This is a genomic window from Clostridium sp. DFI.5.61 (genome assembly GCF_024462915.1).
Taxonomy (GTDB): domain Bacteria; phylum Bacillota; class Clostridia; order Oscillospirales; family Oscillospiraceae; genus Lawsonibacter; species Lawsonibacter asaccharolyticus.
Genome location: NZ_JANGBZ010000008.1, coordinates 57,054 through 99,041, shown reverse-complemented (window position 1 = coordinate 99,041; position 41,988 = coordinate 57,054). Strand labels below are relative to the sequence as shown.

The following is a 41,988-nucleotide window of genomic DNA, read 5'->3' as shown; positions in this document are numbered from 1 at the left end:
CCGCGGGGGGCGGGGGTGGCCCCGCCCGCCGCGGGGCCTTTGGCCTCAACAGCGCCCGCTGGGGGCGGTCTCCTATTTCTTGATCTCCTCCCAGTAGCGCCGGGCGGCCTGCTCTGTCTTGTTGTCCCCGTACTGATAATATTTTCTGTCTTTCAGCTCATTGGGCAGGTACTGCTGCCGCACCCAGTGGCCCGGGAAGTTATGGGGGTAGAGGTAGCCCTGCTCCCGCTCCATCCCCGCCGAGTCGGCATGGACATTCTGGAGCTCCCGTGGGATGTCCCCCGCCAGTCCTGCCTTCACGTCGGCCATAGCCGCGTCAATGGCCATGCAGGCCGTGTTGGACTTGGGAGCGGTTGCCAGAAGGATGGCCGCCTGGGCCAGCGGCAGCCTTGCCTCAGGCAGCCCCAGCTGAAGGGCGCTGTCCACGCAGGCCTTTACGATGGGCACCGCCTGGGGATAGGCCAGGCCGATGTCCTCACTGGCAGAGCAGAGGATGCGGCGGATGGCCGTGATCAGGTCCCCCGCCTCCAGCAGCCGGGCCAGATAATGGACCGCCGCATCCGGGTCTGAACCTCGCATAGATTTCATCAGGGCGGAGGCAATATCAAAGTGATTGTCCCCCTCCCGATCATACCGCATAGCGGACTTCTGGGCCGCCGTCTGGGCGTCCGACAAAGTGACAAGGAATTTTCCTTGCTCCCTTTTCGCCGCCGAGGCCAGCAGCTCCAGGGCGTTCATGGCCTTTCGGATGTCACCGCCGCAGGAGGCAGCAATGTGCTCCCGCACCCCCTCCTCCAGCACCAATCCGCCCCCCAGGCGCCCCTCCAGGATGGACACCCCTCGGTCGATGGCGGGCAGGGCGTCCTCCGCGGTGATGGGCTTGAACTCGAACACGGTGGACCGGGAGAGCACTGCCCCGAACACGTAGAAAAAGGGGTTCTCCGTGGTGGAGGCAATGAGGGTGATTTTGCCGTTCTCCATGAACTCCAGCAGGGACTGCTGCTGCTTCTTGTTGAAATACTGGATCTCATCCAGGTAAAGGAGAACTCCTTCCGGGGCCATCAGGGTCCCGATGTCTGCGATGATCTCTTTGATGTCACTGATGGACGCGGTAGTGGCGTTCAGCCGGTGCAGGGGCCGGTTGGTCCGCCGGGCGATGATGTTGGCCACCGTGGTCTTTCCGGTACCCGAGGGACCGTAAAAGATCAGGTTGGGGATGTCACCCCCCTCGATGATCCGGCGGAGCAGGCCCTCCCTGCCTAAAATATGCTTCTGCCCCACCACTTCATCCAGGGTCTGGGGCCGTATCTCATCTGCCAATGGCCGGTAAGCCATTCCAACACTCCCTTTCCCTCCAGGGGCGCCCGCCCCTGGACCCGCCGCTCACAGCAGCTCCTTTTCCATGCACAGGGTGTCCTTGTTGTCCGCAAAGATGGTGAGAGTCTCGATCTCCCGGTATCCCATTTTTCTGTAAAGGGATATCGCTTCCGGAATATCCCGGCCTATCTCCATCACCATGCGGCCAAAGCCCTGAAACAGGGCCTGGAGCTCCAACACCTCCACCACCTGCCTGGCACACCCCCGGCGGCGGTGTTCTGGACGGACATAGACCCGATTCAGTTCCGCTGTGCCCTCCTCCATCGCCCGGAAGGCGCCGCAGGCCACCACCTGCCCGTCCCGCAGGAGCAGGCAGGCCTGCCGGATGTCATCCAGGCCGTGGCAGCTCCGGCACTTCAGGGCCGCTGCCCCAAACCGCTCCCCATACTCCCGGTCCATCGCCCGGACCAGCTCCCGGAAGCGCGGGTCCCCGCCGTGGGTCAGCCGGGCCTCTGATCCTTTTCCGCTCATTTCTTGTCCTCCCGTTTATGCTACGCCGGCCAGCCGGCACATGCCCGCTTTGGTCCAATGGTTTACCAGGGCGATCACCCGCCCAACCCCCACCATGGCCAGCAGAGTGCCCAGGCCGATCCCCACGATCCGCCCGGTCAGCAGCAGGCCCAGGCACACCGTTGCTGCCACGCAGCCCAAATCAAACACGTTCTTGGCAAAGCCCTGATCCCAGCCCATCCTCTGGGCCACCGCCTGGACGATGCCGTCCCCCGGGTTGGGGACCAGCCGCATGTTGACGGTGAGGGCCACCCCCACCCCCGTCAGCACGATGGCCAGGGCCAGCACCGCCAGATTTTCCGGCAGGCTGTGGGCCGCCGCCTGATAGGGGATGCAGGCGCTGCACAGATTCAGCAGCCGGCTGAACACCAGGCTCAGGGGAAATTGCAGCAGTGTGGCCAGCCGCTCCCGCCGCTCCCGGAGAAACAGCTGCACCACCACAAAGATCCCGTAGAGCACAAAGGTCATGTCGCCGAAATTCAGCTCAAAGATCTGGGACACACAGTAGGCCACTGAGATGATGGGAGATACCCCCAGCCCCGTCTTTGTGTTCAGGGTGATCCCCGCCGCCAGGACCACCATCCCCAGAATATAAAAGATCCAGCGATTCACTTTTTCCACTGGTCCGCTTCTCCCCTCATTCGGTCTCTCCACTCATGTGCGGCGGAACCCCTGAAAGCGGGTGCCCTGGAAGGTCAGCCGCCCCCGGTCCCCCTCCACCAGAAGGCCGTACTCCATGTCGGGCACTTCCAGCTCCATCCGGTCCCCGCTCTCCACCTGAAAAGTGGCGTAGTAATAGGTCCGGCTGGAGGCATGTCTCCTGCTGTGCTCAGTCCCCCCGTGGCGGTAGGTGCGCACGTCCATGCGCTTGGCCGCCACCTCCGCCTCCACTGTCAGCACCGGGGCGTCGTTGTTCCGCTTCCACTGGGCGGCCCCACGGACCGCTTGGACTGCAATGCCCGCCAGGATCAGCACGAAGACAACCCCGATAAAAATGGGGACAATGGTGAACATGGCGTTGGCCATGCCGAATCCGCCGTATCCAATCATGCTGGCTCTCTCCCTTCTGTCCCCCGGGCTGTCTGCCCGCTCTTTGCGAAGTGGTCACACCAGGGCCGCAGGACGCAACTCTGGCACTGGGGACGGCGTGCGATGCACACAGCACGCCCGTGGAGGACCAGCCGGTGGCAGAAGTCGTTGGACTCCTCCGGCGGCAGGATGGCCCGCAGCTGCTGCTCCACCTTTCCCGGGTCCTTGGTGCCGTCGGTCAGGCCCAGAAGGCCGGAAATGCGGATGCAGTGAGTATCCGCCACCACCACCCCCGGGGTGTGGTACACGTCCCCCAGGATCAGGTTGGCCGTCTTCCGGCCCACCCCGGGCAGCTTCAGCAGCTCCTCCATGGTGTCCGGCACCCGCCCTCCGTAGTCCCGCAGAAGCATCTGGGAGGCCAGCACGATGTCCTTCGCCTTGGCCCGGAAAAAGCCGGTGGAGTGGATGTACCTCTCCACCTCCGCGATGTCCGCCTCCGCCAGCGCCTCCAGGGTAGGGAAGCGGGCATAGAGGGCCGGTGTCACCTTGTTCACCCGCTCATCGGTGCACTGAGCCGCCAGACGCACCGAGAACAGCAGCTCATAGTCCTTTCTGTAATCCAGAGAGCAGACCCCATCCGGGTAGAGCTCCTTCAGCCCATTGACAATGCTCCAGATCTCTTCTATGGTTTTCATCCTGTCTCACACCTTTCGGACCGCTCCGCCCTTTAGGCGAGGCCTGTCCTGTCATATCCGGGGCCTGCGCCCCTCACTCCCGCTCCCAGTCAGAGGGGCCAAAGGTCAGGACGGCCTCTCCCCTGCTGGTCTTTACATCGGGGCTTCTTCCCCCATATCTTACACCAGCACCCCGGTCCTTGTAAAGCAAGCTCTCCCTTTCTTCCCTATTTTCATTGTAATTTCCGCCCCATCTGCTATAATAGGGAAGACGGCCCCGGCCCCGCCGGGCATCAACTGACAAAGGAGTGTTCCCATTGGTCCAGGAAGCCATGGATTTCATCACCGCCGCCGACCCCGAGGTCGGCAGGGCAATTCAGGCGGAATATGACCGCCAGCAGCAGAACATCGAACTCATCGCCTCGGAGAACGTGGTCAGCTCCGCCGTTCTGGCCGCTGCCGGTACGGTGCTCACCAACAAATACGCGGAGGGCTACCCCGGAAAACGGTATTACGGCGGCTGCCAGTGCGTAGATGTAGTGGAGGACATCGCCATCCAGCGGGCCAGGCAGCTCTTCGGCGCCGGCTTTGCCAATGTACAGCCCCATTCCGGCGCACAGGCAAACTACGCTGTCTACCAAGCCCTCTGCCAGTATGGCGACACCGTCTTGGGCATGAGCCTGGACAATGGCGGCCACCTGACCCACGGCTCCCCCGTCAACTTCTCCGGGAAGCAGTACAAAATGGTGGCCTACGGCGTAGACCCCGTAACCCACCGCATCGACTATGACCAGGTTCGAGATCTGGCCAGACGTCACCGCCCCAAAATGATCATCGCCGGTGCCTCCGCTTATCCCCGTATCATTGACTTCCAGTGCTTCGCGGAGATCGCCCACGAGGTGGGGGCCTACCTGTTCGTGGACATGGCTCACATCGCCGGCCTGGTGGCCGCCGGGCTCCATCCATCCCCTATCCCCTACGCTGACGTGGTCTCCACCACCACCCACAAGACCCTCCGCGGACCCAGGGGCGGCATGTTGCTGTGCAACGATCCGGAGATCGCCAAAAAGCTGAACTCCGCCATCTTCCCCGGCTCCCAGGGCGGCCCCCTGGAGCACATCATCGCCGCCAAGGCGGTGGCGCTGGGCGAAGCACTCCGGCCGGAATTTAAGGCCTATCAGCAGCAGATCGTCAAAAACGCTGCCGTCCTGGCAGAGTCCATTATGGAGGGCGGCCTGGACCTGGTCTCCGGCGGCACGGACAACCACCTGATGCTGGTAGACCTGCGCCCTGCCCATCTCACCGGCAAGGAGATGGAGCACCGTCTGGATGAGGTATATATCACTGTCAATAAAAACGCCATCCCCAACGACCCGGAAAAGCCCTTCGTCACCTCCGGCATCCGGGTGGGCACCCCCGCCGTTACCTCCCGCGGCTTCCGGGAGGAAGAGATGCGGACCGTGGGCCGGCTGATCTGTCAGGCCGCCCAGGCCGATTTTGAGGACAAGATCGACAGCCTGCGGGCCCAAGTCAAGGAGCTGACCGGGAAATATCCGCTCTATCAGGGGCAGTAAGGCCGGACATACAGCGGTCTATCAGAAAACAGTACCGCGGCGGAAAAGGCCGCCGCGGTACTGCTCTTTCTTTATCGGTCCTCCGCCAGCACCTTGCCGCCGTCCTGCGGCGCCAGATCCCGGGGCCCGGCGATGGGCCGAAACTTCGGCTCCTGCTCCAGGTGCAGTTTGGTCCCCACGCAGCGGTTGATGGGCGTCCCCAAATCATGGAACTTCTCCTCATAATCCGTCATAATCCCGCAGACCCCGTTCCCATGCAGGTCCCGGGTCACCTCAGACAGCTCATAGCCCGCTTTGGGGAATTGGAACAGGGAGTACTCAAACAGCTCCCGGTTGTCCGTCTTGAAGTGGATCTGTCCCCCGTCCCGCAGGACCCCCCGGTACAGCACCAAGAAGTTCTCGTGGGTGAGCCGCCGCCGGGCGTGCTTGTTGGAGGGCCATGGGTCGCAGAAATTGATGTAGATCCGGTCGGCCTCCCCCGGAGAAAAATAGTCCCGCAGGCGAGCCGCATCCCCGTCCACAAAAAAGACATTGGACAGCCCTTTCTCCACCACCCGCTCCATCGCCACGATCATGGCATCCGGCACCCGCTCCACCGCCACGAACAGGACATCCGGCTCCAGCCCTGCGGTCTCTGCGGTAAAGCGTCCCTTCCCGCATCCCAGCTCTACCCGCAGTTCCCGCGCCTGGGGCATCAGGTCCCGCCAGTGTCCCCGCAGCTCCACCGGATCTGGGATCATCCGGTCCCGGCATCGGTCCATCCGTGGGATCAGATTGGGCTTTTTTCTCATTCTCACAGCTCAGTCACCTCATGTCGGAAGTCGTCCCCTATCTTAACATAAGAAAAGAATACTTGCAATCTTTTCTCGTTTATATTATACTATGAAACAGAAGCAGTCTTTATCTGCAGAGCACCGACTCCATACAGGAAAATCAAATTATCCGGGTGTAGCGCAGTTGGTAGCGCGCTTGCTTTGGGAGCAAGATGCCGGGAGTTCGAGTCTCCCCACTCGGACCAAAAACCGCCTCAAAACATCGGTTTTGAGGCGGTTTTTATAACTTTTTCGACAATAATTTGTTTGGCGTTTTGCATAAATAAAGCCTCAAATGTGGTCAAATCATTTTTGCGGATTTGTTCTGAATTTCCTTCATAAATGGAGTTTCTGGCTGTCCTCCACCATTATTCATTCAGAAAAGAGAAAAAGCAAACTGCACATTCTTTCAACATGTGGTCAAAGATAGAAATTTAGTAACTCTTATCGTAGCATTAGAAAAGATTGTGGTTATAAAGTTCCTTGTTGTCTTCATGCTACTAAGAGACACGATATGACACCCCGGAATCGTCATCCTACTTTCAAAAATTAAGCCGATTCCTGGGAAATTTTTTCCCACAAATTAAAGTATTCAAAGAAACTTTCTGTAATTAACTGTAGAGCTGCTTCTTTTTTTCTACATTCCTTACCTTGAAGTTTGTCCTTTGCAACACTGTTTTTGAGTTCATCTCTTTTTCGTTTGAGTTTGTCCAAATTATGTATAATTTCGTGACGTTTTAAGTACAATTGAAGCGTCTTTCTCATATATTTGCCAAGTGGTGTGATTCCAGATATTGATCCGTCTGGAAGCCGTATGAGATGTTTATCATATTCTTCAGTACATGGATCAATAAAGCCTTCAGAATCTACAACATTTATTTTAGAATTATCACTTGGCCATATATCCCATTTTGCCCGGTTACACCATGGACAAGCATAAAGTAAGTTGTCATAATCATAACGTAATTCAGGGAATTTTTCTTTGGGTGCAAAATGCTCGACATGATATGCGCGGTATCCGCCACCATATTCATCTAAATCATCACAGTAGGCGCAACGATGCCCAAAATCTGCTGAGAGGTGCTTCTTATTTGTCCTATTTGTACGAAACACCTCTCCATGATAACTTCTAATTGGCCGTTTCTCTCTAAGCATAGTATCATTCGCTTTCTATTATTTGATCAATTTTGGAAATTAGTTCATTTATCTTTTCGGCTACAAACCCTTGCTTAATGGGGACTGAAATAGCCGCACGGCCATCAATGCTTCGTTCAATTTTGGAGTCCAATTCAAGAATACGTTCGTCAACAGTTGCCGACTCACCCGCACGAGGCAACAACGATTCCAGCTCTTCTTTCCAATTCTCCATCTCCGCTCGATGCTTTTTGATTTGCTCAATCAACTTTGAATTAAGTTCGACTCTTTCTTCATTTTCCGCAATATAGCGCGCAAAATCGAACACAAGATATGAATCAAATAGTTCATGATCAAACAGATCATCTTTATAGGTAGTCAGTACGAAAATGGGAAATCCATACAACCGCAAACATAGTTCTTTGGCTAAAGATACTCCTGAATAGGACACAGCCTTTTGTGAGGAAAGCTTATAATCAATAATCACAGCATCTAATCTTTTTTCGACAATTTGCTCTACCATATCGTCGGTATTATCCAAAAGGGAAAGTTCTATGGGGATTAACTCATAGTTTGCATATTTTTCCTTAATAGGATGCCCCTCCTCATCATTACAGCAAAGCCGAATCATCGTAATCATTTGAGTTACTTTTGATTGATCATCATCGATAATCCCGATTTTATATTGCTCTTGCATATCTAACGCCCCTCCTCAGACAAAGGAATAGTAATGTCCAGTCCAAAACCATCCTCAACCTTCGTAATAGTATACCTGCCCTTGTATTCATTTATGCTCGACGCTACTATGTACATCCCAAGGCCGGTTCCTACTGCATTTCCTTCGGCGTCAAATTTACTTGTAGTACCATACTCAAAAATACTATAAGGGTTTTTCTTAAATGCTTCTGTTAAACCATGTCCATTGTCAGAGTAATGCACCGTTAAGCTATCATCATCTGATTCAACTCTAATTGTAATTTGTCTCTCGGAAATCTTGGTCTCTTCAAAAGATTCAATAGAATTAATAACTAAATTGTAAATAATACTATCAAAATCTGTGGCAAAAATCTTTTTATATGCTTCTCCACCGTCGGTGGCAAACTGGACTTCAACCATCTTCCTGTTAAGAATTGGAGAGATCAGCTTAAGAGATTCTGACAGCACTTTATAGATATCTGTTTTCAATCTTCTTCGGCGGTCTTTTTTGGTTTGAGTTGTGATTACTGTAATCCAAGATTTCAGAAATTCATCATTTGTCTTTAAGTCATCCAGATTCCTCTGAATTTGCAATGTATCGTTTTGCCTAATTGCCAGCTTAAATCCGCGGACTCGGGAAACTAATAATGCATTGATACTCTTCAAATCGTGCACCATAGTTGTTGTCATAAGTCCATTTGTAGCCAAAGCTCGAAGTAATTTTATCTCAGAGATTAGTTCTTCACGCTCTTCTTGATAAATTTGGACTGCTGTAGCAAGTTTTTCCGTATCGCTGGCTGTGTCTGCATCTTTTTCTTTAGACCTCTTATTCTTTTTTCCTAATATTGTCTTAGCAATGCCAGCGGCCTCTTCTTTTGCCCGTTCTCTTTGATTCTGCTGATCGTTATACTGTTTTATATTTTTGACAATATGCGCTCGATCCTTTTCAAAAATTGAAATAATAGCAATCAACAATGATGAAAGGGTATCAAAGAATTCATTTTCAATGATTCCTTCTCTGCTTGATTTATCTAAAATGGAAGCGTTGTATACTCGCGAAATTAAAACTGTACCTTGCAATTGTGAGTTATTAACATGCCATTGTTCGGATTTGTCAGAAATAGCTACTGGGTTGACACCTTTTCGCGCATCCAGCCCAAGCCAATCAAAAGATTTTGATGTAGGATCACCATACGGACGAACAAGAAAATTGTCACGATAGATTTTTAGTCCGCCATGATTCTCCATCCATATTTTTCGTTTTCTACTTACGGCCTTGTAATAATACGGTCCCTCGCCCCGGTTTGACAATTTCATAAAGACAAATTGGAAATCAAAGGGCCCTACGCTTTCACACATATTTGCATATGCAGAACTGTCGTTTCCCGTAAGTTCTGAAATAGTTCGTGTTATTTCAAAATACTCTTTAGAAAAATCTTCTAAACGGTATGGCTCCAAGCTAAACGCAGGCTGTCTAAATAATTCTTTTGGAATGATATTTAAATCAAATTCATTTCTAAAAACCGTGGCCGTTACTTTCTTTCCGTCAAAATGTGCACGAACTTTGTAGTCATAGTCATCAGTAACTTCATTGTCCACTTTAAATGCCGCTGAATTCAGACTTCTTTGAATAATAATTGCATAGTTTTGTTGTTCAACAGGAGGAATAAGATATCCTAAGACATCTATAACTTTTTCCTTTTCACGATCACTCCACTTGTCGCGTAGTTCGGAAATTGAAAAAAGGGTCCCGCTCTTCAAGGAAAACTGATTGCTGTGGTCTTCTTCTGTATATTGTGCAATAGCCTTTTTAATTTCAATGGGAATAATATCTTCGAATTGCCGTTCCGGGCAGTAGGAGAAATTTGCCTCCACATCATCGATAATCTGTCCCGACTTTTCAAAACTACTCCAATCAGTTTCCCAACAGATTAAGCTTTCACTGTCATGCTTAGTGTACATTCTGCATTTACTGCCAAGCCTATCAAGCGCAAAACGTCCGATTCCTTTTTCGCCTGATTTAATGCGATTCTTTGCAGACAAGTATTCCACACGCTTGTTATCTGTTCCAATAAGCATCCAACAAGACTCGATGATGCCTTTTGTCATCCCAGAACCATTATCTAAAATATAAATGTGATCATGTTCAACATCAAAACAGATAAAACAAAACCCAGCATCTGCATCGTATGTGTTCTTTACCAGTTCAATTATGGCACCATCAACCCGTGATACACTTTCTCTGCCAAGCAATATAGTTGCTCGAGAAGACATTTTATACTTCATTTTCTCCATATAAGATACCTCCACGGCAAAATTTTTACCAACAATAATCGGATATATTTTTCGTCGTAATTCGGATTGATTTTCCCTTGGCACTTATTCCTCGCGGCTGAAGATATTTCAAAAACTCTGAGCTATTTAAAATTGTCATTGCTTCTGTCAAAGGTAATTTATCAGCACAGTCTCTAATGGTAATAAATATTCCAGAATAGGGAACATCCTCGATATCCAGCGGATATACATGCACTTTTCCGGTGATTACCGTCGAAACTAACAATTTTTTTTGATTAATATGTGTAAGCGCTTGAGAACGACCAAACTCAAACCACTTGGAGTTTTTGTCTGCGTCGCGCCTATCCAATATTTCTTTTTTGCTTTCTAAATAAGCATAAGCAAAAGGAAATTTTTGCTTGAAGGTAACCTCGTCATAGTGCTTTAGAATTCCATCGGAATAGTAATATGGAAAAATGATATATTCTGTAGTATCGTTAGCTTTTCCCTTTGGACTTGCAGCTTTTCGAACAACGCTTTTTTCGATTTTACTGCCCTCACATATCAGATATTCACCATCATCAGAGTAGTTGGTAAGAACATAGACGCTATTGCATTGAGTTGCTATACTTGTAGCAACTCTAAAGTAGTCACCAAATTTATGTTGCAGTCCAGGGGCCTGTTCTTGGCAGCCGAACAGCCACTCATCATTAAGGGTTTCGCGATTTACGGTAGATTCCAGATTCGCAGAAAGATCTTTATATACAATCTGTTCAGTTCTCGTGGAACGGTCAATAATAATGATAGCTGGAGAGGTTAGAACCTTTTCGAACACATTTGTAGTTGTAAAATCGAGGACTTCTGTCAAGTAGGGTTGCAAAAGCGTTCGAATACTCCGACCAGACTTCGTTTTGAAAATACTATTCGGGATAATATAGGCCATTTTCCCTGCGGAATTTAAATGGTTAAAACCATCCTGTAGGAATGCATAAGAATAATCCCAAGCACCATATTGACAAGTGGTATATTTTCCCTCGATGTATTCACGTTCCGATTTCTCTAAATCCCAATAAGATACATAGGGAGGGTTTCCAACAACGAAATCAAATGTGAGTGAATAAGGTTCTCTCAACGCATCTGCTTGCTTAATTTGCCAACAAACTCTTTTTAATCCAAAACTATCAGTAATAGAATTTAGGGTTTGTATACATTCTCGATATAATGATGGGTCCAGTTCTATGCCGAAAATATCGCGTCCAAGACCATTTTTGATTTTAGTTCTTGAAAGGCCTTTTCGTTTACAATCATTAATATATCGTTTAACAATTCCTTTTAGAAATTGACCATTCCCACATGAATTTTCTAAAATAGTTTTGCCGTATAAAGAGTCAATATATCCTACATGATCCAGCATAGTTTCTACGATATCATCTGGGGTAAAAATTTGACACTTTTCTTTAGTTTTTGCGTTTTCAATTACTGATCCCATGCCACACCTCAAACGACATCATTTTACAGATTCTCCAGATTTCATCCATGCATCAACTTCGCTGATTTTAAATCTCCACAGCCGACCTATTTTAGTAGCTGGCATCTTACGCTTTTCGATCCAATTAAGCACAGTGTCACGACTAACTCCAAGATATTCGGCGATTTCTTTCATAGAGTACCATCGTTCAACATTTAGATCCATGAAAACTCCCCGCTTTCAAACAAACACATAATTTTCTAATTTGAATAATATCACAAGAGTATGGAAGTGACAATATTTTTGCGGATTAACGTAGAATTATCTTGATTATATCAGGTTAACGCTGCCCTCGCTAAATTGGAGGACAACTAAATAGTAAAGATGAGATATAGCAGATATGGAGATTTACCGGTGTTGCTGTCTCAATAAATAGAGTTTCTTTATATGTTGGAGCGAGTGCAGGCTATTGCGGTATCCATCGCTGTGGGAGATCCTACTTATTACAAAAAGGGGTGGTATCAAAATGTGATACCACCCCCTTTTGAGCGTCCGGGAAACAAGTCTATTTTAAAATCCCGACAGGTCTACGCCCAGGAGAATAAGGGCAAGGCCGGCCAGGATCCAGGGCAGAAAAATGACTGGAAACAGGAGCAGCCCCTTGTGGTTTTCATAGTGGTACTCCTCGCAGGAGAACAGCTTGCCGGGATTATCGATGTAATAGAGATACAGGTACAGGGGCGGCGTTGCCGGGTGCTTGAAATGGGCAACATACTGCCGCTCTTCGCCGTCAATCGTGTAACGGTAGACGGCGCGCCAGTTGTGGCGGGATACCTCGCCGGAGGGGTGCTTGTCCACCAGAGACGCTTTAATGACGTGGTCCCTGCTCTTTGCGATGTCCCGTTTCCGCTCCCAGCTCATGCCGTGGGACGCCTTTTTGTACAGCGGAACCGCGATGGCATAGCCGCCGATCAGGACCGCAAACACGACCGCCCATTTGAGCCAGTTGATGGGATCGTCGGTAAACATCGTGATGAGAGCCTCTTGGATACTCAATTTCAGCACCTCCCCCGGCATCTCCTGTACTCATCATACGATATTTGGCGGCGCTCCGCAAGGCAGAATGATACTTTTGATGATGAATTGGAGAATTTGATAAAATAGATAATTAAGCCGCCTTTTACGCCGTCCACCCCAGCATCCCCCGCATCATCTCATACCACTTCGCCGCCGTGTGCCTCGTCACCCCGGCGCCTCTGGCGATGGCCCGGTAGCTGGTCACATCGGGGTGGAACTTCATGTACATCCAGATCTTCTTTTGGGTTTTGGTGAGCTTATCCGGCGGAGTAATGCCCCGTGCATGGTCCCGCAAGGCCTGCCGCTCTGTGTTCATCTGCTGGATCAGCACCTTCAGCTTCGCCTCACATTCCTCCCGGGTGTGAGCGTAGACGCATTTGGAATGCTTGGTGCCGTCCGGCCAGGTGGGGGAGTAGCGGCCCTCAAACAGATGATCATTGATCTGGGTGATGCACCCGGTGCCGGGCTTCCGGGTCTTTCTCAGCACCGGCTGGAAGTCTGCGGCCGGGTTTTGCTCTGTCTGCGCAGATTCCTCCTGTACCTCGTTGCCCAGTCCCCGGTCTATTTTGGCCGCCGCCTCGGTCTGCATGTCCCCGGTGACATGGGTGTAGATGTCCAGGGTGGTGGCCGCCGACACATGGCCCAGCATGGCGGAGAGGGTCTTCACATCCATGCCGTTCTCCAGCGACAGGGTGGCAAAGGTATGGCGTAAATCGTGAAATCTGATTCTCTTACACCCGGCCCGCTCCAGAATGATCTGGAGCCGCCGGCGCACCGCCCCTGGCGTCATGGACATGTCCTCTTTGACCGGCGAGGGGAACATCCACCGGGAGTCCACCGTCTTCTGATACTGCCGCAGCACCTCCACCACGCCGGGCGGCAGGACCAGTCTGCGAATGGACGCCTTGGTTTTGGGAACGCTCACCTGGAGCTGTCCCTTTACCTCGTAGACCCGCTTGTTCACGGTCAAGGTCCCGGTTTTGAAATCCAGGTCGTCCCACTGGAGGGCCAGCAGTTCGCCCCGGCGCAGGCCGGTGCATAAGTCCAGAAGAAACAGTTCGAAATAACCTTCTGCCTGGGCCTGGATGAGGAACCGCTGGAGCTCCTCCCGGCCAAGGACCTGCATCTCCCGGCCCCGCTTGGGCGGTAGCTTGCAGCCCACCGCCGGGTTGGTGCGGATCAGTTCCTCCTGCACCGCCTTCTCCAGAGCAGACCGGCAGGCGGCGTGGAGGCCGCGCACCATGGAGTCGGAGAGGCCCTTGCCGAACTGCTCTGTGCGGATGAGCCGTCCAGCCGTTTTCATCCGGGCATAGAACTGCTGGAGGTCCTTCTGGGCCAGCTGGTTCAGGGGGATCTTCCCCAGCTCCGGGATGATGTGCTGATAGATCTTCGCCTCGTAGTTGGCCTGGGTAGTGGGGCGGATCTGAGGTTTCACATAGTTCTGATACCAGAAGTCCAGCCACTCCCCGAAGGGCATCTCCGGCCGGACCTTCTCTGTCTTGGAGCCGGTCACCGTCTCCCGGAGCTGCTTCAGCTTTTCCTGGCACTCCCGTTTCGTTTTGGCCAGGACATTCTTCGTCCTGGGCAGGCCTTTCTCGTCGTAGCCGATGACCACCCGGCCCTCCCAGCGGCCGTCCTTTCGCTGGCGGACGGAGCCCTCGCCCTTTTTCCGGCGCTTAGCCATAGCGTGCACCTCCTTCCGGCGTGTCTCTCTGCCACGGTTTCAGGTCTTTCCCCAGGAGATTTTCCAGAAAGTCACCCACGATGTGGCTGGCCTCCTGCTGCATGTCCGGCGTCACGTGGGTATAGGTGTCCAGGGTGAAGCTGGCGTTGGTGTGGCCCAAAATGCCGGACAGGGTCTTGGCGTCTACGCCGCTGGTGAGGGCGTGGGTGGCAAACGTGTGCCGTAAATCGTGGAATCGGATCGCAGGAAGCCCTGCCTCTTTTAAGATCCGCTTCATCCAGTAGTAGGCGGCGCTGGGGCGCACCGGCTTCTCCGGAGCCAGCGGTTCCGGGAAGATCCACTGGCTGACGGCGTGTTTTTTCCGCTCCTTCAGCCGCTGGACGGTGCTGGGCGGCAGGCGGATGGTCCGCCGGCCTTGACTGGTCTTTGTCTCACCGATCTCCAGCTCCCCGGCCTTGGGAACGTTCACGGACCGGAGGATCTTCAGTGTCCCGGCCTTCTCGTCGAAGTCCTGCCACATGAGCCCGCAGATCTCGCCCCGGCGCAGGCCGGTAGTCAGCTCCGTGTAGAAGAAGTCCCGCCAGATCTCGTTGCGGTCCACCGCCGTCAGAAATGTCTCCATCTGCTCCCTCGTGAGGACTTGTTTCGGCTTATAGCTGGCCTTGGGCACCACGGCCCCATCGGTGGGGTTCCGGGCGATCACATGGGCCGCCTCCGCGTTCTTCAGGCACCGATGGAGCATGGCGTGGATGCGGAGCACCATGGTGTCCGACAACTCGTGCCCGTATTCCGGGTGCTCGCGGACACGGCCCTCGTGTTTCAGTTTTCGGTACAGCTTCTGTATGTCCATGCGGGTCACCCGGGAGACAATTTTATCCCCCAGATAGGGCTTGATGTAGCACCGGATGAACTGCTCGTAGCTGCGCAGGGTGTTGGGCCGCAGGGTGGCCGCGCCGTAGTCCTCCATCCACCGGTCCAGCCACTCGCCCAGAGTCATGCGGCTGTCCTCGGTGAGCTCCACGTCCTGAAAGGCCTCCAGGTCCCGGTGGAGCTTGTCCAGCAGTTCCTTCTGGGTTTTGGCCAGGACATACCGGAAGATGGGTTCGCCGTTTTTCTTGTGGCCCACCACGATGCGGCCCTCCCACCGGCCGTCCTCCCGCTTTCGGACCATGCCGTCGCCGGACGGCCTGCGTTTTGCCATAGGCTATTCCTCCTTATTGGGGTCGAGCAGACTGCCGTCGTCCTCGTCCAGGGCCTCCAGGATCATGCGTACTCCTAAACGGAAGCCCAGGATGAAGTTCTCCAGGGCCATGGTGCTGCCGATCTCGTTCTCCGCGTTGATGAGCCGGAGCAGCAATGTTTTTTCCTTGTCCTCCAACAGAGCGGTGAGTTTCTCCTCGCACTCCGCCGACTGTTCCATGGCCTTTTTCAGGGCAGTCCCCGATTTGACGATCTGATCGTTGGGGGTGATGTTTCCAAAGTATAGATTTTCCAGTGTGTCTCTCATGTGTGCCGCCTCCTTTGTCAGCAACACACAATACCCGAACTTCCTTCCAATAGCTACCCCCAACTGCAACTATTTTCAGAAAGTTATCATCTGCGGGCAGGATTTTATCTTTGTATTGCGGTTCAGATTTTGATATGCCTGCCATAGAAAAAACCGCCTGCATCTCTGCAGACGGTTCCGGTGACAAATCGTTTCTCCCAATGAAGAAGATTGTCTCTATTCGTTTGTTTCGTCGTCCCGCACATCTCCAAAGAGGATGCGAAGATAATCCCGGCGGCCGTAGAGCACACGATCCACATAGACATCGTTGTCAAGAACTCTGTAAAAAGTGAGGTAACTGCCGGTCACCAGGAAACGATAGTCACTCTCGACATCGGCAATCGAGGACAGGGACGCGCCAATCAGACTGTGCTCCCGCAATCTGCGGATGTCCTTTGTGATGATCCGTACCGTGGAGATCGCTGCGCTGGGATTTTCCAAATTCTTTGCGATATAGGACTTGATCCCGGCCAAATCAGCCTGCGCCTCGTCGGATAAATGCAGGTTATTCATCTGCGATTCCGAGATGTTTTTCTACGGCCTCCAGCGTCAACCAGCCCTTTTCCTCCCCGGACTTGCGGCCCTTGGCCAGCTCGTTCATCAGCCGGAGGGTGGCCTGTGTCCGCTCATAGTCCTGCATGTCCACGATGGCGTAGCGGCCCCGGCCATTCTTCGTCAGAAAAACCGGAGCGCCAACTGCCACGTCATGCAGAACCTCCGTGTAATTACGCAGATCAGAGATGGGTTTGATGTTCGGCATGGTATTCAGCCCCTTTCTTGCCCTTAGTATACCTCGATCTGCTGTAAAATTCAACAGCATTTTTTACTGCGGTTTCGTTGGCGATTGCTACCACCCCATGGCCATGCCGCCCATGTCCTGCCGGGGAGCTTCCTCATGATCGTCCGGCTTGTGGCCCATGGCGATCTTCTTTTCCCGGATTTTCCTCCGCAGCTTTCGGTCCACCTGCTGTCCTACCGGGACGGCGGGGGGCACCGAGTTGTCACGAAAGATCTGACTCAGATGGTGGAGCAGTCGGGTGGCCGACAGGAACACATTGGGCCTGCGCGTCTGATCGAAGTGCTCCAGAAAGAAGTCGGCGTACTCGTTTCCCTGTTCCGCCGATTCATAGAAATACGCCCAGGCCCGCTCCCGGTCCTGTTTGACATCCTGTCCGGTGAGGTACAGTTTTCCAAGAGCGTACTGGGCGTACTGGTTGCCCTGTTCGGCGGACTCGGTGAGATAGGCCACCGCCTTTGGCACATCCTTCGGAACATCTTTCCCCTCAAGATACAGTTTTCCCAGGCGGTAGGCGGCGCCGGTGTTCTCCTGCGCCGCCGCTTTTTCATACCAGGATACCGCCTCGTCCGTTCGGCTTTGGCTTTGCAGAAGCTTCCCCAGCGCGTATTGGGCGAAGTCATATCCCGCACCAGCTGCCCGCCGAAACCACAGTTCCGCCTGCTGGTCATCGGGGAGAACGCCTCGCCCGTCCCGCCAGCACTTGCCCAGTTGGTAGGCGGCCAGGGGGAAGCCTCTCTGCCAGAGCTGTTCCAGCACCCGCACCTGCTCCGCTTTTTCCTCCTCTGGATTTTCGTACTCCTCCAGTACCTCCTTGGCGCTCTGGTAGACCTCGGCCATCTGCCAGTTGGAGTTCCAGGCGAAGTACACCCCATCCTGGTCCTCATCCACTTCATCTTTCACGCGGGCATTCTCGAAGGTAAACGTACCGAGCCGGAGCTGCTCCGCCTCCCGGATGACCATGTTCTTGATGGTTTTGAACTCCTTCTGCTGTGAGAGAGGCAGGTGTTCTCTGGGTGAATCCTTGTAGTAACGCTCCAGTTCATCCCGGAGTTGATTCCACTGTTCGTAGCACTCTGCCACCTCTGGAACCTTGGCCAATTCATCCACGATGGCGTCCACCTGCGCCTTTGCCGGCTTTTTCAGGTAGCCGTAGACCTTTTTGCCCTTGTGATCCTCCAGCATCCCAGCCAGCGTCTCCATCTGCGTTTCGATGACCGTGCTGTGACACAGACCTGTCTCCATCTCCCGAATGAGCCGCCCCATGGCCTCCATCGCCGCGTCCCGCACTTGGCTGTAGGACAGATCTTTTTGCTGATACAGGGACAGCAGCTCGTCCCGGAAGACCTCATTGGACAGCTGGGAGCGCGTTTTTTCGATGCCTTTTTCCGTGAGATACCCCTGCTTTGGATCCGTCGACCAGACCATCATGTGGATGTGGGGGTGATGTTTCTCATCGTGGAAGGCGGCACACCAACGAAAATTGCTTGGCGGAATTTTCATCGCTGTTGCCAATTCTGTCTGATGGGCCAGCAATAACCTGCGCCAGCTCTCGCTGTTCTCGTAGCCCAGCCGGTGGGCATCCTCCCGTTTCAGAGAGTAGACGAAGGTCCACACCGGCCCGGTATGCCCGTTGATCTCCTCCATGGTTTTCTCCAGATTAGCGGGACCGTCGGCGGAGAACAGGCCGTGGGAGCGTGGGCGCTCCGCCATATATTCCAGGTAGCCGCTCCTCTGATGTGGAGGCGGGCTCTCCAACAGCTCAACGCCTTCTCTGGTTGCGATGTACTCGGCGTAGTGACCGCCGCCGTTTCCTTGCCTGATGTAGCCCGACTTCTGGATCAACCCCGGCATCACTCAGCCCCCTTTTGGTAGCGGACCGTGTCTTCGAAGCTGATCTCACCGTTGGTCTCCTTCACTTCTTTGACGCACCGGCCCCGGGCCTTTCGCAGCTCATCCGGGTCGATCTCTATATCAGCGGCCAGGATATTCCCCATGAGGTTTTGGTCCACCGACAGCTTGAACAGCAGGTGTCCCATTCGGTTTCCCAGGGCCCCCAGCTTGCCCTCCAGCACATCGGCGAGGACTCGGGGCAGGTAAGCATCGGCAGACTCCGCGTCCAGGTAACCGGAGTAGAAACGGATGGCCTTTTCGATAAATTCATTTCTGGTAGAGCAGTTATCTCGCCGGTAGCGCGATTCCACCTCGGTCCAGGCGGATTCACTGAGCCAGACAGAATGTTTCTTATTTTCCTTTTTCAAATTCAAAATTCTCTCCTCATTGCATCAGCGCCGCCTGAAAGCCTGTCACAGCGGAGATTCAGGCGGCTTTTGAAAAAAAACAGCGCCAATCTCAAATCGGGTTGGTCGAAACAGCGCCAACTTCAACCCCGGAAACCGCCCGCACTGCGGGCGGAAGTGACCGCCCAGGCACCATAAAAGCGCCAGGGCTTTCTCCTGCTTGTCGTCGTCGCAAGCTCCACATCCCTCGTTTCCGCCCCATAGGGGCGAAAACTCGCTCATTCCGCTGCTCCGCCTCTCCCCAGCGAACCCGCTCCGCTGGGCTTCGCCGGGGGCCCCATTTTGCCCTGTCCCGAAGCACCGCCCAAAATCGGGCCAAATCCGCCCTGAAAGCCCCCAGTGGGGCAGGGGCTCTGCCCTGCCCCCAAAGAGGGCACACAGCCCCTCACAGGCCGTTACACGGGGGAAGCCGCTTTCCACAGGGAACGGCGTGCTGCGGCAGAAAGATCCGGCAGTATTCCTCCGGCCCGGACACCAGATGCCGGCACATCATCTCGCCGCACTGAAACATCTGGAATACCGCATTTCGATAGCAGGCCTCGATTTCCTCACGGCACTCCTTCGCAAATATTCTTTGTTCATCTGTCAGGTTTCCGCGGCTCTCATCGCAGAGGAACAGAGCTACCGCATCTTCGTCGATAGGATCTTCGTGCGTACGGCTCCACCGGTTGACAATGTACCGCCGCATGTCTATGGTGCGCCGTGCTGCCAGAGACGGGTCCTGCTCAATTACGCAGTCGATCATCTGCATCAGCATCCGGATGCACACCCCTTTCTCTCCAGCGCCGCCATGCGCTGTTCCGCTCTCTGTCGTTCCAGAGCCAGGTCAGCTGCGTGGAACTGCCGCTCATAGAACTGTTCGATGGACATCTGGATGGGCAGGATGTAGTAACGCAGACAGCCGTTGAGGGTGCGGCCGTCCCGGGTGGTGACGGTGGTGCGCTCTGTCCGGATCAGACCACGATCCTCCAGTTCGGTCACATACTTGCGCACCGTGTTGACGCTCATCCCCACCGCCTCTCCGATGGTCCGGTAGCTGGCCACGCACTGGTAGGTCCTCCGGTCCTCCCGGTGGAGGAGAAATCCGTAGACTGCGATCGCCCCGGCGGACAGTCCCAGGGAGAAGATCTCGTTGGGGAGGGGGAAGTAGTTCTTGATAGGGTCCCGCTTGGGCCAGTGCTGTTTTCTCACTTGGCACCTCCCGACTGTCCCTCCGCCCACTGGATGAACTTCTCTTTCGGAACTACCATACGGCTCCCCACACGCAGCGTGGGGAAAATGGGATCGTTGAGCAGCTCGTAGGCGGTGGAGATGGACACGCCCAGTACCTGCGCCACCATCTTGGCGTTGAGGAACAGGGGCAGGTCGTCGTAGGATTTGTAGACAGACAGTTTCAATGATTAGTACCTCCGGTGTTTCAAATTCAGAGAAAAATTTCTTGCGTTTCGGAGGTCTCTCTGTTAAACTGGGACACAGATCAGGCTGTGTTTTCCGAAACGCGGCAGGCCGCTGAACTGTTGCAGCAGTTCGGCGGTCTTTTTTGCAGGAACTGTCTTTTGGGATCTGTCTGGCCATGCACCATACCCGTTCCTGCCCTGCGGCCTTGTTTGACCAGCACAGCGTTTTCTTCCCCTTGGCACTCTCAATTGTCGGTGCTCTGCGACAACGTCCTGGCGCTACTTCTCCGGTGAGTATCGTCTCTGGTGATGGGTATTCATTTTTCAAGGTGCCGTTCCGAATGTTTGGGACCAGTTTCCCATTGACAATCGGGTTTTTCAGTGATAGACTATGATAAAATTATTTTGACAGCCCGCCTTTGATTGTATCGTAACATGATTTCCGGCCGCTGTCAAGACTATTATAATAACATTTTATAATTGTCTATTTTGGGGGACGCCGACATGTGGTATGCCAAGATGTACTTCTCTGAGAAAAAAGAGGTTTTCCAATTTGATAGCCACGGGATCCAGGGCGTTCCCTTGACCTACAAGGAACTCCCGTTCCTGGAGAGCCTGCTTTCTTTTCTGGAGATGGACTGCGGGGAGCTGACTCCGGCGCTCCGCGGGGTCGCGGAGAACTGGGAGCGCTTGCTTCAGGAGGACGACCGGGAGGCGGGCACAGCCGCCATGACGGAGCTGGGTCAGTTGAAGAGCCGGCACATCTATCTGGAACTTCTGTATGTGCGCTGCTATGACCGTTTCTCCCGGATGGGAGCGGGCATCCAGGTCAGTGAACAGGAGGACCGGGAGATGCTGGAGGAGCTGCAGGGCCTTCCGGAACAGCTCCCGCTGTCTCAGCGGCAGGTGCAGCGGTTCTTTGATTTCGTTCTGGATGTGGACAAGGCGGGGCGGGATCCCCAGCGGCAGGCATCGGCCCACTATCTCTACGACGCCCCCAAGGACCCGTCCTTGTTCTTTTTCCGTCCCATCCCCCTCAGCTTTGAACCGGTGGAGCCGGGCCGGTGTTCGCCGGTCCTGTATCCCCTCCACATTTCGGACATGATTGACTACTCCCTGCGCAGCTGCGTGGAGCGTGGGATCACTGTCCGGCGGTGCAAGAACTGCGGACGCTGGTTCCCCCAGACCGGCCGGGTCAGCGCGGAGTACTGTGAGCGTCCGGTGGCCTCCGGCCAGCAGACCTGCCGGGAGGCCGGAGCCTTCCAGCAGTGGACCAAGAAGCAGTCCGACGATCCGGTGTTCAAGGCCTATCGCAAGGAGTACAAGAAGCGCTTTGCCTGGATCAAGGCCGGCCGTATCACCGACGAGCAGTTCTATGCCTGGAGCGAGCAGGCTAGAGAGATGAAAAAGAAATGCGACCGGGAGGTCATCACCCTGGAGGAATATGTGGAGTGGCTGAAGAACTCCTGAACCACGGACAAGAAAAAGAATAAAGGACCGCCTTTTGTAAAGTCGGTCCCTTATTCTTTGTATAGGCGATGTAGATTTTGTACTGCTTACATTAAGTAGATATTTTCACGATCAAAACAAATTTGATCTGTGTGATTAAAAATCCGTATGACATCTTCCAGCCGGTCAATAAAGACGCCCGTTTGGGGGTTGCTGATTTCAGCAAACTCTTTGATGGACTGGGCCTGCATACTATGAGCGCTTTTTTTCATACGTGAACCCTGGTCGACCAAGAATTCGTCCACTGGTCCCTCTTTAATGCCAGGAATATTGCCGATCAATGTGCCCACCGCTTTGCCTGCAGTTCCAATACCAGCCAGAAAATTTTTCTCTATTGATGAGCTGCTTAGGTTTTCCAGGTATACAGAGCATCTGGCAAAGAGGTCTCGGTAGGCCTCGGACATCTGACGGATCTCATCTTTGATACCAGAGACATATTCCTCGTTGAAGTTACCGCCCAGCATAACTTCCATCAAAGAGGACATGGAGAACGTGTAGAGAGATAGCCGGTAGTACTTGAACTTCTTCAGTAAATCTTGTAATGCAGATTTTACCTGCGCATGGGCAACAATCAGCTTTTTCCCTCTCACAATATCGCTGACTTTTTTCTCATAGCTCAGCATGTTCTTTCGTGCTGTGCGCTGGATATCCAGAACCATCTTGTGGTTACTGGCGACAAAATGTTCATTATCCCAGTTCAGTTTGTACTTGGATGCTATGCTGAAAATGGTTTCCACATCTGCTTCTATTTCAGATTCTTTTTCGATTTCCAGAAAAGATAGAATCTGTTTCTGCATCTCACTAATTTCGCCAAGCTGTTGCTCGATGGAGAACAGGGCCACGGCCATCATCATAGTTGCTGGATTGATGGCGGCGACTGACTGAGATGTTGCGGTTAGGGGGCCGGCAGACTGAAGCTGGGCAAGCTTTGAACCACCATCTGCGGTTTTTAAAGCACCCCAGGAGTTCCCATTCTTAGCAATCTTTAAGGTGTCTCCCACGGCTTGATTGGCTATGCGATACAATCCAGATGTATCAAAACTAATCGTCTGTGTTACCGTGTTGAGTGCAGGAACCAGTGAGGCCACCCCGGCCCCTAATGTGGCCAGTTGTGCAATGGGGACACTCAGCGTAGTTGCTTTGGTCAGATCCGCACGAGCATCAGCCAGGAGATCACCGGTGAGTTCGAGAATGTTGGTGTCACCAACTGAAATTTCTCCAGAATCATCAAGTTTCATGATTTCATCCACAAAACTCTCTCCTCTGTTTTTAGCGTTGTATCGTTACATATAAATTTCTAAGGCAGAAATTCTCTTTCAAACTAATGTGCAACATATTATACCAGATGAAAGGATTGTGAACAACCAGGATCATCCAATCTTATACTCAGAGGAGACCGGATATTTTTTCTCGCGTTCGTTTTCGTCCTAAAACCATAGCGGTCAAACTCGGTGCGAGATTAATGAAACTCTCGGATCTGGATTCAACGGGACAAGGAGTGAGCAGATACATTGTGGCGCTCACCCCTGTCATTTAACTGCTCTTCAATTTCCTTGGTAGTACCTCACGACTCTATCTCATAGGGCCAGGTGTTGATACCGCCGAATTCATAGATGTTGGTGTACCCAAGGCCGGCTAACACGGCGGAGGCGGTCTTACTGCGATTCCCGCTATGGCAGTACACCAGAACCGTGGAATCCTTTTCGGGGATTACCTCGGCGGCGGTGTCTTCGTCGATGCTTCCCACTGGCAACAACACTGCGCTGGGGATATGGCCACTGTCGTACTCATCCTGCTCCCGCACATCCAGGATGATGACCTCCTGGGTGTCCATCATCTCTTTGGCCTCCTCCTGAGTGATTTGCTGGTAGCCATCCGCGGAGTTTCCGCCGCACCCGGTCAACAGCAGAAGAGATAAGAGTACAGGCAGGATTCGTTTCATTTGAGTTCCTCCAGAAGTCCGGCGGCAAAGGCTCTGTGCCCCTGCTCCGTAAAGTGTACGCCATCATAGGCCAAGGGGATGTCCCACTTTCCAGCGTCGGCAAAGCGGATGCCAAGTTGCTCCGCCAGGGCCTGACAAAGCCGGGCAAAGGTACGGGAATCGTCAATGAGCTGCTGATCCGGCACCCACGCGCCTCGCTTCACCGGCAGCGGGGCGATCACCAGGATCTTGCTTCGATCCAAGGGGATGCCAGAGAGGAACCGCTCCAGCCTCTCAGCGGCCTGCTCCGGACTTCTACCCTGGAGCAGATCGTTGGTTCCGAGCATGACGATCAGCAAATCAGTATCAGCAGGGAAGGCGGGGGCCGCAGATGGAATCTCCCGGCCATTCTGACCCATGTTGCAGACACTCCAGCCGGTTTCCACAGCCAGGATGTCAACCCATCGGCTGTCCGGATCATAGCGGCCACCCAGATAGGAGCGGGGGTCATAGCCGTAGGTGTTGGAATCGCCGAAGCAGATGACGTTCATTTTGTGTTTCCTCTTCTCAGCGTGATGTCAAGGGAACTTTGATATTCATCGGCCTATGGAGATCGTTGCCCTCAGCCCCTGCTCAATTCGTTCCTTTTCACCGCTCCCATCTGTCCGGAGTCGCAACAGCGGGATACCGCACAGATCAAAAATGCGGTTTTTCTTTTCATCTCTGTCTGCCTGGGTGCTTCCTGCAGCATGAAACGCAACTCCATCTACCTCTACTGCCAGCAGAGGAGACTTGTCCATCCTGCGGAACAAGAGAAAGTCTACATGGGTCAGGGGATTGCGGGCGTATGCGGTTTCCTCCTCTGTCAACATGGAGTAGTCTTTCACCAGATTGACCAACGACACATGGACTGCACAGTCCACAAAAGAAAACTCTTCCTTCTGGAGAACATCCTGGATCACAGCATAGAGAAGATTTTCCGAGTCATATTCCGAAACTCGCCCATGCTTTTTCAGAAAAGCCCGCCGCTGCTCAGCGTACCCCTGATAGAGCAAGTCAAAAACGGAGTAGACCGAACTCTCGATCACCGCACAGTTGTTGTACTCGATATAGCGGGCCAGATCACCATAGTTAGTCCGATCGTTCCTTGGATCTTGGGAGGTAATGACAGCTAAAGACTTTACTGCCCGGGATACCGCTACATTCAGCATTCTGGGGTCATCCACAAAGTCGGTAATAACATTATCCACCGAGGTGAGAATGATGGCGTCCTTTTCCCGGCCCTGGAACTTATGGACGGTAGCCACTTCCAGGTCCTTGCCCAGCTGTGTTTGGATTGCCGCCACCTGATCTCTGTATGGTGTAATGATGCCGATACTCCCATACCCTTGTATCGCCAGACTTGGAAGTACCTCCTGCCGGATCACGTCGATCTGTCTTTGGTTCAAATGACCACGGGCGTGGTTGCCAGGCGCTGTCCGATACATGGTCAGGACATCCGGCTCTTCATGGTCCTCTGTCATGACGATGAGCTTCCCACCGTAGAATTTCTGGTTGCAGAAATTGATGATTTTGGGATGGCAGCGATAGTGTTCCCGCAAGAGAACCGTGGGAGCCTCCGGCCATGTGGCAATGGCAGAGGAGAGCAGACTGTGGGCAGAAAAATGGTAGATCTCTGGAAGAGAATACCGCGACCAGACTGCCTCGCTGTCCTGGAAGTTTTTGCTGTCCAGTACATTGGGAAGCTGCTGGAGATCTCCCACAATAACGATGTTACGAGCACAGGCAAAAGCCAGTACACCAGTGGCCAGGTCTACCTGGGATGCCTCGTCCACGATCAGGTAGTCATAAATATGCTCAAAGCTTAGTGTGCCTTTAATGGAGTAGGTCGTACTTAAGATCACTGGATACTCCCGATTAAATTCCCTGGACTTTCCGCGAAAATCCCGCATCTCAAAGCATTGACGTGGCTCCTGCCAATAGAATTTTTCACTCAGCTCCGCACGGAACAACCGCAGAGACTTTTCCGTCAGTTCTGCCATCTTTTCGTTAAATGCATATTGCTCAAGTTTTTCCTCCAGTTGAGCCCGCTCTTCCGTCAATTCTTGTCGATGTACCACATAGAATTGCCGCTGGAGGTACGGAATCACCAGTTCTGGCGTCTGGAGGAACACTTTCAGCGCACTGCGATTGAAGCGAAAGAGAATGGATATCTTTTGGAGCAGACCCAATTTACTCTCCTGCTGGGCATGCTGCTCGTACTCTAACCACAGGGATAAAATCTTTTGGGAGGAGAGACCCTTCACCTCATCCTTTGGTGCCTGGGCATAGGTGTTGTAGTACTCACTAAAATAATGCTGTTCCGGCGTCAGTTGGAGGAGTTTCTGCTCAATGGCGGCAATGCGGTTTTTCGCGTTGAGCATCTCACTGAGTTCTTTAGAGAGGACGGTCACCTCCTGATCCAGCTGTGACTTCTCCTCCGGCTCCAGAACCCAAGCGGACATATCGGGGTATTGGCCGGTCTGTGCCTCCAGAAAATGCTCCTTATTGGCACGACTCCCCAGAAAAGCAGTCAGAAACGAGAGCCCCTTCTTCTCCAATTTTTCCGCCACATTCAAGGTGGCGGAGTTATTGTTGGAGACAACAGCTACCGTCTGACCATTTCGAACCGCATTGGAGATAATATTCAGAATGGTCTGTGTTTTTCCGGTACCAGGAGGCCCCTGGATGATGCTGACCTGGGAGGAAAGGGCGTTCTCCACCGCTGTTTTCTGGCTTTGGTTCAGACCAAAGGGATAGATGACTGCCTCAGGGAGCGCCCGCACTGCGGGCTTTTGGGAAGAATCCAGATAGCAGGACAGCACGGTTACGTCGCTGACACTTTTGATCCGCTCATACTGGCCGCTCAGGATGTTGAGGCCACCTTCGGCTACCAGGCTGACCGCCGCTGCTGTTTCTTTGAAGTATTCAAAAACGCCCGCCTGCTCCTGGTTCTTCAGGCAGTTTTTCTGGAGTTCCACTTGGCCTTTTGGGTATGTAAGGGCCTTTTTTCCTGTTCGGAGAAAACGGTAAAAGGGGCCAAAATCCAGAATCATATCAACCTGCGAAAGAGGATTTCCGTCCACGGTAATGATGACCTGAGATGGATCAATCCGGTTCTGTACCTTCAGAAGCTGTACTTTTTCGGCATGGTAGCGATAGGACTTTGGAGAATTGGCATAGATTACCTCGCACATACCGTTCTGAAAACGGAAGCTGGCGACGGAGTCGGTCTTATCCTGGCCGTTGACCAGAAGCATATATTTTCTGCTATCCATCGCAAACCACCAGCCCTCAGGTATTCTTACTGATGAAAGTAAAATTATAATTCCTGATATTTTCTAACGAGTTGCATGAAAGAAGAGTTTGGTAATATCTGCTTAGACGGGATAAACACATATCGCCATTCCTTGTAGCCGTTGGCCTTGCACCAGCGTGAAGCCACTCCACAATACTGGATACCACGTTTTTTCTTGGCAATCACATCGGGATCGTCCAATTTGTCCTCACCTTTGACTTCAACCAAATAAATTCGATCTTCCGTCTCCACAACGAAGTCAGGCTCATAGTTGTGACCATGATTATAGGTGATGTTAAACTCCTTTGGATGGGGCCGCAACCAGTTCTGCACATCGGGGTCGGTTTCCAGGATGCGGGCCAGGGTCAGTTCCCCCTCTTTGCTGTCAAACTTCGCAGACTCGAAGACACCCCTCTTAATTCCTGTAAAGAGTACGGAATGAATATCTTCCGTGAAATCATCGAATAAACCGACTGTCACTTTAGATTGATACTTCTGCTGCAGATTATAGTTTCGGCTTCCAATGACTTCTTCCTGCAGGAAACCATTTTCACAGTAAAAGTGCTGCATCATCTGCTTGTAGATTCGATCAGCAATATCAATTTTGTGCATCATCACAATGTTTTGCATACCATTGGACCCATACTGAGTCTCATAATGGTCACAAACTTGAGTGATCAGTTTGAAGAGCAAGTTTGAGCACCGCTGGTAGTCGATTTCGGGTTTTTCCCGCAGCCGATCCAGGATCACTTTCTTGGGGTTATAGCCTTCAAAGTCGATAGCATCTCCCTTGATACGTTGCCGATCCTGTGGGTCCTCTAAGTTTTGCAGCAGGAGCTCATTTTTGATTGGTGCATCCCGAAAGTCGGATAGATCCAAATTGAAGTCAGTAAACACATATTCTTCAACGCCGGCATCCGTTACCTTGATCTGCGGGATAGGAATGAATTTTGCCTGCGCCGCCCGATGGGTTTCCTCTGTATAATCCAGCATCCAGGCGGTAAGGGGCATCCGATTCTTTTCAAAGACTTTCCCTAAATCTTCATCTTTGGAGAGCTCGTCCTGAACCCCCTCAACAATGTGCTTTGCCTGGTCAAGATCTACTTTATGAGACGGGTCAGACTGAATCCGATCTGTCACGGCCTTCCGAATTTTATCTTTTGATTTTTTGAGCAGGGCATCCGTAGATGCATCTTTCTCAATTCCAGTCTTCTGATAAACTTCATCCAGCGCTTTATCTGGCTCCAAATCCAGGGCCAGTTGGGTATATGTGACTTGCTCTGGTACGATTTCCTCCGCTTTGATCACATTTCCGGCTTTGAAGATGGAGTCACCTCTCTGGGCCTCCGCCAGGATATCGGCAAATTTATCATGCGCAGTCAGCATTACCGCATCTACATTCCGGTCTCCGGTGCGCTCACCATAGGGCAATCGCAAGCCACGCCCTACCATTTGCTCGCGCAGGATCTTGGATGCCGCTGTTCTGAGCGGGACGATAGTATAAAGATTGTTGACATCCCACCCCTCTTTGAGCATGTTGACATGGATCACGATTTCAATGGGATTGTCCGGGCTCTCCACATCCAGCAGCAACCGCATATTTTCCTCCGACTCCGCACCTTTTTGCTTGGAGTGAATGACGAGGGTTTTATTGCGGTAAGAGCCGCCTCGGAAGGCATCCGATTTCACAAACTGTTCCACTTGAGCTGCGTGATGCGTGTCTTTGCAGACCACCAACATGAATGGCTTGACCGCCCGCACAGGCTTTTCCGGAGTACTGTTGTTGGCTGCATAGAGCTCCAACTTCCGCTTGGCATTTTCGTGGCAGGCAATTCCATCCGTCAACATCAGCTTATCCAGCTGCTCATCGCCAAAATTGTAAAAGTCGATATCTGTCCGCGTTACAGCAAAGGGAGTTCGTGTATAACCATCCTCGATCGCTTTGGAGAGCGGATACTCGTACACTACATTCTTGAAGGGAACCTGCTTTAACCCCTTGGCAACAAGAGGCGTCGCGGTCAATTCCAAGCCCAGCAGCGGATGCAGATCATTGAGAGCCTGCGCCCCTTTCTCAGCGCGGTAGTGGTGGGATTCATCCATGATCAACACCAAATCTGGCAGGTTGGACAAAGCCTGATAAAACGATCCTCCGACCGTTTCATTCAGCTTTTTCATTTCGACGCCCTCTTTGTTGAACTTATCGATGTTATAAATGTAAATATGGACGTCGGAGTCAAACAAAGAGAGATTCTTCTCCCGATAGTCGTCATCCGTAATGATCTTCGGCGGTGAAGAAAAGCATCCCAACCCTCGAAAGACATATTTGGAACTATTGACATCGCTCAAATCTCGCTTTAACTTTTCGTAGATGGTGGTATTCGGGGCGACAACGAAAAAATTCTTGATATCCTTCTGTGTATAAAGATAGGCAATAAAAGCGCCCATCAGCCGCGTTTTTCCCACGCCAGTAGCCAAAGCAAAGGTGAGAGACATGAAATCCCGCTCAAAATCTGAACAGATGGGGAATAGGCTATGCACTGTATCCAGAGCAGCCTCTAAATCCATGCCCTTGCGCAGAGGAACGTGATCGAGAATTTGCTCTAAAATTTTCAGAGACTCTGTCTGTGGCTTGCGAAGGGACATGACACCACTGATGTAGTCTGTGGTGTATTGAGGGAAAGAATTACTCATCGCAGTCCTCCTCATCCCAGTCGTCATCATATACCGGCGGATGGACAATGTTCAAATTGTAGTCGGCTTTGCCGAACTCACAGCGGTCCAGGAGCATCTGGGGGATCTTTTTGATGGCGATATTCTCGTAGGTCTTGTCCAGCCCACTGTCGAAGGAACAACAGGCGATAATGAGATATTCGCCGTCCTCCATAGAACCCTTGATGGAGTCCAGATAAGCCCGATTGATATGCCGGGTGGTAACGAACAGATAGCTGTTTTCGCTTCCCACGGACTGTTTCCAAAAGAAGTTGCTGTCCGGCTGATAGCGGAATCCCTCATGGAGGGCCACAGCCGCTGCCAGCATATTCACATTGTAGGCCTCATTGATGATATCCTCGTCAAAGGGGTCTTTGTTGATCAGGGTAGGAGCCAGTTCGTAAAAGCGGTAACCGCCGCCGCCCTGCCAATTCTGGGCCTTAGTGATGCCGCCGGGATCCTCGCCGGCGATCACCTTGTCCAGCCGGACTTTACAGTGTGTGTAGGCGTGGTCGCCCATTTCAATACCGATATACCGCCGCCCCATCTTGTGGGCGACGGCGGCGGTAGTGCCGGAGCCAAGGAAGGAGTCGAGGACGAGATCACCAGGGTTGGAGGCAATATGTAGAACGCGCTCTATCAATCTTTCTGGTTTAGGTGTATCAAAGGCGTTTGCTGCCCCAAAAAGAGCTATTATTTCTTTTTTTGCCTCTTGGTTATTACCAACTTCTTTATGAGGCCACCAAGTCCAAGGTACAATTCCCCCTGCCTCAGATAGATATGTTTTTTTTCGTGGAACACCAGATCCATCGGTACCGAACCAAAGTCGGCCCTCTTGTCGTAATTGTTTATAGACATCTTCGAGATGTCGCCAACACCGCCCTTCGGGCGGAGTAACTATTTTTCCGGAAGGCGTAGTAATGGGATACATTTGATTGGGTCTCCAACCCTGGGCGGTGAAATCAGAGGATGCCCATGGTCCGCGCGGATCATTATCTGGATTCTTGTATCCTTTGGCTTGTTCCTCAGTCAACGGAAGTTTGTTTCGATTTTCTTTAAACATTTCCCTGTTTTTAGCATAAACAAGAATGTAATCATGCCCGTCACTAATAATCGCTCGCATATCAGGAGATGTTCGCTTTTGCCATATAATAGAAGCAATAAAGGAACTGCGTCCAAAAAGTTCGTCACAAAGAACTTTCATATATGCTTGCTCATCATCATCTATGCTAATCCAAAGGCTACCTTCATCAGATAGCAGCCCCCATAAAAGGCTTAGTCTTGGCCGCATCAAATTCAGCCATTGACTATGCTCCAGATTATCATCGTAGTGTTCAAATGCTGATCCCGTATTATACGGCGGGTCAATATAGATACACTTCACCTGTCCGGCATATTTGCTCTCCAGGGCCTTCAGCGCCAGCAAGTTGTCCCCATGGATCAGCATATTCTGTGTGCCTGGGTCGGTGGTAGTGTTAGAGAGGGCGGCGTTTTCAATCAAGAGCCGCGGTTCCACACGAATTGGCTCATCCTTCCCAACCCAGGTCAGCTCCAGCTTATTGGCCATGCTTTATCACTTCTCTTTCTTGCTCCACCAGTCCAGCTAACTGACAGGAGAGAATGTATCGCAGATCCACCTCCGTGATCTTCTCCCTGGGTTTCTGCACAGTGCTGGGTAATGCCGCAACTTTCAAGGCGATTTTTGGGTAATTGATATTGTTTGAAATAATTTTCTGTTCCGCAGAATTTGCGTCGAAGGGGAATTTCTGGAGCTCGTGATAGGTATCCAGAATGTCCTTCTCCAGTGAGGTAATCACTTGTTTCTGCTTCAAGAATTCGATCATCAATTCTTCGGTGTCCACTATTGGTCCTCCGCTTTTTGTAGTATTATTTGATTCTTTCATACGCCTTGCGCACAATTTGCGCCATCAGAAGACGGCGCTGTTTTAAGAATTCTGGATATTCAATGTTCTCAAAGCCGACAGGCAGCGCATGATCCTCGCAGGCTTTCCGGTAGCCATCTTCCCCCAACTTCTGCCGGTAGTAAGCGACATAGTCTTTCGGTGCCTGATCCGAAATTTCAATATTTGTCGCATAGTCCAGATAGGTAAAGTTTGCGATTTGATTGCGATCCCGGTCATTGGTGTAACCGATATCTGTCAAATATTTTTTGGGGAAGATGTGATGCTTGTCGATTGCATTCTTTGTTCCGCTGGCACCCAGAACAAAGTATTTCGAGATGGGGGTGTTGCTGAACAGCATCGGCGTATTCAATACAATCTGCGCCGCAATGTACCCATACCAAGCGGGCGAAATCGCTGCGGCGCTGTTCAGTTCGTTAGGAAGCGTCAGGTTAAAGTAGTCATCCGTAAAATGCGTATCAATAACTTGGTCAATATACGCAATGAATTCGTCAGCAGTGTGAATATCTCGCAGATCAGCAAACTGCTTTTCCACCTCAGACTCCGTAGAGCCGGTATAGAAGTAAGTAATGGTACTCATGAAGAACCATTTACTGATACATTTCCTCAACTGTGAAGCATCCAGTTTATAGTCATACTTTGCAATCAGATAGAGCACATAACTGAAAACAACGGCGTTGGTTGAGGAGATCTGTTTCTCACTGATGTATCCCGCTTCCGCCACAATATTGACGAAAGAGTGCCAGTTGTTTAGGTTCATGACCTTGTCCAGAGCATCCTTGAAAATTCGAAGATTTTCCTGCTGAACTTCTGCTGAAAACTTTCCGGTTTCCAAATTTTTACCACGTAAAAGCATGTAGGCATATCTTAGCCGTGCCCGTCTGAAACCGACGCCGACAGCCATTCGGATCAGGTGAGCAGGTTCAATCGCCATCAGGGTGTTGTAGGATGTATTGGCTGCTGGGATTCTGGAAGCAGCTGCAAATGCGTTGATTTTATCGCTGGTCTCATTTTCGTATACAGAAATCAATGTCTGAATGAAGTTGTTTTCTGTCAGGCTCTGTCCACCAGAATTAACCCGGACAAAAATATCCGCAACGTCTTCTTCATTGGCGGTATAGCTGATCTCCAGAGTAGGCAAGGAATAATCAGAGAGATTCAGAAGGGCATTAATATTATTTTCAATTCGGTCTTCTTCCTCGTCAGTAAGGAGCGGGACTCCTTTTTTGTTGCGGCTCTCATTCACCTCTTTTATGAAACGCCTTCGAAACGTGCTAATGGAATTATCCTCTTTTGCCAAAAACACATCGCTGATGCGGCTGATCCACTCGGCGTCTCGCTCAAAGGCTTGGGTCCAAACTGCAAATTCCTGCGTCAAGGGATTATAGGAGATCTTGATTTCGCGGTCCGCAAAATGCTTGTCCTTTACCTTGACGGCAAACATTGCCGCAACAAGGGCAGTTAGGCGCTGCTGCCCATCGATGACCAGCTCTTTTGGCGTTTCATAAGTCTTGGCGTTACTTCCAATGGTGCTTTTTTTGTTCTCATAATCAGCAGGAGACTCCCACAGCATAATATAGCCGATAGGGTACCCTTTGAGCATCGAGTCGAATAATTCGCGGACCTTATTATCTTTCCAGACGAAGGGGCGCTGAAGATCAGGTAGTCCAATGCGCCCGTTGCGAACACCCTTGACCAGATCTTCAACTTTGCTTGGAATATTTTTAAAAAGTTCCTTTCCCATATAGATCCCCCAATATTACACTTTCTATTTCTGAGGTGTAAGATACGAAAAATGCTCTACCGCCTGGCAGAGCACCTGACTTATGTGGTCATACTGCCGAGGCTCGCAACAACTTCTGACAGTGTTGTATATAATTTTAGCAGATTTCATTAGGGAAAGCAAGGAGCCAGAAAACTGGTCATCTACTATCTGCTGACGGACGTCCACTCCTTCCTTGATATTGCAAAGCCTATCAATTTACAGTACAATGGCCGCAGAAGAAACTTTTGGTAAATTATTGGCCTATACAGGAGGCAGGTACCCTCATGCATACCCTTTCAATAGACAGTAAAGCCGTGTCTATTTTTCAGACCGGCATTTCCGGCGTTCCGGTGATCTACCTGAACACATACTCCGAAGAGGGGCAACAGGTGTTTGAGGCGGCGCAGGCCGCTGGCTATCCGCCGTTTACACTGGTCGCTATCAGTGATTTGGACTGGAACCACGACATGGCCCCGTGGGACAGTCCGGCGGCGTTCAAGAAGGGGACGCCCTTTACCGGAGGAGCGGACGATTACCTGCGGCTGCTGGTGGATGAGATCATACCAGAAGCAGAAAAAGACTTAGCCACTCCTCCGGCGTGGCGGGGGATCGCTGGGTACTCTTTGGCTGGCCTATTCGCTCTGTACGCCATCTACCGGACGGATGTGTTCTCGCGGGTGGGGTGCATGTCCGGCTCCCTGTGGTTTCCTGGTTTCAAGGAGTACATCTTCTCCCACGAGCCAAAGAAACCGCCGGACTGCATCTACTTCTCCCTGGGGGACAAAGAGGCCAAAACCCGCAATCCGGTTCTGAAAACAGTTCAGGAAAATACAGAAACGATCCGGGCTTTTTACCAGAGCAAAGGCATCGACACGGTATTCCGGCTGAATCCCGGCAACCACTTTGTCCAGGGTATCAAGCGAACCGTTGCGGGTATTCAGTGGCTGTTGAGCAGGTAGGGGATTGCCTCTCGGCCCTTATTCTTTGTATAGGCGTGTGAAAAACTGATACGCCCGTCGGACAGAAAGGACTTGCTTAACCACTCCCACAGAGTTACAATACCCAAAACCCAGAGCAGTGAAAACTTTTCCCGGCCGGGCCTGGCAGACACCGTGGCGGGATATAAGAGAAACGGACTCAGAAATTTTGAAAATAGCACACCGGCTTTCCGTTGTAAAAGCTGTGTTTGTTTGCTATAATGTACTCGAAGAGGTAAGAGGAGGATTCTATTTATGCCAGAAATTAGTTTATTCTATGGTATTCGGATCACGATGTTTTACAGTGACCACAATCCTCCCCACTTTCATGCAGAATATGCCGGTAACAAAGCGCTGATAGATATCCAATCTGCTTGTGTGATTCGGGGGGCGTTGCCATTCCGCCAGTTGAAATTGATTCTGGCGTGGTGCGAACTGCATCGAGATGAACTGATGCAAAATTGGGAGTTGGCGAAGGACTCTAAGCCTCTCAACCGGATCGCCCCTCTTGTCTGAGAAAGGAGTTTGCAATGGAGATGATCCCCAAAGTTCTCCAGGTGTTGGCCGGACCGAACTTCACGGTATATATCTATTTCCATGATGGTACAGTTCGCTTGCTGGATGCCACTCAATTGGTGCAGAAGGGCGGAGTCTTTGCCCCGTTGCAGGATGCAGATTTTTTCCGTGACAGACTGACCGTGATCAATGACACAGTGGCCTGGGATATCGACGGGAATCGAGATCCCTGCACGTGTGTGGATTTGGACCCTTGTACGTTATATGACACCTGTCCCATTGTGGAAGACCCGCTGAAAGAGGTCATCTGAGCAGGCTTTTATTCTTTGTATCGGCGTGTGAAAAACTGATATGCCCGTCAAACAGAAAAGACTTGCACACTCGCCTTGCCAGAGTTACAATACTCCAAACCCAGAGTCACGAAAAACGCTTCCCGGCCGGGACTGGCAGACACCTGCCGCCCCTGGTCAGGAAGCGTTTTTGACCCCATATTTGACCACAGTCGGGGCCGGAACACGTGGAAACAGCGGATTTAAGGGCGCCAAAAAATATCTGATACCGAGCGAAAAGCACCGAAAAGCACTACAAATCACCACAAAAAATTTGGTTCAAGCGTTTGGGAGCAAGATGCCGGGAGTTCGAGTCTCCCCACTCGGGCCAAACAATGATAATCTGAACTACATTGTCCAAGTGGGTAATGTGATCGGATTTATCATTTCTATCGAAATGTTAGTTAAAACATACAAGGGCAGGGAGGGCCCTGTCCTTGTATGTTTTATTCCCCATGCTATAATAACATTTAACATCTCTCTACAAGACCATTTTATTGGGAGGATTGTGAAACCAGAATGAATTATAAGTTTTCAACATCAAAGACAATTTCCGTAATTATTGTATATTTTTTGCTGTTTTTGGCCGGTGATTTATTGGGAAGTCTAATTTTTGATTTCCTATTTTCTATCATAAATCTTCCAGTCCGTGAGTTGTATCCTATTATCAGAATGCCGGGCTATCTGTTGCTGACACTAATCTTCTTTTGGCTCTATACAACAAAAGTTCTCCATCTAAAAATGGAAGACTTCGGGATTTCATTTTCCGTTAAATGGTGGGGAGTTAGTTTATCTGTTTTGTTACCTGCTTTTGTAGTTACTATCTTTCTAATCATTGGACGGGCACAAGTAAATGTTTTTTCCACTGGTGATATCTTCTTAATTATCATTTCATCTATTCTTATTGCTTTGAAAGCGGGGATATTGGAAGAAATACTATTCCGTGGTTTCATTATGAGACTGCTCGAAAGTAAATGGAATAAGTATATTGCTGTGCTTGTCCCATCTGTTTTGTTTAGTTTCGCACATCTCCCATCAATGGAAACTTTTACAATCGGAGGTGTCTTTCTTTTAATCATCAGCGGTACTTTGGTAGGCACTATGTTTTCGCTTGCCTCCTATACAGGAAATTCTATTGGTAACAATATCCTAATGCATACGGTATGGAACTTTACGATAGTAACGGACATTCTGCATATTACAACATCGGAGGGTGCTTATGGCGAACCTATTTTTCAACTCATTATACCATCAGACAACATCTTGTTAACTGGAGCAGGATTTGGTATAGAGGCATCTTTAATTGCCATCATTGGATATACTCTCGCTTGTTTAACACTGGCTTTTATTTACAGAAGAAATCACGTTGGTATTTTAGAGGGATAAAGGAGGCGGGAGTGTATAAAGCACTCCCGCCTCCTTTATCCCTTAGACTTTCCCTGTTGTGCTTTCCACTCAGCAAATTCCCTTTGCCCCTCCTCGCTCTCGAAAAAGGCTTGTATCTCCGGGAACAGGACACAGGCCAGGGCAGTGAGGAACTTCCTTTGCAGGCAGTCTGCGCTGCTTCGGTTAATCTGGTAAGCCTCGGCATACTTGCTCATGGACAGTCCGCAGTCCGTTGCCCAAGCAGCTTCATAGAGTTCTTCTTTTGTAACTACTTCACCTGTGAGCTTGCCGACCATACATGGGGTTCAATGCCTCTTTTTTTGAATGTGACGCAGCACACAGAATACGGCAGCCAGAAGCAACAGGCAACCTGTTCCGGCCGCGAGCCAGACAAGAAGGCTGCTGGACCGCTCTGTAATACAGAAAATGATCTCCTCCGTCTGACTGGTGAGCAGCAGATACTGTCCGTCGATCTCAAAATCCGCTTCTGACCAGCCGCTTTCCTCCTGTACCCATAGCGCATAGTGTTTTCCAGAGTCCGGCAGGCGGTAGTGAACCGTATAGGACACCTGCTCTAAATCCGGGTCGTCCACTGTGACGGTATAGGCAGTGCCGGTGTGCGTCTTTCCCTGGCGATCACTCCAGGTCACATTCTCAATCGTGTGTGAGACTTCTGCCCGGCTGCTGAAACTACCGTCCACAAGGATCTCCGGCAGTTCCCCACCGTCCGAAAGGGCGGAGGTATAGGGAGTATATTCCGCTTCCAAGGTTTGACTGGCATTCAGATGGGTATAGTCCAGATCCGGCCAGGCGGCGGAGTACCCCTTTTTCGCCGGAATCTCCGGCAGGGATTCGATCCCTTCCCCATACTGGAAGGGGACCACGGCTACGGTGATGCCATCGGCCACGAAGGTCAGCTCCAGCTGAGAAAACAGCTCCGGCACGCCCTCTGTGCTGCACAGGGAATCGAAATCCACCGGCTCCGCCTTCCCGGCATAGCTGATACCGTCCAGAGCGCCCAGGTTCTCGCTGGTAAAGGTGTTGCCGGATACGGTGCCGTCGCTGTCCACATCTCCCGCTACCGCCCCCAGATAAGCAGAGCCCTCATCGATGGTCACCAGGGTATGACAATTTATCAGGGTAGCCCCTAATCCAGCCGCACCGCCCACATAGTCCCTGCCAGACAGGTGGCACTTGCTCCAGCTGTCCCGGACGCTGCCCCAGGAGGCGCCGGCAATACCTCCCACATAGTCGCCGTTGCTGCTGGATACAGCGCCGTAATTCTCGCAGTTTCTAACCCGTCCCAGGTCCATCAGACCGACAATACCGCCGGCGTAGTCCTGCTTTCCGGTGATTGCTCCTGTATTGATACAGGATGCGACAACTGCCTTGGTCTGATATCGGAAGTCCAGGGAGCGGTCGCCTTCCCGGATCAAATCGTCCTCCGGGTCAAAGTCGTATTCAATAGCCATAGAGCCCACGATCCCGGCCACATTAACATCGCCCTCCACTGTTCCGTCATTCCTGGCGTCAGAGAGATAGCCCGTATCTGTAGTTTCAGGCGCTTCGTCCGACACATCCTCAAACCGATCCTCAAATTTCTCATCAGAACCATCCAGAATATCCCGCATCAGGTCGGTAATGACACCGAACTGCCGGTTGATGGCGTCCAGATCGTCCAGCAAAATGTCCGTATTGCTGGACATGGACTCCCGAAGAGCATCTCCGCTGTCGATCAGGTCAGTAAAAATACTGTCCAGAGCATCCCCCTGTTCCTTGATCTCGCTGCTGATGGGACGGATGGTGATGGTGGGCATCTCAGATAGTTCTTGCAGCACATGGGAAAGGTCTTCCATGATGTCTGAAGTCAGAGAAGACAGTTCCTCCATGGTATCTCCGGCATCCCTCAGTTCATCTATGGCATCCCCGGCCTTCTCCAGCAATTCCCGCAGTTTGCGGACGGCACTCCCGCCGCTGTCCACGCTGCGGGCCAATGCGCGCAGTGCGGAGGATAAACTATCCCTGGCGGCCTGTATCTCCTGTCTGGCGGCCTCCAATTCCTCGATATTGATGGAAGGCACCACCAATTTTTCCGCGGCTGCGGCGATCTCCTGTGCAGATAGCTTTGCGCGCTCCAGGCTGGTACGGATGGCCGCCAGTTCGACCTGGAGTGTCTCAACGACAGTCTGGGCAGATTCGATCCCGGCCAATGCTGCGAGGGCATCCTCCGCCTCTGCGGCGGCCAGCTCTGCGGCGGCGATGGCAGCATTCAGTTCGTCCAATTTCACCTGCAGATCCCGCTCGGCTTCAGACGCGCCTAAATCTTTCAGAATGTTTTCTACTTCCTCCTGTGTGTCTGTAAGCTGTTGGGACGCATCCTGTAATTTTTGGTAAGCGGCTGTCAAATCCGGCCCCTGTCCAGGGGCGACATTCATTAGCGCCTTGGCCAGTTCCGCCCCCGCCTGCCCAAACGCCTGTCCGGCGGCCAGTAGATCCTCTGCAGCACTTTTCAACTGCGCCAATGCTTCCGGGGCAGCGGTCTCCGACCCGATCACCTGAGCAAGCGCATCGTTGACCTGGTCCAAGCAGTTTGGCAGAGCGGCACAGGCAGACTGAAACGCCCCCAGCTTTTCCAGAAGAGCTGCCCATTCCGGCCTCCCCTGAAGCACACCATCTGCACCCTGTAAAATTTCCCATATTTGTACAAAACAGCTGTCAATATCCGAGAGATCCTTGGACAGTTCAGAAACTGCCGCCTGTATTTCCGCCAGGGTTGTGTCCGTATCCGGATTCCCCAGTACATTCCGCAGGTGCGCCATAGCCGCTTTGAGGTGGTCTGCCGAGTCCCGGCCATGCCGGGCAGCGACCCTCAGATCGTCCATAACGTCCTCAAACCGGTCCGCTGCATCGGGGGCCAGATCGCCGGCCTCCTGCGCCTCGTCCATCACATCATTCATCTGACCAGCCAACTTCTCCATCAGATCCAGCGCGTCTGTGGCATCCTCCATAATGGGAGACAGTTTATCCGTGAGCCAGGAGATCCGGGCAGACATGCTGTTGACCGCATCAATGTTTTCATTGGCCCAGTCTGTGGTGAGATCTGCCAAGTCACTGATAGCCCCCTGGACCTCCCCCGCCCGGTCGGAAATAGCCTGCATCCGCTCAGAGATCTCGTTGGAGGCGCTGCGGGCATCATCATTGGTCCGGCCGATCAGGTCTCGCAGCACGTCCAGTTCATCCAACAGGTCGCCAACCTGGCTCTCAGTGTAGAGCAGACGCACCTCCGGCACCAACTGTCCGGTAATGCCGCCCACATCCTTCCGGCCCAAAATCATCCCGGAATTGGTGCAGCCGTTCAGATATCCGGACTGCTGCCCTACGATGCCGCCAATGTTATACCCCTCATGGGCATACCCCACCGCCCCGGTGTTGACGCAGCTTTGCAGGATGCCTGAGGAAAACCCGGCGATGCCGCCAATGTCAGTACACACAGGTACATTCTCCGCAGCATTGAGCTGCTCACGATTCAAAGCGTCCAGATCCAGTTCCGTGTCCACCTCTGTGGTGTTGATGCTGCCGCTGTTTTCACACTGGATGATAGAACCGTAGTTCTGTCCGGCAATGCCGCCCACATAGTGCTCCCCGGTAACAGAGCCGGAGAAAGCACAGTTGATGATCTCCCCCTGAGCTTCGTTGATGCCTGCGATCCCGCCAATACTGTCCAATCCGCTTACCGTCCCGGAAAACGAACACATCGTGATGGTCCCCTGGTTCTTCCCTGCCAGGCCGCCCAGAACGTTTTTGCGGTCAGCGGGAGAGATGCTGCCCGAGACGTGGAGATCCCGCACAGAGCCGGTGGGCTGTATGTACCGAAACAGTCCCCGCACATTGCCGCTGCCGGTGATGGACAGGCCGGAGATGGTGTGTCCCTGTCCCTCAAAGGTGCCGCCGAAGGTAGGGATGGGGGCAAAGTCCACGCCGGTCAGATCAATGTCCGCCTCCAGATAGACGGTTTTCCCCTGAGACCAGCTGTCCAGGGTGCAGTTCCGGGAGAACCCCGCCAGATCCTCTGCCGTGCGGAGATAAATGGTATCGGCGGTCCCAGCGGCCAGAGCAGCGGGAGCGATAAGGGAGAGGAGCAAGACCGCCGCCAGCAGGAGACTCAAGAATTTACTGCTTTTCCGTTTCATCTGCTTTTGGAACCTCCTTGGTCTGGTAACTTCCAGTCTCCAGCATCCCGGAGACGTCTCCGTAGATCACGCCTTGGATGTGGGCGTCCACCACACCGGACACCCGGCCCCGGACCCGGCCATTTACATAGACGGTGCCGCTGGCGCTGTGGCTGACCTCCGGAACTTTGATGTTGAAGCGGGTCTTTTCCACGATCTTGTCTCCCACGTACAGGATCTGGGGCAGGATAAACATGACTAAAAACATGGAAATCAGCGTTCCCCGGCACAGGCACTCGCCGATGCCCACAATGGCTGGCTCCGTAGTGATCTGGGAGATCAGGAACCCGGCGGCAGATAGGATGCTCCCCGAGGTCAACACCGTTGGGAAGGACAGGTCCAGCGCCTGGACGATAGCCTCTGACCGCGGCATCTTCTCCTTCAGTTCGTTGTACCAGGAGGAGATCACAATGGCGTAATCGATGTTGGCCCCCATCTGGATGGAGGTCACCACCAGATAGCTCATGAAGAAGATGGGCTGCTGGGTCACGCCGGGGAAGGAGAAGCTGATCCAAATGCTGCCCTGGATCACCAGGATCAGCAGGAGGGGCAGGCCCACCGACTGGAATGTGAACAGCAGGACGATAATGACAAAGGCCACCGACAGCACGCTGATCATCACATTGTCTCTGGCAAAGGACACAGACAGGTCATAGTCACTGGTGGAGTCCCCAACCAGATAGACGTTTTCGGCGTCATAGTATCTCTCCGCTTCGTCATGGATGGTCTGGAGGAAAGCAAAAGTCTCCTCCCCCTCCTCTGGCAGATCCAGACTGACCAGCATCCGGGTGTAGTCCTCTCCCAGCAGCTGCTCTCGGGCGTCAGAAAGCTGTTCATAGAGAGCATCCAGATCCGCCTGTTCCTCCTCGTCCAGATCTACATAGCCCTCCTCCACCTTGTCATAGGCAAAGAAAAACATATCCATCAGCGGAACTGTATAGTCATCCAGGCCGCCCACGATCCTTCCGTACTCTTCGCCCTCCGCTGCATAGGCGGCATAAACAAGACATACCAGCTCGTAGTCCAGATCCGTCATCTCG

The 41,988-nt window shown here is 52.1% G+C and carries 40 protein-coding genes and 1 tRNA gene (1 of these 41 cut by a window edge); 8 read left to right on the top strand and 33 right to left on the bottom strand.

The features are described from left to right. Positions 1-72: 72 nt before the first annotated feature. Genes NE584_RS06350 through nth form a run of 5 tightly spaced genes read right to left on the bottom strand, consistent with a single transcriptional unit; the run spans position 73 to position 3,611 of the window. A complete protein-coding gene (locus NE584_RS06350) occupies positions 73-1,335 on the bottom strand; it encodes a replication-associated recombination protein A (protein ID WP_050624041.1) in 1,263 nt (420 codons plus the stop codon). Positions 1,336-1,383: 48 nt separating this feature from the next. Beyond that, the gene (locus NE584_RS06345) at positions 1,384-1,848 is read right to left on the bottom strand and encodes a GNAT family N-acetyltransferase (RefSeq protein WP_256182266.1); all 465 of its coding nucleotides are present in this window, start codon (positions 1,846-1,848) and stop codon (positions 1,384-1,386) included. A gap of 15 nt (positions 1,849-1,863) precedes the next feature. Beyond that, entirely contained in the window at positions 1,864-2,508 is a 645-nt protein-coding gene (locus tag NE584_RS06340; protein WP_256182264.1) for a YitT family protein, read from the bottom strand. A 33-nt stretch (positions 2,509-2,541) separates the two neighbouring features. Beyond that, positions 2,542-2,937 carry a DUF2500 domain-containing protein gene (locus tag NE584_RS06335; RefSeq protein WP_077138741.1) on the bottom strand — a complete coding sequence of 132 codons (396 nt, stop codon included), beginning with the start codon at positions 2,935-2,937 and terminating at the stop codon, positions 2,542-2,544. Further along, the gene (nth, locus tag NE584_RS06330) at positions 2,934-3,611 is read right to left on the bottom strand and encodes an endonuclease III (RefSeq protein ID WP_050624038.1); all 678 of its coding nucleotides are present in this window, start codon (positions 3,609-3,611) and stop codon (positions 2,934-2,936) included. Before nth ends, NE584_RS06335 begins: the two co-directional genes overlap by 4 nt. Before the next feature lie 296 nt (positions 3,612-3,907). On the opposite strand from nth, the gene glyA reads away from it, so the two are divergent. Next, positions 3,908-5,164, top strand: coding sequence for a serine hydroxymethyltransferase (glyA, locus tag NE584_RS06325; RefSeq protein WP_272867227.1), 1,257 nt, complete (start codon positions 3,908-3,910; stop codon positions 5,162-5,164). A 71-nt stretch (positions 5,165-5,235) separates the two neighbouring features. Here glyA and trmB read toward each other — a convergent pair whose 3' ends face one another. Beyond that, on the bottom strand, positions 5,236-5,955 hold the full coding sequence (gene trmB / locus NE584_RS06320; protein ID WP_242850397.1) for a tRNA (guanosine(46)-N7)-methyltransferase TrmB: 720 nt from the start codon (positions 5,953-5,955) through the stop codon (positions 5,236-5,238). 151 nt (positions 5,956-6,106) lie between these two features. Here trmB and NE584_RS06315 point away from each other — a divergent pair. Beyond that, a tRNA-Pro gene (locus NE584_RS06315) sits at positions 6,107-6,182 on the top strand. Positions 6,183-6,525: 343 nt separating this feature from the next. Here NE584_RS06315 and NE584_RS06310 read toward each other — a convergent pair. From NE584_RS06310 to NE584_RS06235, 16 genes are all read right to left on the bottom strand, one after another. Further along, positions 6,526-7,131 carry an HNH endonuclease gene (locus tag NE584_RS06310; RefSeq protein ID WP_256182261.1) on the bottom strand — a complete coding sequence of 202 codons (606 nt, stop codon included), beginning with the start codon at positions 7,129-7,131 and terminating at the stop codon, positions 6,526-6,528. 4 nt (positions 7,132-7,135) lie between these two features. Continuing rightward, entirely contained in the window at positions 7,136-7,807 is a 672-nt protein-coding gene (locus NE584_RS06305) for a hypothetical protein (protein ID WP_256182260.1), read from the bottom strand. 2 nt (positions 7,808-7,809) lie between these two features. Further along, positions 7,810-10,101, bottom strand: a complete 2,292-nt coding sequence (locus NE584_RS06300; protein ID WP_256182258.1) for a sensor histidine kinase — start codon at positions 10,099-10,101, stop codon at positions 7,810-7,812. Positions 10,102-10,126: 25 nt separating this feature from the next. Then, entirely contained in the window at positions 10,127-11,569 is a 1,443-nt protein-coding gene (locus NE584_RS06295) for a class I SAM-dependent DNA methyltransferase (RefSeq protein WP_256182256.1), read from the bottom strand. 18 nt (positions 11,570-11,587) lie between these two features. Continuing rightward, on the bottom strand, positions 11,588-11,773 hold the full coding sequence (locus tag NE584_RS06290) for an excisionase family DNA-binding protein (RefSeq protein ID WP_256182254.1): 186 nt from the start codon (positions 11,771-11,773) through the stop codon (positions 11,588-11,590). Between the two features lie 345 nt (positions 11,774-12,118). Next, positions 12,119-12,613, bottom strand: coding sequence for a hypothetical protein (locus tag NE584_RS06285; protein WP_256182252.1), 495 nt, complete (start codon positions 12,611-12,613; stop codon positions 12,119-12,121). Between the two features lie 115 nt (positions 12,614-12,728). Further along, positions 12,729-14,309 carry a site-specific integrase gene (locus NE584_RS06280; RefSeq protein WP_256182241.1) on the bottom strand — a complete coding sequence of 527 codons (1,581 nt, stop codon included), beginning with the start codon at positions 14,307-14,309 and terminating at the stop codon, positions 12,729-12,731. Further along, on the bottom strand, positions 14,302-15,510 hold the full coding sequence (locus tag NE584_RS06275; RefSeq protein WP_256182238.1) for a site-specific integrase: 1,209 nt from the start codon (positions 15,508-15,510) through the stop codon (positions 14,302-14,304). The genes NE584_RS06280 and NE584_RS06275 overlap by 8 nt, the downstream gene beginning before the upstream one ends. 3 nt (positions 15,511-15,513) lie before the next feature. Continuing rightward, a complete protein-coding gene (locus NE584_RS06270; protein WP_087397577.1) occupies positions 15,514-15,816 on the bottom strand; it encodes a DUF6809 family protein in 303 nt (100 codons plus the stop codon). Between the two features lie 216 nt (positions 15,817-16,032). Further along, positions 16,033-16,368 carry a type II toxin-antitoxin system mRNA interferase toxin, RelE/StbE family gene (locus tag NE584_RS06265; protein ID WP_256182236.1) on the bottom strand — a complete coding sequence of 112 codons (336 nt, stop codon included), beginning with the start codon at positions 16,366-16,368 and terminating at the stop codon, positions 16,033-16,035. Then, positions 16,361-16,615, bottom strand: a complete 255-nt coding sequence (locus tag NE584_RS06260) for a type II toxin-antitoxin system prevent-host-death family antitoxin (protein WP_009260451.1) — start codon at positions 16,613-16,615, stop codon at positions 16,361-16,363. The genes NE584_RS06265 and NE584_RS06260 overlap by 8 nt, the downstream gene beginning before the upstream one ends. A gap of 87 nt (positions 16,616-16,702) precedes the next feature. After that, positions 16,703-18,505 carry a MobP3 family relaxase gene (gene mobP3 / locus NE584_RS06255; RefSeq protein WP_256182234.1) on the bottom strand — a complete coding sequence of 601 codons (1,803 nt, stop codon included), beginning with the start codon at positions 18,503-18,505 and terminating at the stop codon, positions 16,703-16,705. Further along, the gene (locus NE584_RS06250) at positions 18,505-18,912 is read right to left on the bottom strand and encodes a hypothetical protein (protein ID WP_256182233.1); all 408 of its coding nucleotides are present in this window, start codon (positions 18,910-18,912) and stop codon (positions 18,505-18,507) included. Before NE584_RS06250 ends, mobP3 begins: the two co-directional genes overlap by 1 nt. Positions 18,913-19,336: 424 nt before the next feature. Next, on the bottom strand, positions 19,337-19,708 hold the full coding sequence (locus NE584_RS06245; protein WP_256182231.1) for a hypothetical protein: 372 nt from the start codon (positions 19,706-19,708) through the stop codon (positions 19,337-19,339). Continuing rightward, positions 19,702-20,142: a helix-turn-helix domain-containing protein gene (locus NE584_RS06240; protein ID WP_256182230.1), complete on the bottom strand. Its 441-nt coding sequence runs from the start codon at positions 20,140-20,142 to the stop codon at positions 19,702-19,704. The genes NE584_RS06245 and NE584_RS06240 overlap by 7 nt, the downstream gene beginning before the upstream one ends. Then, positions 20,139-20,348 (bottom strand): AlpA family transcriptional regulator, encoded by a 210-nt coding sequence (locus NE584_RS06235; RefSeq protein ID WP_256182227.1) that lies wholly within the window; start codon positions 20,346-20,348, stop codon positions 20,139-20,141. Before NE584_RS06235 ends, NE584_RS06240 begins: the two co-directional genes overlap by 4 nt. Before the next feature lie 504 nt (positions 20,349-20,852). On the opposite strand from NE584_RS06235, the gene NE584_RS06230 reads away from it, so the two are divergent. Further along, positions 20,853-21,818: a DUF6076 domain-containing protein gene (locus NE584_RS06230; RefSeq protein WP_256182226.1), complete on the top strand. Its 966-nt coding sequence runs from the start codon at positions 20,853-20,855 to the stop codon at positions 21,816-21,818. A gap of 86 nt (positions 21,819-21,904) precedes the next feature. On the opposite strand, the gene NE584_RS06225 is transcribed toward NE584_RS06230, so the two are convergent. The 8 genes from NE584_RS06225 to NE584_RS06190 form a co-directional block, all read right to left on the bottom strand. Next, positions 21,905-23,107, bottom strand: a complete 1,203-nt coding sequence (locus NE584_RS06225; RefSeq protein WP_256182225.1) for a hypothetical protein — start codon at positions 23,105-23,107, stop codon at positions 21,905-21,907. 314 nt (positions 23,108-23,421) lie between these two features. Next, positions 23,422-23,799, bottom strand: coding sequence for a rhodanese-like domain-containing protein (locus NE584_RS06220; RefSeq protein ID WP_256182224.1), 378 nt, complete (start codon positions 23,797-23,799; stop codon positions 23,422-23,424). Continuing rightward, positions 23,796-24,329, bottom strand: a complete 534-nt coding sequence (locus tag NE584_RS06215; protein WP_256182223.1) for a GDSL-type esterase/lipase family protein — start codon at positions 24,327-24,329, stop codon at positions 23,796-23,798. Before NE584_RS06215 ends, NE584_RS06220 begins: the two co-directional genes overlap by 4 nt. 45 nt (positions 24,330-24,374) lie before the next feature. Then, positions 24,375-27,095 (bottom strand): AAA domain-containing protein, encoded by a 2,721-nt coding sequence (locus NE584_RS06210; RefSeq protein WP_256182222.1) that lies wholly within the window; start codon positions 27,093-27,095, stop codon positions 24,375-24,377. Between the two features lie 44 nt (positions 27,096-27,139). Then, on the bottom strand, positions 27,140-29,806 hold the full coding sequence (locus tag NE584_RS06205) for a DEAD/DEAH box helicase family protein (protein WP_256182221.1): 2,667 nt from the start codon (positions 29,804-29,806) through the stop codon (positions 27,140-27,142). Beyond that, complete coding sequence (locus NE584_RS06200; RefSeq protein WP_256182220.1) at positions 29,799-31,391, bottom strand: site-specific DNA-methyltransferase; 1,593 nt, start codon at positions 31,389-31,391, stop codon at positions 29,799-29,801. The genes NE584_RS06205 and NE584_RS06200 overlap by 8 nt, the downstream gene beginning before the upstream one ends. Beyond that, positions 31,381-31,686 (bottom strand): hypothetical protein, encoded by a 306-nt coding sequence (locus NE584_RS06195; RefSeq protein ID WP_256182218.1) that lies wholly within the window; start codon positions 31,684-31,686, stop codon positions 31,381-31,383. Before NE584_RS06195 ends, NE584_RS06200 begins: the two co-directional genes overlap by 11 nt. A 25-nt stretch (positions 31,687-31,711) precedes the next feature. Next, entirely contained in the window at positions 31,712-33,490 is a 1,779-nt protein-coding gene (locus tag NE584_RS06190) for a DUF262 domain-containing protein (RefSeq protein ID WP_256182216.1), read from the bottom strand. Between the two features lie 305 nt (positions 33,491-33,795). Here NE584_RS06190 and NE584_RS06185 point away from each other — a divergent pair, with 305 nt between their 5' ends. From NE584_RS06185 to NE584_RS06165, 5 genes are all read left to right on the top strand, one after another. After that, a complete protein-coding gene (locus tag NE584_RS06185) occupies positions 33,796-34,470 on the top strand; it encodes an alpha/beta hydrolase (protein WP_256182214.1) in 675 nt (224 codons plus the stop codon). A 273-nt stretch (positions 34,471-34,743) separates the two neighbouring features. Then, positions 34,744-35,004 carry a DUF4160 domain-containing protein gene (locus tag NE584_RS06180; protein WP_256182212.1) on the top strand — a complete coding sequence of 87 codons (261 nt, stop codon included), beginning with the start codon at positions 34,744-34,746 and terminating at the stop codon, positions 35,002-35,004. A 14-nt stretch (positions 35,005-35,018) separates the two neighbouring features. Then, positions 35,019-35,315, top strand: coding sequence for a DUF2442 domain-containing protein (locus NE584_RS06175; RefSeq protein WP_256182210.1), 297 nt, complete (start codon positions 35,019-35,021; stop codon positions 35,313-35,315). 169 nt (positions 35,316-35,484) lie between these two features. Next, entirely contained in the window at positions 35,485-35,856 is a 372-nt protein-coding gene (locus NE584_RS06170; RefSeq protein ID WP_256182208.1) for a hypothetical protein, read from the top strand. Next, positions 35,853-36,719, top strand: coding sequence for a CPBP family intramembrane glutamic endopeptidase (locus tag NE584_RS06165; protein ID WP_256182206.1), 867 nt, complete (start codon positions 35,853-35,855; stop codon positions 36,717-36,719). Before NE584_RS06170 ends, NE584_RS06165 begins: the two co-directional genes overlap by 4 nt. Positions 36,720-36,754: 35 nt before the next feature. Here the strand turns inward: NE584_RS06165 and NE584_RS06160 are convergent, their stop codons facing one another. The 3 genes in view from NE584_RS06160 to NE584_RS06150 are tightly spaced (at most 9 nt apart) and all read right to left on the bottom strand, a layout consistent with a single transcriptional unit that may run on beyond the window. After that, complete coding sequence (locus tag NE584_RS06160; protein WP_256182205.1) at positions 36,755-37,015, bottom strand: hypothetical protein; 261 nt, start codon at positions 37,013-37,015, stop codon at positions 36,755-36,757. Positions 37,016-37,024: 9 nt separating this feature from the next. Next, on the bottom strand, positions 37,025-40,909 hold the full coding sequence (locus NE584_RS06155; protein ID WP_256182203.1) for a GLUG motif-containing protein: 3,885 nt from the start codon (positions 40,907-40,909) through the stop codon (positions 37,025-37,027). After that, a protein-coding gene (locus tag NE584_RS06150) for an MMPL family transporter (RefSeq protein ID WP_256182201.1) crosses the window boundary here: on the bottom strand, positions 40,890-41,988 show its final stretch. Its footprint extends 1,409 nt past the window's final position; the window shows 1,099 of its 2,508 coding nt (coding positions 1,410-2,508); the start codon falls outside the window, past its right edge; it ends in the stop codon at positions 40,890-40,892. The genes NE584_RS06155 and NE584_RS06150 overlap by 20 nt, the downstream gene beginning before the upstream one ends.

Bases quoted from the DNA above. Each gene is read 5' to 3' on its own strand.
- NE584_RS06350 (WP_050624041.1), bottom strand. From the start codon at position 1,335: ATGGCTTACCGGCCATTGGCAGATGAGATACGGCCCCAGACCCTGGAT.
- NE584_RS06345 (WP_256182266.1), bottom strand. From the start codon at position 1,848: ATGAGCGGAAAAGGATCAGAGGCCCGGCTGACCCACGGCGGGGACCCG.
- NE584_RS06335 (WP_077138741.1), bottom strand. From the start codon at position 2,937: ATGATTGGATACGGCGGATTCGGCATGGCCAACGCCATGTTCACCATT.
- nth (WP_050624038.1), bottom strand. From the start codon at position 3,611: ATGAAAACCATAGAAGAGATCTGGAGCATTGTCAATGGGCTGAAGGAG.
- trmB (WP_242850397.1), bottom strand. From the start codon at position 5,955: ATGAGAAAAAAGCCCAATCTGATCCCACGGATGGACCGATGCCGGGAC.
- NE584_RS06310 (WP_256182261.1), bottom strand. From the start codon at position 7,131: ATGCTTAGAGAGAAACGGCCAATTAGAAGTTATCATGGAGAGGTGTTT.
- NE584_RS06305 (WP_256182260.1), bottom strand. From the start codon at position 7,807: ATGCAAGAGCAATATAAAATCGGGATTATCGATGATGATCAATCAAAA.
- NE584_RS06300 (WP_256182258.1), bottom strand. From the start codon at position 10,101: ATGGAGAAAATGAAGTATAAAATGTCTTCTCGAGCAACTATATTGCTT.
- NE584_RS06295 (WP_256182256.1), bottom strand. From the start codon at position 11,569: ATGGGATCAGTAATTGAAAACGCAAAAACTAAAGAAAAGTGTCAAATT.
- NE584_RS06290 (WP_256182254.1), bottom strand. From the start codon at position 11,773: ATGGATCTAAATGTTGAACGATGGTACTCTATGAAAGAAATCGCCGAA.
- NE584_RS06280 (WP_256182241.1), bottom strand. From the start codon at position 14,309: ATGGCTAAGCGCCGGAAAAAGGGCGAGGGCTCCGTCCGCCAGCGAAAG.
- NE584_RS06275 (WP_256182238.1), bottom strand. From the start codon at position 15,510: ATGGCAAAACGCAGGCCGTCCGGCGACGGCATGGTCCGAAAGCGGGAG.
- NE584_RS06270 (WP_087397577.1), bottom strand. From the start codon at position 15,816: ATGAGAGACACACTGGAAAATCTATACTTTGGAAACATCACCCCCAAC.
- NE584_RS06265 (WP_256182236.1), bottom strand. From the start codon at position 16,368: ATGAATAACCTGCATTTATCCGACGAGGCGCAGGCTGATTTGGCCGGG.
- NE584_RS06260 (WP_009260451.1), bottom strand. From the start codon at position 16,615: ATGCCGAACATCAAACCCATCTCTGATCTGCGTAATTACACGGAGGTT.
- mobP3 (WP_256182234.1), bottom strand. From the start codon at position 18,505: ATGCCGGGGTTGATCCAGAAGTCGGGCTACATCAGGCAAGGAAACGGC.
- NE584_RS06245 (WP_256182231.1), bottom strand. From the start codon at position 19,708: ATGCTGATGCAGATGATCGACTGCGTAATTGAGCAGGACCCGTCTCTG.
- NE584_RS06230 (WP_256182226.1), top strand. From the start codon at position 20,853: ATGTGGTATGCCAAGATGTACTTCTCTGAGAAAAAAGAGGTTTTCCAA.
- NE584_RS06220 (WP_256182224.1), bottom strand. From the start codon at position 23,799: ATGAAACGAATCCTGCCTGTACTCTTATCTCTTCTGCTGTTGACCGGG.
- NE584_RS06215 (WP_256182223.1), bottom strand. From the start codon at position 24,329: ATGAACGTCATCTGCTTCGGCGATTCCAACACCTACGGCTATGACCCC.
- NE584_RS06210 (WP_256182222.1), bottom strand. From the start codon at position 27,095: ATGGATAGCAGAAAATATATGCTTCTGGTCAACGGCCAGGATAAGACC.
- NE584_RS06205 (WP_256182221.1), bottom strand. From the start codon at position 29,806: ATGAGTAATTCTTTCCCTCAATACACCACAGACTACATCAGTGGTGTC.
- NE584_RS06200 (WP_256182220.1), bottom strand. From the start codon at position 31,391: ATGGCCAATAAGCTGGAGCTGACCTGGGTTGGGAAGGATGAGCCAATT.
- NE584_RS06190 (WP_256182216.1), bottom strand. From the start codon at position 33,490: ATGGGAAAGGAACTTTTTAAAAATATTCCAAGCAAAGTTGAAGATCTG.
- NE584_RS06185 (WP_256182214.1), top strand. From the start codon at position 33,796: ATGCATACCCTTTCAATAGACAGTAAAGCCGTGTCTATTTTTCAGACC.
- NE584_RS06180 (WP_256182212.1), top strand. From the start codon at position 34,744: ATGCCAGAAATTAGTTTATTCTATGGTATTCGGATCACGATGTTTTAC.
- NE584_RS06175 (WP_256182210.1), top strand. From the start codon at position 35,019: ATGGAGATGATCCCCAAAGTTCTCCAGGTGTTGGCCGGACCGAACTTC.
- NE584_RS06165 (WP_256182206.1), top strand. From the start codon at position 35,853: ATGAATTATAAGTTTTCAACATCAAAGACAATTTCCGTAATTATTGTA.
- NE584_RS06160 (WP_256182205.1), bottom strand. From the start codon at position 37,015: ATGGTCGGCAAGCTCACAGGTGAAGTAGTTACAAAAGAAGAACTCTAT.
- NE584_RS06155 (WP_256182203.1), bottom strand. From the start codon at position 40,909: ATGAAACGGAAAAGCAGTAAATTCTTGAGTCTCCTGCTGGCGGCGGTC.